The sequence below is a fragment of the Verrucosispora sp. TAA-831 genome, from assembly GCF_050780145.1.
Lineage (GTDB): Bacteria > Actinomycetota > Actinomycetes > Mycobacteriales > Micromonosporaceae > Micromonospora.
This window is the reverse complement of record NZ_CP192240.1, coordinates 1,541,074-1,598,744: the sequence shown is the minus strand read 5'-3', so window position 1 is coordinate 1,598,744 and position 57,671 is coordinate 1,541,074. Positions and strand designations below refer to the sequence as shown.

The following is a 57,671-nucleotide window of genomic DNA, read 5'->3' as shown; positions in this document are numbered from 1 at the left end:
AAGGGCCCCGTATTAACGCCTGGAGCACTAAAGGGGACCCTTCCTAACATGCGGCGGCGGGCGGCTGGGTAAATGCGTTGCCCGACAGGTCCGGCCGGACGCATCCTGGGGCGGTGACCTGGTCCGGAACGGGACCACCGCCGGGCCCTCGGCCGGCCCGGCAGCCGCGGTGGCGCGGGGCGAGTCACCTCTCTCTCACCGGTACGCCCATCCGCCGTGCCCATCGACTCGTCCCCGCCACCCGGCACCCACCGCCGTGCCCGCCACTGGTTCACCACCGGCCCGCCACCGACCCGCCACAGCCCGACGGCCCGACGGCTCAGCGAGCGCCGCGCCGACGGCCCACCCGAGCCCGGTGCGGGGCGCACGGCAGAGGTGGGAACGACGCGAACTGGACGGTTCAGGTCAGAACCAGGCCGGTCACCCAGAGCATGCCGATCACCATGCCGGAGAGGAACTCGATCAGCATCGACAGACCGGCCGCACCCACCGCCTGCTTCGTCGCCGGCCAGGCCAGCCGGGTGTCGCCCAGCCGCAGCCGTTCCACCGCGAAGATGCCGCCGACGAATCCGATCACCAGCCCGACGACCGGGATCACGAAGAACCCGATCAGCCCGAGTACCGCACCGGCGAGCAACGAGGTGGTGGGTACCCCGGCCCGCTTGAGGTTGCGGCCCGGCCAGGCGTACTTGACCACGGTGCCGCCGAGCGCGACCAGGGTGGCCGCGCCGAGCACCAGCCACCGGCCGGCACCGGCCCCGCCGAACAGCGTCCACACCAGCACGCCGCCCCAACACAGCGGCAGCGCCGGCAGGCCGGGCACCACCACCCCGGCCAGCCCGGCGAGGATGGCCAGGGCGGCGACCACCGACACCACGCCGTTGGTGTCCGTCAGCTCCACGTCGACTCCCCATCAGCTCGTCTCGCCCACGTCACGTCGGCTGAGATCGTGCCCCAGCACCGCCACCGAGCCGCCGCGCCGGGCCGCGGAACCGTCAGCAGGACACCGCGCCCAGCCGTCGCCCACGCAAGCAGGACACCGCGCCGAGCCACCAAGCCGCGAGCAGGACGCCGCGACACCGCGTGCAGGACGTCTCTGCTCACGACGGTTCGCCGCGCAGTCGGGCGACGATCGCCTCCGCCGGGCCGGGCGCGCCGAACAGCCGCCCCTGCGCGGAGTCGCAGCGCAGCGACCGCAGCCGCTCGGCCTGCGCCTCGGTCTCCACCGCCTCGGCGGTCACCCAGAGCTCCAACGCGTGTGCCAACCGGACCAACGCGTCGACGATCCGTACGTCGCGGTGGTCGGTGGCGGACGGCTCGTCGCCCCGCAGGCCCTCCACGAACGGACCGGCCAGCTTGAGGCAGGTGATCGGCAACCGGCGCAGGTACGCCAGGTTCGAGTACCCGGTACCGAAGTCGTCCACCGCCAGCCGTACGCCGAGCGCGGCGAGCCGGTACAGCGTCCGCAACGGCTCACCGGCGGAACCCATCACCGCGCTCTCGGTCAGCTCCAGTTGCAGCAGCGCGGCGGGCAGCCCGCTCTGGGCCAGGGCGTCGGCCACGGTGTCCACGATCGCCGGGGCGTCGGCCTGGCGAGCCGCCAGGTTGACGCTGACCACCAATCGGGCCTCCGGGAAGTCGAGGTGCCAGCGCTGGGCGTCCCGACATGCCTGCCGCAGCACCCACTCACCGAGGCGGACGATCAGCCCGGTCTCCTCGGCCAGCCCGATGAAGCGGTCCGGTCCGACCAGACCCAGCTCCGGATGCTGCCAGCGGACCAGCGCCTCCACCGCCAGCATCCGGCCGTCCAGCAGGGACACGATCGGCTGGTAGTGCAGCACGAACTCGCCCCGGTCCAGGGCCGTGGGCAGCTCGGCGGCGAGCGCCGAGCGGGCGATGTCCCGGGCGCTGCGCTCCGGGTCGTACACCGCCCACCGGCCTCGGCCCTCCGCCTTGGCCCAGTACAGCGTGGTGTCGGCGGCCTTCATCAACTCGGTGGCGCTGGTGCCGGCCAGGTCCGAGTCGACGATGCCGATGCTCGCCGAGACCGCGAGTTGCTGGTCGCCGATGTGCACCGGGGCGGCGACGGCGGCCAGCACCGTCTCGGCCACCGCGGTCACGTCCTCGATCCGGGCGATGCCGTCGACCAGGATGACGAACTCGTCGCCGCCCATCCGGGCGACCAGGTAGCCGCGATCGGCCACGCAGTCGGCCAGTCGCCGGGCGATCAGCACCAGCAGCCGGTCACCGAGGTCGTGGCCCAGGCTGTCGTTGATCGCCTTGAAACCGTCGAGGTCCAGGAAGCAGACGCCGACCCGGCCGGGTGGGTGCGTCCGGTTCACCAGCCGGCCGAGCGACTCGAAGAACAACGTCCGGTTGGGCAGGCCGGTGAGCGGGTCGTGCAGCGCCTGGAACCGCAGCCGCTGTTGGAGTTCGTACCGCTCGGTGATGTCCTCGACCACCGCCACGGTGAACCGGGGGCGGCCGTCGTCGTGCCGGATCAGCGAGACCGCCAGGTCCGTCCAGACGGCGGTGCCGTCCTTGCGGTAGTAGCGCTTCTCGACCCGGACCGCCTCGTGCTTGCCCTCGATCAGCTCCTGGTACAGCTCCCACATCCCGGCGGCGTCGTCGGTGTGGAACAGCGACGCCACGTTCGTCTGGCGCAGCTCCTCGATCTCGTAGCCCAGCATCTCGGCGAAGCTCTGGTTGACGTCGAGGATGGTGCCGTCGATCCCGGCGATGCCGATGCCGATGGCCGCCCCGCTGAAGACCGCCCGGAACCGCGCCTCGCTGTCGCGCAGCGCCCGCTCCACGTCGTCCCGGGCCTGCCACGCCGAGCGCGCGATCCCCTCCTGCTGGTCGAAGGTGCGGTCGCGCAGCGCACCGGCGAAACCGGCGGCCAGGCCCGCCTGCGCCGCCGCGACCCGGTCGGCGAGGTCGGACCGGTCCGCCCGGACGTCCAGCACCTCGGTGGGGAACCGGACCGCGAGCGTACGCACCGCCCAGCCGATCACTCCCGGCGCGATCAGATGGGCCGCCACCAGTGCCCGCCCGACCTCCTCGGCGGCCGGGGTCACCGGTTCGCCGTGCAGCAGCGCACGGGCCAGCCGCACGGTGTGCCCGAGCAGCAGCCGCTCGGTCTCGGCCGGGCTCAACGGCACGAACCCGAACCCGCGTACGGCACGGGCCCAGTCGGCCGCGTACCGCTGGGCACCGGTCTGGTCCACGGCGTTCCCGCCGGAGTCGCCGACGGCGGACATCAGGTCAGCCGGCGGACCGGTCGTTCCGGGCGACGCCACCGAAGGCGCCGAACCGTTGCGGGTTCGCGGCCACGTCGGACGGCGCGTCGGGACGCCACAGCTCCATGTGCACCACGCCGGGTGGGAGCAGCGTCCAGTCACCGAAGAAGCCGGTGATCTCGGCCCGCGAGCGCAGCGTGATCTCGGTGGCGGTCCGCGCGGACAGCCGTTGCGCGTCCAACATCTCCGGTGGCTGGTCCTCGAAGGTGGAGTGCGAGAGGACCAGGTGGCTGCCGGGAGCGGCGGCGGCCCGCAGGGTGGCCAGGACGTCGGCGGGACGGTCGGGGTCCGGCACGAAGTGCACCACCCCGGCGAGCAGCACGCCCAGCGGGCGGTCGAAGTCGAGCAGACCCAACGCCCCGGCGTCGGCCAGGAGCCGCTCCGGGTCGCGCAGGTCGCCGTGGAGCACGCCGGTCAGCTCGTCACCGACCAGCAGTTCCCGGCTGTGCGCCACCGCCACCGGGTCGATGTCGACGTAGACGACCCGGGCCTTCGGGTTGTCGGCGCGGGCCACCTCGTGCACGTTGCCGACGGTGGGGATGCCGGAGCCGATGTCGAGGAACTGGTCGATGCCGGCGTCGAGCAGCACGCGTACGGCCCGACGCAGGAACTCCCGGCCGGCCCGCATGGTCGCCGGCAGGTGGGGGGTGGTGGCGGCGATCTGCTCGGCCAACCGGCGGTCGATCTCGAAGTTGTGAGCGCCGCCCAGGAAGTAGTCGTACACCCGGGCCGCGCTGGGCCGCGAGAGGTCGATCTCGGAGGGGAGTCCGTCGGGGGTCTGCACTGGCACCTCAGCTCGTCGCGTGATGCTGACCACTCTAGGCCGGTCGGTCACGCCCGATGCAGATCCACGAACACCTTTCCCGTTCGCGTCGTGTCGCGTCTGGCGACGCGGCCGGTCAGGCGGCTTCCAGCAGCAGCGAGATGCCCTGCCCGACGCCGACGCACATGGTGGCCAGGGCCCGCCGACCGCCCCGGCGGCGCAGTTCCAGCGCGGCGGTGAGGGCCAGCCGGGCGCCGCTGGCACCCAGCGGGTGTCCCAGCGCGATGGCGCCGCCGTTCGGGTTGACGTGCTCGGCGTCCTCCGGCAGGCCCAGCTCGCGCAGCACCGCGACGGCCTGCGCGGCGAACGCCTCGTTCAGCTCGATCACGTCGAGGTCGGCCAGCGCCAACCCGCGCCGGTCCAGCAGCCGCCGGGTCGCCGGGACCGGGCCCACGCCCATGGTCCGGGGCGGCACCCCGGCCGCCGCCGCACCGGATACCCGGGCCTGCGGCGTCAGGCCGTACGCGGCGACGGCCGCCTCGGAGGCGACCAGCAGCGCCACCGCGCCGTCGTTGACGCCGGACGAGTTGCCCGCGGTGACGGTGCCGCCCTCGCGGAACGGGGTCGGCAGCGCGGCGAGCTTCTCCAGCGAGGTCTGCCGGGGATGCTCGTCGACCTCCACCAGCCGCGTCTCGCGCCGCCCGGCCGGCACGGTCACCGGCACGATCTCCTCGGCCAGCCGCCCGTCGGCCTGGGCCTTGGCGGCCCGCGCCTGCGACCGGTACGCGAACTCGTCCTGCGCGGCCCGGTCCACGCCGTACTCCTCGGCCACGTTCTCGGCCGTCTCCGGCATCGAGTCGACGCCCCAACCCTGCCGCATCAGCGGGTTGACCAGCCGCCAGCCGATGGTGGTGTCGTGGATCTCGGCGGCCCGGGAGTAGGCGGTGGTCGCCTTCGGCATCACGAACGGGGCCCGGCTCATGCTCTCGACGCCGCCCGCGACCACCAGGTCGGCCTCACCGGCGACCACCGCGCGGGCGGCGGTGGCCAGCGCGTCCAGGCCGGAGCCGCAGAGTCGGTTGATGGTGGTGCCGGAGACCTGCTCGGGCAGCCCGCCGAGCAGCGCGGCCATCCGGGCCACGTTGCGGTTGTCCTCGCCGGCCTGGTTGGCGCAGCCCAGGATCACGTCGTCGGTACGCGCCCAGTCCACCCCCGGATGGCGGGCCACCAGCTCGCGGATCACGTGCGCGGCCAGGTCGTCGGGGCGTACGCCGGCCAGGGCACCGGCGTAGCGGCCGATCGGGGTGCGCACACCGGCCACCAGGTAAGCCACGGTCATCGCGAGTCCTTCGGGGGTGGGAAGGGCGGGCACCGGCCGCCCGTCGGGTCCCGCCGGACGTCCGGCGGCCAGGATATCCCCGGCGTATCCCGATAGGTTGTCGGCATGGCCCGACCCCAGTTCCGTGCGGAGACCAGTGACGGTGGCGCGTTCGTCCGGCAGCCCAACCGGTTCACCGGGCGGGTCACCCCGCACTCCACCTCGCCGCCCGGCGGCGGGCCGGACGCGCAGGACCGCTGGCCGCTGGAGGCGGGCCGCTACCGGCTGATCTGGTGCCGCGCCTGCCCGTGGGCGCACCGGGCGTTGATCGTGCGGAACCTGCTCGGGCTCGGCGACGCCATCTCGCTGGGCACCGTCGACCCGATCCGCGACGACCGGGGCTGGCGGTTCACGCTCGACCAGGACGGCTTCGACCCGGTGCTGGGCATCGGCTTCCTGTCCGAGGCGTACCTGGCGACCGACGCCGACTACTCCGGTCGGGTCACCGTGCCGGCGCTGGTGGACACGCTCACCGGTCGGGTGGTCACCAACGACTATCCGCAGCTCACCCTCGACCTGTCCACCGAGTGGCGACGGTTGCACGCACCGGACGCGCCGGACCTGTACCCGGTGCCGTTGCGCCCGGAGATGGACGCGGTGATGACGGAGATCCACCGCGACGTCAACAACGGCGTCTACCGGTGCGGCTTCGCCACCTCCCAGCAGGCGTACGACGAGTCGTACCAGGCGTTGTTCGCCCGGCTGGACGCGTTGTCGGAACGGCTGACCGACCGACGCTTCCTGATGGGCGACACGATCACCGAGGCGGACGTCCGGCTGTTCACCACGCTGGTCCGCTTCGACGTGGCATACCACGGGCACTTCAAGTGCAACCGGCAGAAGCTGACCGAGATGCCGGTGCTGTGGGCGTACGCGCGGGACCTGTTCCAGACCCCGGGTTTCGGCGAGACGGTGGACTTCGACCACATCAAGCGGCACTACTACGCCACCCACCACCAGATCAACCCGACCGGGGTGGTGCCGCTCGGTCCGGACCTGCACGGCTGGACCACGCCGCACGGACGTGGCTGAGCCGTCGACGGCGTACCGCCGGGCGTCGGGACGGGCCGGGCGCGCGGCGGCGGGTGCCGCGCTGGGCGTGGTCACCGGAACCACCCTGGTGGTCCTCGCCGTGGTCGCCGGTCCGGGACCGGGCCTCACCGGGTACGTCAGCGAGGCCGGCGTGGCCGAGAGCGACTACGCGTGGACGTACCGGATCGGGGTGTTCTGCCTGGCCACGGCGTTGCTGCTGCTCGCGGTCGCGCTGCGCGGCGAGGTCCGCTCGCCGGATTCGGCACGGGCCGAGCACCCCGCCCTGGCACTGGTGCGGCGGCTCGCCGGACACCGGGGCGCGGCGGTGCTGCGGCAGGTGGCGACGCTGCCCGGCGCGGTGGCGCTGCTCGGCGCGGGTGCGCTGTGCACGCTGCTGTCCGGGGCGGTGACCTGTAGCGCCGGCTGCCCGTTGCCGCCGTTCGAGCCGGCCGGCGTGGCGGACCTGGTGCACGGCGGGGCCAGCATCGCCGCGACCGCGGCGGTGGTCTTCGCGATGATCGCGATCGCCCTCGCCCCGCAGGCCGACCGACGGCTGCGCGGGCCGGCCACGATCGCCGCGGCGGTGGCGCTGCCGCTCGCCGGGGCGGTCGGTCTGGCCATGCTGCTCGTCGGGCGGGGCTCGCTGGTCGGTGTGCTGGAGCGGCTGCTGCTGGCGGTCGCCGTGGTGTGGGGCCTGACCACCGCCCTCGCCCTGGTGTCCGGCCGCCGATCCGCACGGCGCTGACCGGCGATCCGCACGGCGCGGGAGTGTGCCACCCCACAGCTCGCGCCCGGGCCGCACACCCGACGGCCGGGAGAGGATGGCGCGATGAGTACGTTGTTCACTCCGCTGGCGCTGCGCACCGTGACCCTGCCCAACCGGATCGCGATGGCCCCGATGTGCCAGTACAGTGCCGGGCCCGACGGCCTGCCCACCGACTGGCACCTGGTGCACCTCGGCACCCGGGCCGTGGGCGGGGCCGGACTGGTGATGACCGAGGCGACCGCGGTGGTGCCGGAGGGGCGGATCAGCCCACAGGACACCGGGCTCTGGTCCGGTCGACACGTCGACGCGTGGCGTCCGGTGACCCGGTTCCTGACCGCGCACGGCGCGGTGCCCGTCGTGCAACTCGCACACGCCGGGATCAAGGCGTCGACGTACCGGCCGTGGGCGCCGCAGCGCGGCGGAGTGCCCGACGCGGAAGGCGGCTGGACGCCGGTCGGGCCCACCGCCGAGCCGTTCGTGCCGGGATACCGGGAACCCACCGCGCTCGACCCGGCCGGGATCGCCGGGGTGGTCGAGGCGTTCGCGACCGCCGCCGCCCGCGCTCTGGAGGCGGGGTTCGCCGCCGTCGAGGTGCACGCGGCGCACGGCTACCTGCTGCACGAGTTCCTCTCCCCGCTGACCAACCGGCGCACCGACGGCTGGGGCGGGGACCGGGCCGGGCGGATGCGGCTCGCCCTGGAGGTCGTCCGCGCGGTCCGCGCCGCCGTCGGGCCGGACGTGCCGGTGCTGGCCCGCATCTCGGCGACCGACTGGGTCGACGGCGGTTGGACCGTCGAGGACAGCGTGGTGCTCGCCACCGAGCTGGCCGCCGCCGGGGTGGACCTGGTCGACTGCTCCTCCGGCGGCGCCGCGCCGATCGCCGACATCCCGGTCGGCCCCGGTTACCAGGTGCCGGCCGCCGCCCGGATCCGCCGCGAGGCGCGGGTGCCCACCGGCGCGGTCGGTCTGATCGTCGACCCCGCGCAGGCCGAGGCGGTGCTCGCCGACGGTGCGGCCGACCTGGTGCTGCTCGGCCGGGAGCTGTTGCGCGACCCGTACTGGCCGCGCCGGGCCGCCGCCGAGCTGGGCGTCGACGCGGAGTGGCCGCCCCCGTACCGCCGGGCGGTCTGACTCGGCCTCCGCCGCGCTCGGTGCGGACGGGCCGGGTCGAGCGATCCGGCCCGTCCGCACCGGGATCAACCGGCCAGGTGGCCCCAGCGCGACGCCAGTTCGCGCCACGGCCCCTGGGCCCGCACCGCACCGTCGACGAGCACCACCACGTGGTCGGCCCGCACCAGGGCGGCCCGTTTGGAGGTGGAGCCGACCACGGTCACGCCGCGTTCGCGCAACGCCTGCCACAGGGCCAGTTCGGTGGTGACGTCCAGGGCGGACGAGACGTCGTCGGCAACCAGCAGTTCGGTACGCGGCGCCAGCGCCCGGGCCAACGCCAGGCGCTGCAACTGCCCGCCGGAGAGCCGGGTGCCCTTGTGCCCGATGAGCAGCCCGAGGCCACTTCCGGTGGCGGCCAGGTCGTGTTCGAGCTGGGCGGTCGCCACCGCGTGGGCCGGGTCCACCGGGTGGCCCAGGGTGATGTTGTCGGCCACGGTGCCGGAGAGCACCCGGGGCAACTGGCCGACGTAACCGACCTGGTTCGGGCGCAGGAACAGCTCCGGCTCGGTCACCGGCTCCCCGTTCCAGGTCATCGACCCGGTGTGCGGGGCGATCCCGGCCAGGGCGCGCAGCAGCGAGGACTTGCCCACCCCGACCGGGCCCACCACCAGCACCAACTGCCCGCGCGTCACGGTCAGGTCGACGTCGCGTACGGCGACCGTGCCGTCGGTGTGCCGGACGCCGAATCCGACCAGTTCCAGCCGCCGCAACGGCGTACGCGGGGCCACCGACGGGGCGGTGGCCGTGCCCGCCACCAGGTCCATCCCGGGCACCCGCGCCGAGTACGCCTCGATCCCGGTCATCTCCGCCGTCCGCCGCGTCCACACCCGGGCCGAGGGCACCTGGGAGATCAGCGAGGCGGTGGTCCAGGCGAACCAGCGCGCCGCGCCCAGCGTGGCGATCGACACCAGCGCCGCCCCGGCGGAGATCGTGCCGGCCAGGAACAGCGCCCAGACGGCGATCGGCAGCAGACCGCTGGCCATCGACGGGGTGGAGCGGGCCCAGACCTGGACGGCGATCTCCCGGCGCTGCCGGTCGCTGCGCACCGTGTCGAGGTCGGCGAGGTGGGTCAGCACCGGCCGGGTCGCCCCGGCGAGTTTCACCGTGCGGGCCGCCGACAGTGCCGAGACCAGTGCGGTGGCGAACGCCGCCCGGGCGGTGACGGTCTCCCGTGCCGCGCGTTCCAGCCGGGGGCCGAAGGCCGTGGCGGCGAAGCCGGAGAGCACCATCGTGCCGAGGAAGAACAGCCCCGGCACCACGCTGCCGGTGATCAGGGTCATGCTGACCAGCAGGATCACGCCGACGGCCTGGTCCAGCACGTTGTCGGCGAGCTGCACCACCCGCTCGGTGTCGCCGCCCTGCGCCACCACCTCGGCCGGGGTGTGCCGGCTGACCCGGCGCGGGCCGGTCTGGCCGTACACCAGGCGGGCGCTGATCCGCAGCATCTGCCGGACCCACCAGGCCGGGAACCACAGGTGCGTCCAGTAGTGCGCGGGGATGGCGAGGACCAACCCGGCGGCGATGCCCAGCGCGGGCAGCCACGGGTCACCGGTGCCGTCGACCACGTCCGCCCAGAGCCAGGCCAGCACCGGGCCGTCCAGGCTCAGCACGGCCAGCACGGCGAAGATGCCCACCGCGGCGGCGCCGTAGCGGGGGTCGTTGAGGCAGAGCCGGAAGATCTCCCGCAGGGTCCGCGCCCGGGACGCCGGCCGCCGGTCGACGGCGGCACCGTCGGTGCTGTCCGCGCCCCCGGCGACGGTGGTGGTAGGGGCCGACTCGCGGCCACCGACCTCCCGGGCGGTCACCTCCCGGCCGTCGGTCGGCACGACCGGCTCGGGTCCGACGACGGGCGCGGGATCCACCACGGCGGTCAGCCCGGACGACCCGGTGAAGCGATGGACCTCCGTGACCGCAGCGGTGACGCCGACCAGTGCCGGTTCGCCACGGGCACGGTCGGCGTCCGGGTCGGCGAGCAGGTCGGCGTCACCGGCGGCGAGGAGTTCGGCGAAGCGACGCGACCGGGCCAGCGGGGCCGCCTCGACGACCGCGCCGTCGGCCAGCACCACCACCTCGTCGCACTGCCGCACGGAGGAGAGCCGGTGCGCGATGACGATGCCGATACGGTCGCGCAGCAGTCGCTCGGTGGCCTGCTGCACCCGCGCCTCGGTGACCGGGTCGAGTCGGGCGGTGGCCTCGTCGAGGATCACCACGTGTGGATCGCGGACCAGGATGCGGGCGAACGCGACGAGCTGCTCCTGCCCGGCGGAGAGCACGTGCCCGCCCTCACCGAGCCGGGTGTCCAGCCCGGCGGGCAGTTCGGCGATCCAGCCGGCCAGACCCAGCTCGTGCAGGGCCCGCGCGGCGGCGTCGAGCAGCTCGGGGTCGAACAACGCGACGTTCTCGGCGAGCGTGCCGGCGAGGATCTCGGTGCGTTGCGGCACCACGGCGATCCACCGGCGCAGCAGGTCGACGTCGAGGTCGAGCACGTCGCGCCCGCCGAGCAGCACCGTTCCCGGGGGTACGTCCACCGCCCGGGTGAGCAGCTTGGCCAGCGTCGACTTGCCCGAGCCGGTCCGCCCCACCAGCGCGTACGAGCGGCCCCGGGCGAAGGTCAGATCGATCTCGCGCAACGCCGGACCCCGCTCGGCGTCGGCCGACGGGTAGTGGAAGGTCAGGTCGCGGATGACGAGGTCGCCGTCGACCGGGGCGGCTCCGCCGACGGGTTCCTGGGCGGCGCCCTGGAGCAGTCGGACCCGGCCCCACGCGCCGAGGGCGTACTGCACCTCGGGCACCATCCGGCTGACGTGCTCGACGGTCATGCCGAGTGAGAGGGCGAGCAGCCAGATCGCGGTGAGTCGGGCGGAGTCGACCCGGCCGGTGGTCAGCGCCCACACCCCACCGAGCACGACCAGCGCGACACCGACCCGGGTCACTCCGGCGGCCACGGTGTTGACCTGGGCGGACAACCGCCACACCCGCCAGCCGCGCCGCAGCACCTCGGCCGCCCGTCCGGCGTACAGCCGCAACACGTACGGGCGGGCCAGGCTGGTGCGTACGTCGTCCTGGCCGTGGATGGACTCCTCCATCACCGCCGCCAGGTCCGACCAGGCCGCCTCCTCGTGCATCCGGGCCGGGGCGATCCGGCTCGCCGGCCGGCGCATGGTGATCGCGAGCAGGACGCAGAGCAGCAGCATGCCGATCCCGGCGGGCCACCAGACGGTGATCGCCACCAGCGTGGAGAGCAGGCCCACCGCCAGCGACTGGGCCAGGCGCACGCCGGGACCGCGGACACCGGAGGCGACGTCGTACACGTCACCGTCGATCCGGTCGAGCATCTCGCCGACCGGCGTGGTCTCCAGGGCGGGGATCGGTTGTCCCATCGCCACCCGGCACAGCCGGCGGCGCAGGTCGGCGGCCCAGTCGGCGGTCACCCCGGCCATCACCAGGCTGACCACCAGATCGCTGGCGACCACCACGACCAGGGCCACCGCGAGCAGCACGAAGAAGCCGCCGGACCGGTGCACCAGCACCGGACCGGCGAGCGCGGCGGTGGCCGCCTGGCCGATCCCGCCGAGGACGATCAGGACCACCACCAGGGTCATCCGGCGCGCAGAGGTGACCCACAGATCACGGAGCAGGCGCATGGGTCGGTTCCTCCGGAGTCGTGGCGAAGGTTCCAGACTGCGCCGAGCGCCCGCGCAGCTCAACGCATTTTCGCCGGGGGCAGACCCAGGGGGCGGCGGCGGGCCGACCGGGTGCCGGAACACGGTGACGGAGGCCACCCCGGTTGCGGCGTGACGCGACCACCAGGCCACTCCCGGGTTGCCGGGTGACGGCATCGCCGGGGCGGCGGGGTGCCTCAGAACAGCACGGTGGCCAGGGTGCCGACGGGCCGGAATCCGCAGCGTTCGTAGACCCGCCGGGCGGGCAGGTTGAAGTCGTTGACGTACAGGCTCACGGTCGGGGCGACCCGGTTCAGCGCGTCACGGACCACCGCCGCCATCGCGGACGTGGCGATCCCCCGGCCGCGCCACTCCGGTGCCACCCAGACTCCCTGGACCTGCGCGGTGCGCCGGGTGACGACCGCGAGTTCGGCCTTGAAGACCACCCGGCCGTCGACGAAGCGGGCGTACGCCCGACCGGAGCGGATCATCTCGGTGACCCGGCGGCGGTACCCGCGACCACCGTCCTCGGCCAGCGGCGAGACGCCCACCTCCTCGGTGTACATCGCCACCGCCGCCGGGAAGAGCAGGTCGACCTCGCTGCCGCGCACCAGGCGCACCTGCGGATCGACGCGTACCTCGGGCATCGCCTCGGTGGCCAGCAGCGGTTGGTTGGGGCGGACGTCGCGGGCCGGTCCCCAGGTGCCGGCGAGCCGGTCCCACAGCTCCAGGACCGCGTCGGCGCGGCCGACGATCGAGGAGCAGAGCCGCTCCTCGCCGGAGAGCAGCTCGGCGAAGGCGGCGACGGCCTGCGACGAGGCGAGGACCGGGGTGAGGTTGCCGCCGAGCCAGCAGACCGATTCGAGCTGGCGGCGGGAGCCGTAGCCGAGTACCCGGCCCTCGGCCCGCCACCACGCCAGTCCACGCGCGGCGACCCGCTCCGCGACCTGCGCGCTCGCGTACGGGTCGGAGTCGAGCAACCGTTCGACCGCGCGACGTTCCGACTCCCCCAGTTGCCGCACCGGCGCCGTCAACACGGTTACAGCCTGCCAGATGCGACCGGAGCGCGATGGCGGACAGTGACCGGTGCCCGACGGCGGGACCACCCACTACCGGACGGTGTGTCGCAAAACCCCCCGCCACCCTGCCGGTGACTTGTCGGCGATGTGTTTCCGATATATCGTCGATGCATCAGCGACAGTTCTACGAAGGAGACAGTCTGATGAGGTTCCACCGACGGGCACACGCCCTACACGAGGCCCGGATGCGCGGTTTCGGCTTCCCGCCCTTCCCGCCCGGTCCCCCCTTCCCGCACGGCGGCGACGGACGCGGCCACGGCCGGGGCGGACGCGGCCGGGGGCGGGGACGCCGCCCGAACGTCCGTGGCGCGGTGCTCGCGCTGCTCACCGAGCGGCCGATGCACGGCTACGAGATGATCCAGGAAATCGACTCCCGCACCGGGGGCGGCTGGCGGCCCAGCCCCGGCTCGATCTACCCGACCCTCCAACTCCTGGAGGACGAGGGAGTCATCGCCGCCACCGAGGAGTCCGGCGGCGGGCGCAAGCGGTTCACCCTCACCGAACAGGGTCGGCCCGAGGCCGAGACGGCGGCGCAGACGCCCCCCTGGGCAGAGGTCGCCGAGGACACGATCAACAGTTGGCACGACATCCGGGACGCCGGCGCGCAGGCCATGAACGCGCTGCGCCAGGTGATGATGACCGGTACGGACGATCAGCGCGAACGGGCCGCCCAGGTGCTCGACGAGACCCGCCGCAAGCTGTACGCCATCCTCGCCGAATCCGAGTGACCCCAACCCCGCCCGACCAGGCGCGGTTCCACCGCCCCGTCGGCCGCCACAGTCCCCACCCCGTCACGCGCCCGCACCGGCCCTGGGAGGACCCCTCTCAGGGCCGGTGCCCGCCGTCCGCCCCGGGACGGTCCCTCTCTCGGAGCACCCGCCCGGCACCCACTCCGAAAGGCGTCCCCTCGGATCCGCCCTCCGACAGCCGTCCCGGTAGGCGTCCCCCTTTCAGGGCACCCGCGCCCGGCACCCGCCCGGGAGGCGTCCCCTCGGATCCACCGATCGGCGTCCGCCCCGGGACTGTCCTCCCGGATCCCTCGCCCGACGGCTGCCCGAGAGAACAGTCCTTCCAGGCCCGCCGCCGGTCGGCTGCCCGAAAGAACTGCTCTCGGGCAGCCGACGAGTAGCACGGACACGACCGCGACCGTCCATGCCCCCGGGGCGCTTCCCAAGATCGTGCTCGATCCAGGATCGAGTGGTCTCGTCCGGCCCATGAAGCCACTCGATCCTGGATCGAGCACGATCTCGGCCGGCGTCGGGGCCTTACCCGGCGACGACACGCTGACGTGCGGCGACATGCGGCGACGGGGCGGCGGCGGAGGCATGGCGAGCGGGCATCACGTGCCACGGGGTGACGTGCGGCGAGCTACGCGGGGACTCCGGCGCGTTGATCGCCGGACGCGCCGAGGGCGACCACCCAGGTTGCGCGGTGGCCGCCCTCGTGCCAGCGGTCTCGGATGCCCGTGCGGATGCACAGGCAGCTCAGCGGGGCCGGTGCCAGCACAAGCCCGGCGATGCCCCGGTTGCCAGCACAAGCCCGGCGGTGCCGGTTGCCTTCCCGAGGCAACCGGACGCCGCTGCCCGGCAGCGCCCGATCGGCGGGGCTGCACGCCCCGCCGTCGCGGGGGTCAGTGCACGCTGACGGTTGCGCCGGGCAGCAGGCCGCGTAGTTCCTCGGGCAGTTCGGCACCCATCTCGTCGGCCAGTCGCAGCGCCTCCTCGATCAGGGTCTCCACGATCTGCCCCTCGGGCACGGTCTTGATGACCTGGCCCTTGACGAAGATCTGCCCCTTGCCGTTGCCGGAGGCGACACCCAGGTCCGCCTCACGCGCCTCGCCGGGGCCGTTCACCACGCACCCCATCACGGCGACCCGCAGCGGCACCGGCAGGCCCTCCAGCCCGGCGGTGACCTCCTCGGCCAGCTTGTAGACGTCCACCTGGGCCCGGCCGCAGGACGGGCAGGAGACGATCTCCAGGCCGCGCTCGCGCAGCCCCAGCGACTCCAGGATCTGCGCACCGACCTTGATCTCCTCGACCGGCGGCGCGGAGAGCGACACCCGGATGGTGTCGCCGATCCCCTCGGCCAGCAGCGCCCCGAAGGCGACCGCCGACTTGATGGTGCCCTGGAACGCCGGTCCGGCCTCGGTGACGCCCAGGTGCAGCGGGTAGTCGCACTGCTCGGCGAGCTGGCGGTAGGCCCGGATCATCACCACCGGGTCGTTGTGCTTGACCGAGATCTTGATGTCCCGGAAGCCGTGCTCCTCGAACAGCGAGCACTCCCACAGCGCCGACTCGACGAGCGCCTCCGCGGTGGCCTTGCCGTACTTGGCCAGCAGGCGCTTGTCCAGCGAGCCGGCGTTGACGCCGATCCGGATCGGCGTACCGGCAGCGGAGGCCGCGGCGGCGATCTCGGCGACCTTGTCGTCGAACTGCCGGATGTTGCCCGGGTTCACCCGCACCGCCGCGCACCCGGCGTCGATCGCGGCGAAGACGTACTTCGGCTGGAAGTGGATGTCGGCGATCACCGGGATCTGCGACTTGCGCGCGATCGCCGGCAACGCCTCCACGTCGTCCTGGCTGGGCACCGCCACCCGGACGATCTGGCAACCGGAGGCGGTCAGCTCGGCGATCTGCTGGAGCGTCGCGTTGACGTCGGAGGTGAGCGTGGTGGTCATCGACTGCACGGAGACCGGCGCCCCACCACCGACCGGCACCGAGCCGACCATGATCTGACGGCTCGCCCGCCGGGGCGCGAGCGGTGGCGGCGGCACGGCGGGCATACCGAGACTGACAGCGGTCACTTCAAGCACTCACCTTGAGAAGATCGAGATCGGGTTGACGACGTCTGCGGTGATAGTGAGCAGGGTGAACGCTCCACCGATCAGGATCACCGCGTACGTGACGGGCATCAGTTTGAAGTAGTCGACGCGGCCCGGGTCGGGCTTGCGCAGCAGCGCGTACACCCAGGATCGGACGCGTTCGAACCAGGCGATGGCGATGTGCCCACCGTCCAGTGGCAGCAGCGGCAGCAGGTTGAACACCCCGATGAAGAAGTTCAACGAGATGAACAGCATGATGAACAGTTCCCAGGCGTCGTTGGCGACCGCCTCGCCACCGAGGATGCTGGCGCCGACCACGCTGATCGGGGTGTCCATGTCCCGCTCGCCGCCGGTGATGGCGGTCCAGAGGGCGGGGATCTTCTCCGGGAGCCGCTGCAACGCCTGCGCGGTGGCGACGGCCATGTCACCGATGAAGGTGCTGGTCGCGCCGATGGCGTCGATCGGGCCGTGGGAGACCAGGCCGGGGGTGGAGACGACGAGGCCGACGCCGAGCGCGGAGACCTCGGTGACCGGCCCGTTCGGGTCTTCGATCGGCGGGCGCTTGGTGGTGGCCAGGGTGGTCTCGGCGGTGCCGGGCTGACCGTCGCGGACATACCCGAGGGTGGCGGTGCTGCCCGGAGTGGTGGCCCGCAGGGTGGTCAGCAGGTCGCCGTAGCTGTTGACCGGGGTGCCGTTGATCGAGGTGATCCGGTCGCCGTTCCGCAGGCCGCCGGCACCGGCCGGACTCGGGGCGTCACCGGCCTCGCAGGCCCGGTACGTGGTGTCCGGCAGGACGCACTCCTGGATCGCGATCACCGCCGGCTCGGCGCGGATCTGCTCCTCGGTGCTCGGGAAGTTGGGGTTGGGCAGGCCGAACGTCATCGCCGCCAGCCAGGCCGCGAAGATCGCCAACCCGAAGTGGGTGATCGAGCCGGCGGACATCACGATCGTGCGCTTCCACACCGGGTAGCGCCACATCACGCGCTTCTCGTCACCGGGCTCGACGTCGTCGTCCTGCGGCGTCATACCGACGATCTTGCAGAAGCCGCCGAGCGGAATGCCCTTCAGGCCGTACTCGGTCTCGCCCCGCTTGAAGGAGAAGATGGTGGGGCCGAAACCGACGAAGTAGCGGGTGACCTTCATCCCGAAGGCCTTGGCGGTGACCATGTGCCCGGCCTCGTGCAGGCTCACCGAGATGAGGATGCCGAGGGCGAACAGCACCACCCCGAACGCGAACGACATCAAGCTCCTTCCACCGCAGCAGCGATGATCTCCTGCGCGTGCCCGCGCGCCCACGACTCGGCTTCGAGTACGTCCTCGACGGTACCCGGTTCGTCGAAATCGGGAGCGTCCTCCAACACCCGATTCAGCGTGTCCACGATGCCGAGGAACGGCAGTCGCCCGGCGACGAACGCCGCGACGCACTCCTCGTTGGCCGCGTTGTAGATCGCCGGTCGGCAGCGGCCCGCCTCCCCGGCCGCCTTGGCCAGCGCCACCGCCGGGAACGCCTCGTCGTCCAGCGGCGCGAACTCCCAGGTGTGCGCCGTGGTCCAGTCGACGGCCGCGGCGGCGTCGGCCACCCGATCCGGCCAGCCCAGACCCAACGCGATCGGCAGCCGCATGTCCGGCGGACTGGCCTGGGCCAGCGTCGAGCCGTCCACGAACTCGACCATCGAGTGGATCACCGACTGCGGGTGCACCATCACGGTGATGTCGGCGTACGGCACGTCGAACAGCTCGTGCGCCTCGATCACCTCCAGCGCCTTGTTGACCATGGTCGCCGAGTTGATCGTGACCACCGGCCCCATGTTCCAGGTTGGGTGCGCCAGCGCCTGCTCCGGCGTCACCGCCGTCAACTCGTCGCGCCGCCTCCCCCGGAACGGCCCGCCACTGGCGGTGACCACCAGCCGCCGCACCTCACCCCGGCTGCCGCCGCGCAGACACTGCGCCAGCGCCGAGTGCTCCGAGTCCACCGGCACGATCTGCTCCGGCCGCGTCACCGCCGCCTTCACCAGCGAGCCGCCGGCGACCAGGGACTCCTTGTTGGCCAGCGCGAGCGTACGCCCGGCGCGCAGCGCGGCCAGCGTCGGCGCGAGCCCCAGCGACCCCACCACCCCGTTGAGCACGACGTCGCACGGCCACTGCGCCAGCTCGCTCATCGCGTCCGGCCCGGCCACGATCTTGGGCAGCCTGAACTCGCCGCTGGTCCAGCCCCGTCGACTCGCCTCGGCATAGAACGCGAGCTGGAGATCCTGCGCGGCGGACGCCTTGGCCACCCCGACCGCCTCGACACCGAGTTCGAGGGCCTGGGCGGCGAGCAGCGCGACGTTGCCGCCACCAGCACCGAGCGCCACCACCCGGAACCGGTCAGGATTACGCCGCACGATGTCGATGGCCTGGGTACCGATCGACCCGGTACAGCCCAACAACACAAGATCGCGGGGGGAGTTCACGCCGCCATTGTTCCCCACGCCCCCTCGGTGCAAGGAAGGGCACCTTGCTAACGCCTCCGGTAGAGCAGGGGTCCCTTGTTAACACCTGCACCCCGAGTACACCGCTCGCCGTTCCGCCCGGCCGGACCACCGCAACCCGCACCGCACGCCATCAGAACAGGCTGGCCGTCACAGCCCGCGCCACAGGCCATCACACAGGCTGGCCGTCGCACCGCAGGCCGTCGCACAATCGGTCCGACCACCGACGATCCGACGCTCGACCGTCCGGCACCCGAACTGCGTCACGTAGGTGCGGCCCGCCGGGCGTGCTTACGACGAGGAGACTCGAGCCGCGAAGGGCGGTGGGTAGATTTGTTGTCGTCCTAGCGACAACAAATCTACCCACCCCACCCCGACGACGCCTCCGGTAAGCCCGCCGATCAGAGGTCCGGCGCTCACGAAGCTGTGTTGGCACGCGATCATGGAGTCCTAGGCGACACTTCGCACTAATTCACGGCTTTTGTGCGTGCCCGACTCCATGATCGACGCGGGTGGTGGCGAGGTGCCGCGACCAGCGTTAACGGTCGCGCTCGATGCAGGATCGCGTGCGGGTGGCGGCGGAGTGCCGCAAACGGCGGCACGATCACGCTGGATGCAGGATCGAGCGTGGGCGGTGGCGGGGTACCGCGACCAGCGTTAACGGTCGCGCTCGATCCAGGATCGAGTGGCTTCCCGTGCACCCGGATACCACTCGATCAGGGATCGAGCGTGATCATGAGCGGGTCCGTGGCGGGTGCGGTGGGTGGAGCGGGGGTTCGCGCCGGAGGGGGCTGACCGCTTCAGGGTGCTTCGCGGGTATTCGGCGAAGTGTGGTCGGCGGTCGACTCAGCGGCGGGGTCCAGAGCCGTGAAGCCGGGGGCGGTCGCGGGTCCAGGGCCGGCGTGAAGCCGGGGGCGGTCGACCCAGCGGACAGGTCCAGGGCCGACGTGAAGCCGGGGACGGTCGACCCAGCGGCCGGGTCCGGGGCCGATGTGAAGCCGGGGACGGTCGACGACTCGGACCGGGCAGATCAAGGGGTTGTGCGGTTCCGGTGCGGACCCGTCGAGGGTCGGCACCGGAACCGTTCACGTCGGGCGCGTCGACCGGGCGGTAGTCGCGCCGTCCAGGTCCTCGGCGATGGCGCTCAGGCCTGGGTGTCGAAGCGGCCCGCGCGGGTGGCGGCGACGAACCGGGTCCAGCTCGTCTCGTCGAAGGCCAGCTCCGCGCCCTGCCGGTCCTTGCTGTCGCGTACGCCGACCGCGTCACCAACGCCGACCGCGTCAGCGAACCCCGCCACCTCGACGCATTCGCCGTTACCGCCGGACCGGGACGACGTACGCCACACTCCGTCACGTTTCATGGTTCATCTCCTTCGCAATCGCCGTGATCAGCTCACGGGAGTCGTCGACGTCGAGTGTCCGCTCGCCGAGCGAACGCCAGGCGTCCTCGTAGGTCTGAATTTCGTGCGTCTTGTCGAGGTAGACCGCCCCGCACGGACCATCCATGTAGACGGTGGTCGGCTCCGGCTCCCGCACGTCGGTGGGAAAGTCGAGCACAGTGAAGGTGCCGGTCTCAGCCCAGCGAAACAGCCCGGCGCGCAGGGGCAACACCCGGATGGTGATGTTGTGCTGCGCACCGGCCACCACCAGAGCGTCGAGCTGCCGTGCCATCGCCGCCGGGTCGCGCAGCGGCCGACGGAGCACCGCCTCGTTGAGAATCACGTCGTAGTACGGGGCTCGCGGCACCGCCCGCGCCAGCAACCGCTGCCGATGCAGCCGCACATCGGCCTTGGCCTGCCGTTCCGCCTCGCTCAGATCAGGGTGGTCAACGGCAATCACCTCGCGCATGTACTCGACGGTCTGCAACAGGCCGGGCACCAGATTGGACTCGTACTTTCGGATCCTGGTCGCGGCGGCCTCAAGGCCGACGTACACCTTGAACCAGTCCTTGATCGCCGCCCCGTAGCTGTGCCACCAACCGTGCGCCTTTGTCTCCCTGGCCAGGGCCCGCATGGTCTGGATGGTCTCCGGCGTCGCGCCGTACAGCCGGCACATGGCCTCCACGTCGTTCGGATGCATCGGGACCTGACCGGTCTCGTACCGCCAGACGCGCGGTGCCGACCACTCCAGTTCCTTGGCCGCCGCGACCGCCGTCACGTGCGCGCTTTCCCGAAGTTCTCTCAGATACCTACCGAGTTGCCTACGCGGGACGGTGCTTCCCGGGTCGTCCACGTCATCTCCCTCGCTGTTGTCGCGTAAGGCACCTCATCCCTTGGGCCGCATTCTCCCGCAGATGATTGCGCGCAGCCAATAGCGAAATGACGATCGTAGATAACCGGTCGAACCCCCTTTCGCCGGTCACGACCGGGGCGGACGCCTCCCCAAAACCTCATCCCGGCGTCCGCCCCGGCACGTCACCAATCAGCAGAGGGAGGACTGGCCCGTGGATTCGATCGACGAAAGCCTCGGCGAGATCCCGCTCCCGCCGTACGTCACCGCCGAGGATGTCACCTTCGCGTTCCGAGCCGTCCGGGTGCACGCAGCCGAGCAACAACCCGACGGACCGCGCTGCCGCAACGACCGGGCACCACATCCGTGCCGGCTACACCGCTGGGGCCGCCGGGTGCTCGCCGAGCGCGGCCTCACCGACCACGACATCCAGACGATGCTCGCCGAGCAGGAGACGTCACGCCCATGATTCACAAAACCGGAGAGCGACCGCTCCCCCAACAGGTCCGTGCGGCCACCTTCGACACCCGTCGGCGCGGCCTCGACCCCGCCCAGGTGTACGCCTACCTCGACCGAGTCGCCGACGAGATGGACCGCCTACGCCGCGAACTCACCACCGCCACCACCGAAGCGGAGCGCATCCGCCAGGCACTACGCCAATGGCAGTCCCGACAGAGCGTCGGCCGCCACGCGGACACCACTCACCATCGGGGGCCACGATGAGCGCGCCATTCTGGATCATCCACCTGCCCACCAGGCTGACCACCCTGGACGATGCCACCACCCTCGCCGTGGCCCTACGCGACTCCCTCGGTCACCTCACGACCATCGACTTCGGCGAGACGACACTCAGCGAAGAAGACCGCCAGTTCCTCCGCCACCGAGTCTGGTGCGACACCCCACTCGACAACGGCGCCCGCTGCCACCGTCCCACCGAGCATAGAGGCCAGTGCGCATTCTCCGATGAATCATTATCGCCGACCATCTACACATGACCTTGCGCTAAGCACAACCACCATGAGGAGGCCGATCGAATCACCCAACATCGAAACCTACACACAAGGGCATGCGATTAACGTCTATGCCGATCCACTTTTAAGCTGACCCATGATTGACCAATACACTTCCTCGTCTCCTACTTCTAGGTTTTCGAGGGAACCCGCCCCCCCAAGGAAGAGTGGCACCTTGAACCCTACACATTGCCAACCCTGAGGAACCGAATACCCGCCATCAAGCCATTCGCTAAATAAGTCGGAGGCGAGAAAAGTAACCGGATCGTCCACGATCTCCATATCGAATAGCTGCTCAATGCCACACTCGACGTCAAACACCTCAGCAGATCCCGGCTCAAATAGCAGCAAACGGGGAGACTGCGGATCAACGCCGGCAAAGTCGAGCGCGAACTGTCGGCCAAGCCAATCTTTGGCGATAGGAACAATGTCAACGTAGCCGGGAAAAACATGCAGCACAAGGCCGCGAGCACGCAGCGCCTCTTCCGAAGAATGCACTCGCATAATCCCTGAACCGAAAGATCTGCCGGAGCCCATACGGGCCAGCTCACGGTACCCGGCAACCCCTTCCAGCTTCGCCTCCCAATAGGGCTCCAGGGCGCCACGACCATCGGCAGGAAAGCTGCTAAGAAATCTCTCGAACATCACGGCCTCTTACAAATCGATACGCCACAAACTTTAGTTCCGTTGGCAAGATTCCTGATTTGGGCATCGATCTGCGGCCCAAGACTAGTGTTTACACTACCATCAAGCGCGCCGAGGTTATCTAAGGTGTCCGCACCGCCCAGCTGAAGATCATGCATATGGTCGCCATGATAGCCACGCGGGACGGTCTCACCTGCTTTGCGTAGACGGCCTGCCGCGCTGCCCGACACGACACGCACTGACGGCGTCTTTACGAGCAGCCCGTCCTGAGCAAGATCATTTAAGTAGGCAACCTTTCCATCGGCCTCGGCGATTTGAGTGGGACCCCAGCTTTCCTTGTAGTGCAGGTTGAGGTGAACTGCGTCGGGGTCTGTGCCACAGTTGTGTACAAGTACCGACGTTTCGGCGGCCAACACATGGTACGTGTGGGTGTTGGCGACGGTGAGGTTGTGGACGGTGGCGCGGGAGACGGTCCAGCGGTCGATGGCGGTGATCTGGGCGTAGGTGCCGGCGCTGGTCTGGAGCCACTCGCCTGGTTGGAGGTCGGTGGCGTCGATCCATTCACCCAGTTCGGGCACCCAGAACGGGTGACCGTCGGTGGCGGTCACCTCGGCACTCGCCGAGCCGTGGTCGCCGTCGGTGTCGATGGTGACCTTCACCAGCCGCTTGACGCCGTCGCCAGTGATACTGGCGGTGACCGTGTCCACCTCGGTACGACCGGTCTCCGGGTCGGTAACGACAACCTCGTCGCCCGGCTTTACGTCTTCGATCGGCTTGTTCGACCCATCGGCCATGAGGATCTTGGTGCCCGGGACAAAGCTGTTGTCCAGGCACGATTCCTTCGCGGCTCCACCGCCACCGCTGTTGCCGCTGGTGCCGCCGTTGCTGCGGCTCGATCCGCCCGACGAGCCGCCCGGCTTCGAGTCGCCCTTACCGCCGCCACCGGTGCCCTTGCCACCGGCACCGCCGGAGGCTGCGGACGAGCCCTTCGGGTTGGACTTGGCCTGGGCTTGCTTCTGTGCCGGGTTACCCGTCTTCTTCGCCGACTGCGTTGCCTTGTTGCTTGTCGAGTTGACCTTGTCAGCGGCCTTCTTCTTGGCTGCCTGGGCGGCCTTCTTGGCCCGCTCGATGGCCAGCTTCTTGGCCTGCAACGCGGCGGCTTCCGCCGCCCGCGCCGCGGCCAGCACGATCTCCGCGGCCCGCTTCGCGGCCTGCCATGCCTGGATCGCGGCGATCGTTCGGTCGATCGCCCGGATCACCGCCGGGATCTTGCCCAGTTTCGCCCACGGGATCGCCCCGATGATCAGGCTGCCGCACGCCCACATGTCACCGCCGAAGCAGTTCATGGCGTCGTTGATGCCGATGAACTCCTTGAGGATGTACCAGGCCGAGTCGAGGACCACCGACATCAGCGACCGGCCCATGTTGGCCTGCGCCTGAGAGATCATCGCCGCCGACAGTCCCGCACCGGCCAGGGCCGCCGCCGTCTCCGACGCGGTCAACGCCACCGACAGGCCGGACGGGTCCGAGTGGGTCACCGGGTTGTTGTGGGCGTACGTGTAGCCGTTGTTCTGGACCGGGTCGGTCAGGTCCAGGACCGGGTCGGCGGAGATGAACCGACCCACCTCCGGGTCGTACAGGCGCGCGCCCAGCGGCACGAAGCCGGACGAGTCGTCGCGTACCGCACCGAGGAAGCCCATGTTGGTGCGGAGGGCGCCGCTCGTGGTGGCCGCTCGCACGTTGCCGAACGGGTCCTGCTTGCGGATCCGGGTATCCATGCCGCTGGCGAGGGTGACCTCGGCGTACGGGCTGCCCTGATGGTCGGAGGCCAACGCGGTGAGGGCCTGCCCGGCGGTCCCGGCCACCTGCCGCGCGACCGCGCCGCCCGGGGTGGAGTAGGTGCGCTGGGCGTCGACCGGCATACCGCCCGGCTGCACGGTCAACTGCGCCTCGCCCAGGTTGAGCGTGGCCTGCTGGCCCTGCACGGTCAGCAGGCGGGTGCCGCCGGGTCCGTAGATGTGCCGGGTCTCGTCCTGCGCGTTCCACTGCTGGGCGGCCGATCCGCTGGCGCAGGTCGCCAGCACGATCGGGGTGTTGTCCGCCGACGCGCCGTCCTTCGCGGCCAGGCAGAGGCCGGAAGACGTGTGCTTCAACTGCGCGGTGGAGAGCCGCTCGAACTGCTGGTTGGTGGTGCCGTCACACGTTTGCAGCCGCAGGACCGAGCCAGCCGACGTACCGGCCGGCTGGGCACACCACTTGTCGTCGTAGACGGACAGCGTGCCGAGGTTGCCGTTGTTCTGGCCCGGGGTCGGCGTGAAGCCCCACTTCTGCCATGCGCCGCCGTTGCAGGTGAACAACTGGATCGGCTGGTGGGGCTGAGCGAGTCGCTGACTGAGGTCGATGCACTTGGCGGCCAGGCCGACGTACGGGCTGCGGCCCTTGCTGCCCGAGCCGGTGATCCGCTCGATCTGGCCGTCGTAGGTCCAGGTCAGTTCCTGCTGGTCGCCGTTGCTGGTGGAGGTGACCGACTTGGTCTCGCCGGTCAGCTCGTACAGCCGGGCGGCCTCGGAGACGATCGCCGCGCCCTGCGGGGTGGTGTACGTCTTGGTGACGGCGGCGAGGGTCCGTGGCTGGGCCCCGCCCTCCCGGCCGTACCCGTAGGTGGTCTCCAGCGGGGCGGCGGAGGTGCGGCCGGTCAGGTCCCGCTCGACCAGCTCGGTGCGGTTGCCGAGCAGGTCGTATTCGTACTCCTGCCAGTAGCCGGTGCCGTCGACGCCGACCGCCGCGTTGGGCGCGGTCGCGGTGCCGGGGCCGGCGTCGCAGGAGGTCTGGCTGTTGGACGTCCAGGCGTTACGGAGTTGGCCGAGCGGGTCGTAGGTGAAGCACTGGCGCTCCGCGATCGGGGTCGCGTGCTCGCGGATCGAGGTGACGTTGCCGGCGTCGTCGTAACCGTAGGAGCGGTTGGAGACCAGGTGGTTGCCGGTGACCTCGCGGAAGACCTGCTGGCGGGTGAGGGCGCCGCTGGCGTCGTCGTAGTCGGCCATCGTCCACACCCGGTAGGGCTGGGTGCCCAGGGTGGAGCGCAGCACCTGTCCGTACGGCGAGTAGATCGTCTCCGAGCCGTACCAGTCCTTGCCGGAGACCGACAGCGGCAGGCCGTCGGCGGTGTAGCGGACCAGCAGCTTCTCGCTGGGCAGCGGGCCGACCGCCGGCATGGTGCTCGACTCGGGAAGACCGGTGTCGGTGTACGTGTAGTCGTAGCGGTACTGCTGGCTCAGGCCCCAGGTGGTGGCGATGGACTGCGGCAGCGTCAGCGTGGTCGAGGTCGGCTGGTAGTCCTGGGTGTAGCCGCCGATCGACTGGGTGTACGGCAGGCCGTCGGTGTAGCGGGTCGACGTCGCGGGCAGTCCCTTGCCGCCGGCCACCGTGTCATAGGTGAACTGGGAGAGCAGGGTGCCGCCACTGCCGCCGAGGCGCTGCTGGGTGGGGCGGGACAACTCGTCGTACCCGTTCCACACCGTCACGCCACGGGCGTTGGTCGTGGTGAGCGGCCGGTCCCGGTGGTCGTAGGTCATGGTGGTGAGGCCGGTGTCCGGGTCGGTGGTCCGGGTGAGCCGGCCGCGCTGGTCGTACGTCCAGGTCCACGGCAGCGGGTTGGCGGAGTGGTTCGCCTTTACCAGTTGGCCGCGCGAGTCGTACTCGTAGCGCATGGAGGTGAAGTCGGTCTGGGCCGTGTCGCGGAAGGTGTCGACCCGGGTGGTGCGGCCGAGCCCGTCGGTGAAGAGGCGGTACGACGCGGCCCCTCCGGGGTTGGTCACGGTGGAGTGGTCGAGGCCGTAGCTGTACTTGGTGGCGCGTTCCTCGTTCGGCTCGCCGTTGAGCAGCGGGATTTCCTTGACCACCCGGCCGAGGCCGTCGTAGGTGTAGCGGGTGGCGTTGGGCATGACCGTGTCCGACAGCGGCGTGAAGAGCTGGCCGATCGGCGAGCCCTCGGCGAAGTAGGCGTTGTTGGTCTGCCAGACCTCGCCGGCCGAGTTGTAGAGGGTGTCGGTGATCAGCCGACCACCGTTGGTCGCCTGCACCTGGGACTGCCGTTCCCGGCCCAGTCCGTCGTAGATGGTGACCGAGGTCTGGATGCGGTCCTCGTGACCACGGGCGAAGGTGGTGACGTACGGGGGCCTGCGGATGCTCTCGCCCGGGTTCTCCGGATCGGGGACGATCTGCGGCAGGGCGTACTCGGCGCGGAAGTCCGGCACCGACGAGGTCGACGGGGCACGCCCGGCGCCCCACGCCTCGACCAGACGGCCCAGGCCGTCGTACTCGGCGTGGCTGACGCGGTTGTTCGGGTCGGTGGTCTTGAGCGTGACGCCCCGGCCCGGGTCCAGCTCACGGGTCTGCTTGTGCTCGAGGGAGTTCTCCTCGGTAACCGAGTACGCCTGTCCGCTGGCGGGGGTGTAGGTGATCCGGGAGGCCTTGCCGTCCGGGTCGGTGCGGGTCAGCACCCGGCCGACGGCGTCGAAGCTGGTGGTGCCGTCGTTCTGAAAACCGGAGCCGTCGGCCCTCAGCGACCAGGTCTGGGTGGCCAGACCGCGACCGCTCGCGGGCAGCGCCGCGCCGTAGGCGGTGCCGTCGTAGGCGACCCGGCCGGCGGAGGCCAGCGAGGTCAGGTCGTCGAAGGTGGCAGCGGCGCAGGTCGTGGCGCTGCTGCGAATCTGCCGGGTCAGGCCGATGACGTGCTTGTTGGTGTGGTGCGCGTACTCGACGAAGGTGCAGGACTCGTCGCCGGTGCGGCCGGTGTCGCCGAGGGACTCGATCCGCTCCGGCAGGCCGTGGGTGCTCTCGTAGGTGGTCCTGGTCTCGACGGTCCGCAACGTGCGGGTGTCGTCGCCGGTGCCGGACGACCGGGCTACCGCCTTCTGCCGGGTGTCGGTGACCCGCCACGCCTTGAGCGGGCTGAGGCCGTCGTCGCGGGTACGGGAGGCGAGTTCGGTCGCCGTCGGGTAGGTGACGCTGCGGGTGAGCCAGTTGGCGTCAGCGTCACCCGCGCTGGCGTAGGTCAGCTCCTCGGCGACCCGGCCGGCGAAGGGCTCCCGGTCCTTGGCGATCTCCTCGCCGCTGCCCACGTTGTCCTTGACAGACACGGTGTCACCCATGCCCCGGAAGTAGCGGGTGACGGACTTGGTCCGCTCGCTGCCCAGCTCCGCGACGGGCGGGCCGGTGAGCACGGTGACCTGCTCGAAGCCGGCGAACTGGGAGTAGGTGCGGCTGGACTTCTTGGTGAACTCCGCCTCGGCCAGCTTCCAGCCGGCGTTCGCGTACTGGTAGGTGGTGACGGTGGAACCGGCGGCGCCGTCGATGGCGGGCAGTTCCTCGACGGACTCCACCACGTACTTGTGGAACCAGTCGATCTCGTCGTCGTTGGCCGGGTCCGGGTGCCAGAAGTTGGGGTAGCAGAGCCGGGTGTTCGACCTCAGCCCGGCGGTGTCGGTCTTGCCGGGTAGGCCGGTGCCGGCCGCGCAGGCGCCGGTGGGCTTCTTGTACGTGACGACGGTCTCGCCGCCGTACTCGTTGACGACCCGGGCGATGCGCAGCCGGGAGAAGCCGGGCCGGTTGTCCTTGCGGACCCGGTTGGGCATGTCCTCGGAGTTGTGCACGAACCGCACCGGGTTGAGCGACTCGGTGTCACCGCCGACGCCGTATCCGGTGCGCTCGATGGACTCCAGCCACAGCGCGGTGTTCGTCCCGGTCCACTCCACCGGGAAGGACTGCCTGAGCTGGTACTCGTCCACCTTCTGCAGGGCGGTGGAGCCGCTGCGGCGCTGCGCGAAAGTGGTGATCTTCTCGAGCCGCACACGGGTGAAGAAGGATGGCGAGGCGTTCCAGCACTTCTTGCCCGCAGGGCAGTTGAGGTCGGCCGGGGTGTCGTACCAGATACGGTAGTCGTGCGGGATGGTGCTGTTGAAGTTCTCGTCGGAGCAGGTCAGCGAACCCTGGTTGTAGCAGCGTTCCTCGACGTCGAACTTGACTCGGGCCAACGGCGGGGTCGCGAAAACGTTGTTGTTGGTGTTGCGCTGGCCGTAGTCGATGTTCAGCAGGTGGCCGCCGCGGTCGTACGGGACGGGCTTGGTGAAGTTGAAGTTCTGCGCGTAGCGGTTCCTCTCCTTCTTCCACCAGAGGGTCATCACGTTGCCGTGGATGTCCTCGACGTAGTCCAGCGACCACCGCCACCCCTGCTCACAGGCCGAGCCGGCCCAGTTCCCCGCCTTGTAGCAGTCCTCACCGGCGTGGTTGCCGTAAACCGGCACGGCCAGGACCGAGTTGGTGACCGGCGCTCCGGAGGTCCAGCCGGGCAGGCGGTGCAGGCCGAAGTGGTACTTGGTGCCGTCCCTGGTGGTGACGACCCAGTACTCGCCGTCCTCGTCGCCGTTGTCGAGGTCTTCGTTCTTGAGCAACTGCACCTTGGAGCCGTCGCCGTTGGCGGTGGTCCACGTCTCGGCCGACTCGCTCCAAACCAGCTCGGTGGTCATGCCGCCGAGGGAGAGCGTCGCGTTCTTCGAACCCCAGCAGAGGTCGGCGGTCCGGTGGGTGGCGTTGTTGGAGCCGGCCTTCTTGGAGTCCTGACGGCAGTTGACGTAGGTCCGGGTGATCGAGCCGGCGGCGTAGTCCCAGCCGTCGCCGATCCAGGACGCCTGGTTGTTGGTCGCCGAGGTACGCCCGTCCACCGACTGCGACGAGTACGACAAAGCGACCTTCGGCGTCGGACCGCCGGCCGTCTCGGGCACCTGGACCTGGTACGAGTAGGTGAACGCGCCGGAGGACGAACCCGCCGCCCACGAGCCGGAGAAGAGCAGAGGGGTGGCGGTGAAGTCACCGGCTGCCGAGGCGCCGGTGTCGAGTACGCCGACGACGCTGCTGCCTGACGCGGCGGACTGGGCGCCGATCGCCGATCGACCCGCCACCGGCGTGGCGTCACCGAGCAGCGCGCCGACCGGCAGGCTGCTGGTGACCATGCGGCGGGCGGGAGCGCCCTCCTCCACCCCGGCGACCCGTGCGCTGCGGGCGGAGGAGCCGGCGACCGGAACCAGCTCCACCTCGCTGGAGACGGTCTGACCGGCGATGGTCGCGGGGTCCGCCGTTCCTCGGGCGGCGTCGTCGGGGGCGCAGTCGCCGCCGTCGGGGTCGTCGAAGACGCAGTCGGGCAGCAGCATGACGCCGAACCGGTCGGCGGCCTGCGGGCCGTAGAAGTCGGCGAAGGGCGTGTAGTCGACGGTGAGGGCGACCTCGGCCTCCGGGTCGGCAGTGGCCGGCGGGGTGATCTTCATGATCAGGCCGGACACCCCGGCGTCGTGGGACGCCTCGGGTGCGGCCAGGTCGACGGCCCAGGTGCCGGCGAGGGCAGCGGGATCGCCGCCGTCCGGCACGCCGAGCGCGACCGGCAGGTCGTCGACCGGCAGCGTCTCACCGGGCGTCACCCCGGTCAGGTCGACGGTGCCGCTGCCCTCTTCCCATGCCTCGACGGCCGTGGGCTCGTAAAGCTCCGACGGTTCCGGCTCGTCGGTGAGCAGGTTCGTCACCGCCTCCTCGTCGGGCGAGACCTGATCGACCTCCGGAATCTCCGGCAGCTCGATGGCGCCACGGCTCATACCTGGTCCGGGCTTCGCGAAGGCGGGCGCGGGCAGTGTCGTCACCGCCATGGTCATGGTGAGCGCCAGGACGAAGGTCGTACGGGCGGGACGACCCCACCGCCGAGCCAGCAAACCGGTACCACGCATGCGCGTCGACTCCCACCCAGGCGTCAAGACGAAAGAGGACGGTGCGGAAACCGCACCGGGCACATGCCAGGTGCGGCCCGTGCGTGAGCACCTTCCGTCAGAGCGCTGAGTAGCTCAAGGTCACCTAGGGTGATCAACATCGGGTTTGAGTGATCCCCGTCACGCCACTATTGCCGCAGTGAATCTCTGAACATCCCGAAGATCATCTAAACGCACAGATACGCCATGTCCGACAGGCCGGACCCGCAAATTTAGACACAAGATCAAATTCCGGCGTTACGGCACATACTCAAGGAGTGAAGATCACGGATCGATAACGTTGACGGGATAGACGGGACGTACCAGTGGCGTGCGATCGTGTGCCCGCATTTCTGCCCCACGGCCCGCCGACAGGGGCGGTTCTGCACGCCGTCTTCCTGTCCGCCCGGCCCCACGGGAGTAGACCGCCGTGACTGTGCCTCGCCTGCTCAGCCCACTCGTGCGTACGCGCACCCGGCTGTTGTGCACCATGGGCCTTCTGCTGGCCGCCGTCGTCGCGGCGACGCTGCCGTGGTGGCCCGGATTCGACGGACCCGATTCCCGGCCGGCCACCGCCACCCCGGCCGTTCCGGTGTCCACTCCCCCAGTCGACGAGGCCACCGCGATGGCCGAGGCGCTGCGCACCGGCAAGGAGGTGCTGGTGGAGACCGCCACCACGCCCACCTCGCTGACCTGGGCACTGCCGAGCGGTCGCTGGCGCTCCACGTCCCACGCGGTCCCACAGCGCGCCAAGGACGCCACCGGGCAGTGGGCACCGATCGACACCGCGCTCACCCGTACCGGCGCCGCCCCCGACGGCCTCGGTATCCGCCCGGTCAACGCCGCAGTGCCGGTACGGTTCGCCGGCGGCAGCGAACCGAACAGCCCCGAGGCCAGCCCCGAGCCGAGCCCCTCCCGCCACGCGCTGCGGCTGGTAGCCAACACGGGGACAGAACCGGCCGACACGCCGCTGGCCGAAGTGGAGATCGGCGGCCACAAGGTCACCTACCTGTGGCCCGGTGCGCTGCCGGAACCGGTGCTCGACGGCCCGCGCGCCCTCTATCCCGAGGTCCGGCCCGGCGTGGACCTGCTCCTGGTCGCCCGCGACGACGGCGGCCTCGGCCAACTGCTGATCGTCAAGACCCGGGCGAGCAGCACGATCGACGCCGTCCGGTCCCTCGTCTACGGCCTTGAGTCCCCGACCGCGACCTTCCGCCACGACCGGGAGACCGGCGGCGTCCGGATCCTCGACTCCGTCGACGGGGCGGAGATCGGCTCGATCCCCACCCCCTTCGCCTGGGACTCCGCCGGTCAGGAACCCGAAGCGCCCCCGGCCGCGCCCCGCACCGCCATAGCCACCAACGCCGACGTGCTGAACCTCTCTGGTCTCAGCGGCGTCGAGCCGGGCGCCCGCCACGCGCGGATGCCCACCCGCCTCGACGGCGACGGTTCCGGGCAGGTACGCCTGCACCTCGACGCCGCCGCCAGCGGGCTGCTCGACGACGCCGACGCGGTCTTCCCGATCTTCCTCGACCCCACCCTGAACACCACCACACAGGCCTGGGCCACCGTCTACAAGCAGCACCCGAGCACCAACACCTGGAACGGCACCAACTTCAACTCCGGCAGCACGGACGCACGGGTCGGTCACGAGCAGAACACGCCGCTGACGGCTCGTTCCTTCTGGCGGATGGGCTTCAAGAGCACCCTGAAGGGCCCGGACATCGATACCGCCACATTCCGGGTGCTCAACGTCCACTCCTGGAACTGCACGCCCCGCCAGATGGAGCTGTGGCACACTGCGGCGATCTCGTCCGGCACCACCTGGAAGAAGCAGCCGACCTGGCGCTCGGTCCAGGACCGGAAGTCCTTCGCCTACGGCTACGACGGCAGCTGCGACAACGACTACGCCCGCTTCAACGTCCTCGCCGCCGCCCGGTCGGCCGCCGACAGCAGCGACTCCACCCTCACCCTGGGCATGCAGGCGACCAGCGAGACCGACACGCTGACCTGGCGCCGGTTCCGGGTCAGCACCGCCCAACTGACGGTCGAGTACAACTCGCCGCCCAAGGAGCCGACCGGCGGCAGGAGCGCCCCCGGCGGCAACTGTGTGCCCGGCCCCGGCAGCGGAGTCACGGTCGCGAGGACCAACCTGGAGCTGTACGCGAGGGCCACCGACCCCGACAACAACCTCAAGGCGCTGCGGTTCCGCTTCTGGAAGACCGGCTCGACGGTGCCCGCCGGGACTCTGGTCACCGCCACCAGCAGCGGTGAGGCACGGCTGACCATCCCGTCCAGCAGCCTGGAGGACAAGGCCACCTACTCCTGGGACGTCCAGGCCGAGGACCACGTGGGCGCCACGTCGACGTACTTCCCGCCGGGCAGCGAACCCTGCCGACTGAACGTCGACGCCTCCGCGCCCCCCGCCCCGACGGTGACCAGTGACGTATGGCTGGAGGGCAGCCACGACGGGGACACCTGGGCGACGGTGAAGTTCGGCGGGACCGGTCCGATCACCTTCAGCGCCACCGGCGCGGTCCGATTCACCTATGCCTTCGAGTCCATCGGCAGCACGTCCGTGAACGCCACCAACGGCACCGTCACCGTGCCCGACCTCAGACCACGGCACGCCGGACCCACCACCCTGCAGGTGTACGCCTACGACGCGGTCGGCAACCGCAGCGTCCGCACCGACTACACCTTCTTCGTGCCACCCCGGGACGAGGCCGACGGTCCCGCCGACATCACCGGTGACGGCCGACCCGACCTGCTCATCATCAACGGCGACGGAAACCTGCGCACCTACGTCGGCGACGAGGGCGGTGAGCTGTACGACCACCTCGCCGCCTCCTACAACGACAAGGGCGAGCAGAACCCGCCCGGGCACTGGTACAACCCCGCCACCGGCCAGGCCGCACTGATCAGCAAGCACTCCGACGCGTACCCGGGAGACGGGCTCACCGACCTGTTCGCCCGCACCCCCGACGGTGGGTTCTGGCTCTACCCCGGTGACGGGTACGGCAGCTTCAACGTGGACAAGCGACTGCGGATCCTGCTGCCCGCCCATGTGCCGGCCCCGTCGACCTGGACCCAGATCAAGGCGCTCGGCGACATCACCGGTGACGGCAAACCCGACCTGGCGCTGCGCTCCGGGGCCCAGTTCTGGGTGCTCTCCGGCTACACCGGGGCAAGCTTCCAGGAGGCGACGCTGATGGAGGGCACCGCCTGGGCCCGTCGGGAGATCCTGAACATCACCGATTTCGACCGGGACGGCACGCCGGACCTGCTCTGGCGCAACCTGGACGCCGGCACGCTCTACGTCCGCCACGGACGACCCGGGTCGGGCCCGAACAGCGTCAACCTGGACTCGCTCAAGCAGGCGGCCAACTCCCGCGACGGCGACGTCCAGATCGGCACGGGCTGGACCGAGACGACGTACAACGCGGTCGTTGGCATCCCCGACGTCAGCGGCGACGGGATCCCGGACCTCTGGGTCCGGGCGGGTGTGGACGGGAAGATCCAACTGCATCGACCGTCCTTGACCAACATCGACGCGTCGGTGCAGATCGTCCTCTCCATGAACTACCACTTGTTACGGGCCTTCGGTTGACCTGTCACTACTGCGGAGTCCGGCACCCGGGTCGTCGAGGATCCTCGCCTCGGCGAAGGGCTTCGCGGGACAGGAAGTCGGCGCGTCGGATCACGTCCGGCAGGCGGTAGCGCGGGCTCAACGTCAGCGTCAGCGCGGTCACCCGGTCCAGGCCGGTGCGGTGGCCCACGGAGACGAAGACCGGCTTGACGTCGGTCTGCGTACGCAGGGCGTGGCCGAGCACCTCGTCGCCGTCGCGCAGCGCCGACCGGTCGCCCCGGCGCGGGCCGGGTTCGGCGTACGTGCCGACGAAGGGGGTCTTGGCCACGCCGAAGGTGGGCAGGCCGGTGACCACGCCCAGGTGGCAGGCCAACCCGAACCGCCGTGGGTGGGCGATGCCGTACCCGTCGCAGACCACGGTGTCGGGGCGGCGGCTGAGCCTGCCCAGCGTGGTGAGCAGGATCGGCACCTCGCGGAAGGCCAGCAGCCCGGGGACGTACGGGAACGTCACCTCGCCGGGGACGACGACGGTCTCCAGCTCGACGCCGGTGGTCAGGTCGACGAGCACGGCGGCGGCGGTGACCCGGGTGGAGGTCTTGTCGTAGGAGACGTCGACGCCGGCCACCAGGGTCGGCTCGGTCGCCGGGCCGTCGGTCAGGTCGAGGTGCCGGCGCAACTCCTGCTGGACGCGCTCGGCCTCGGCGACGGTACGCACCTCGACCCGGTCTCGCAGCAGCCGGCGCGGGGGGAGGATCGCCATGATGGGGAGACAGCCTACGTCGACAGCTCGTGGGGCGTCAGCACGAAGGTCTCCACCTCGGTGCCGCCGTACCAGTCGGTGCGCCGGCCCAGGTGGGTCATGCCGAGCCGGCGGCAGACCGCCGTGGACCGCTCGTTGCCCGGCATCACCACGGCGTACACCCGCTCGGTGCCGGTGGCGAACTCGCGGGACAGCACCGCCCGGGCCGCCTCGGTGGCGTAGCCGCGCCCCCACGAGTCGGGGTGCAGGTGCCAGCCCACCTCGATGTCGTCGGTCGGCGTCAGGCCGTCGGCCCCGGGCAACGGCTTGAGCAGTACGCTGCCCGCCACCACCCCGGTCCCCCGGACCTCGATCGCCCAGAGGCCGTACCGGCCGGCGTACGGGGCGTACCGCTCCCGCCAGGCGGCGAGCCGGGGGGCCGCCTGGTCGGGCTCGGTCAGTCGCCCCGCTCCTCCGCCCAGCCAGCGCATCACGTCCTCGCGGGAGTAGAGGTCGTAGAGCCGGCGCAGGTCCTCCGGCGTGTCCCGCCACTCGCGCAACAGCAGGCGCTCGGTCACATCCACGGTCATGGCCGCCGATCGTAACGACGCAGGCCGGTACGCGTTGGGTGTGCTGCCGGTGACACCTGGCGTGGGCGAGGTCGCAAGGGGGAAGAGAAGCGGGATGGGCGGTGCGTGGCGACGAACCAGACGGATCACCCGGGCCGCCTTCCGCCCGGTACGCGGACGGGACCTGTCCCTGCATGCCGCCGCGATCACCTTCTACGGGGGTATCGCGGTGGTGCCGGTGGCGCTGCTGGCGATCTGGCTCACCGCGCTGCTCGCCGGAGGCGACCGGGTACGCCGGCTCACCTCGTACGCCGTGGAGACCCTGCCGGACGCCATCGGCGCACCCCACGCGGTGGCCGCCCTGGTCGACGCCGGAGTGGGTCTCACACCGTGGCTGGCGCTGGCCGCGCTGCTGCCCGCATCGCTCTACGGCGAGGGGCTGCGCCGGGCGTTCGTCTCGGTCGCCGCACCCCGCACCGACGAGCACCTGGTCGGCTGGCGGGGCCGGCTGTTGCTGCTGCCGCTGCTCGCCCCGGCTCCGGCCCTGCTGCTGGCGATCCTGCTGGCGCTGCCGACCACCACCGAGTTGGTGCGGCGGGGCGGCTGGGCGGGGGCGCTCGGCGTGGTGCTGTCCTTCCTGGCGGTCTGGCTGGTGCTCACCCCGGTGCTGCTGTGGGTCTTCCGGGTGGTCGGTCCGGCCTCGCCGGACTGGCTCTCCACGCTGGCGGTCGGGTCGTTCACCGCCGCCAACCTCTCCGGCTTCCTGCACGGGTTCGTGCTGTTCGCATCGCTCCCGCTCGACCTGGGCGTGCCCTTCGGCGGCCTGGTCGAGGTCGGTGCCGCCGTGGCCGTGTTGCTCTGGCTCTATCTCTTCCACGTGATCGTGCTGGCCGGCTACTCCGCCACCCTGGCGCTGGCCGACTGGCGTACCCGCCGCGCCACCCGCACCGAGGTGTCGCCGGCAGCATGATCGGCTCGGCCCGGACCAGGTACGGACGGGTTAGGGTGCGGGGATGAGGGATGAGGTTCCGGGTCGCGCGGACGTGGTGGTCGTCGGTTCCGGACACAACGGGTTGGTCTCCGCCATCCTGCTGTCCCGGGCCGGTCTGGACGTGCTGGTGTTGGAGGCCGCCGAGGTGATCGGCGGCGCCACCCGCACCGAGAACCCCTTCCCCAAGGTGCCCGGGCTGCGCCACTCCACCGGGTCCTACCTGCTCGGGCTGATGCCGCCGGAGTTGCTGGCCGCGCTCGACGTCCGCATCCCGGTGCGCCGCCGGGACCCGCACTACTTCCTGCCCACCCCGGGCGGCGTCGGGTCGCCGTACCTCCTCTTCGGCACCGACGCCGCCGCCACCCGGGCCCAGCTCGCCGAGTTCTTCTCCCCCGCCGACGTGGCCGCCGACGACGCGTTGCAGGCGGAGCTCGCCGCCCTGCGCGCCGACCTCGCCCCGGCCTGGCTGGCTGAGCCGCTGCCCGCCGAGGACACCGCCGACCGCTACGTCCGGCCGGAACTGCGCCAGGTCTTCGTCGACCTGGTACGCGGCTCGGTCGCCGACTACCTGGCCCGCTTCGAGTTCCAGTCCGAGCTGCTGGTCAGCATGTACGCGGTCACCGACGGCCTGTCCGGGCTCAACGCCGGACCGGACGACCCGGGCACCGGGCACAACTTCCTGGTGCACAACATGTGTCGGCTGCCCGGCTCGGACGGCACCTGGATGATCGCCGAAGGTGGGATGGGCACCGTCTCGCGGACCTTCGCCGACGCGGCACGGGCCTCCGGCGCCCGAATCGTCACCGGCACCCCGGTCACCGCGATCACGCTCGACGGCGGTGCCGCCTCCGGTGTCGTCCTGGCCGACGGGCGGCAGGTCGACGCCGAGGTGGTGTTGGGCGCCTGCGACCCGTACCGGCTGATGGCGCTGCTGCCCGACGGCGCGTTGCCGGTCGCCCTCGGCGAGCGGATGACGGCGGTCCGACGCACCGGCACCACGCTCAAGCTCAACCTGGCGCTGCGCGATCTGCCCCGCTTCTCCTGCCTGCCGCCGGACGCGCCCAGTCCGTTCGGGTCCACCATCCACCTGTTGCCCGGATCGGCGTCGCTGGCCGGTGGCGGGGGCGAGTCGCCGATGGCGGCGCTGCGCGCAATGTGGGCCGACGTGCAGGCCGGGCGGCTGCCGCAGGAGCCGACCATCGAGTGGTATCTGCACACCACCGTCGACCCGTCCCTGGCCGACCCCGACGGGCACCACTCGTCGGCGCTGTTCGTGCAGTCCGTGCCGTACGACCTGGCCGACACCACCTGGGACGCGGCGCTGCCCGGGTACGTGGCACGGCTGGTGGAGATCTGCGAACGGTACGCCCCCGGCACCGGGGACCTGATCGCCGACGCGGTGCCGCTGCCGCCGCCCGGCATCGAGGCGCACTTCGGCATCACCGGCGGGCACATCCACCACGTCGACAACACCGTCTCGTTCACCGACCGGATGCCGTACGCGACCGGTGTCGACGGGGTGTACGCGGGAAGTGCAGGCTGTCACCCTGCGGGCAGCGTGATCGGGGCCGCCGGCCACAACGCCGCTCAGCGCATCCTCGCCGACCTGGGCCGCTGAGCAAGGAAGGGCACCCTACTAACGCCTGGTGTATAGCAGGGGGCCCTTCCTCACACTCAGGCTCAGTCCGTCGGGCGCAGCGCGCGGTACGCCGCCCACGGGACGCTGGGCCGTTGCCAGCCTCGCCGCTCCAGGTAACGACGGGTCGCGGCCCGGGTGGTACGCACCGTGCGCAGCGAATCCGTCATCCGGGCCCTGTGCCGGGCGGCGGGCTCGATCAGTCTCCGGGGTCGCAGCGTCCAGCCGTCGGCGCCGCGGACCAGTTCACCGCGCACGTTGGCGTTGTGCAGGTTCCACAACTGTGCGTCGTGCCGATGGACCAGCAGGGACGCGGTGCCCTCGACCGGGTCCACCCCGTCCGGCACCACCACCCGGTAGCCGTCGGCCCCGGCGGTCGCGGTGGTACGCACCAGCAGCGGTGCGCCGGCAGCGTCGCGGGCCGCCAGCACCACACTCGGGTACGCCGCCAGCACCTCGGCCCCGATCAGCGCCCCGTCCCCGTCCCCGTCCTCGGCCGACGCCTCGCCGACGTGAGTGCTCGACAGCGGACGACCGGCTTCGGTGCTCGGCAGCGGGCGGGTGGTCACCTCGGTCGGGGTGACGGTGATCAGCAGCCGCATGAAGTAGAAGTCGGTGAACATGGTCGCCGGCCAGTCGAGGTACTTGCGGCAGTTCGGCTGACGCTGGAACATCCGGGTCCAGAATTCGGCCAGATCCCCGGTCGGCTCGGTGTGCACCTCGTCCGGGCAGTGCGCGGTGCCGCGTACCAGGATCTGCTCGGGTTCGGTCAGCCCACTGGCCGTCGGGTCGGAGAAGAGCAGCGCCACCCGGCCGTCGCGGCGCACGTTGAACGCCTTCTGCGGATAGCCCAACGAGGTGGTGAGCAGGATGGTGCCGTCCGGACGGAGCAGCCCGGACGTCGGCCAGGCGACCGGTGTCCCGTCCTTGGCGAGCGTCGCCAGCTCACAGGTGCGGTACGCGGAGATCGTTGAGCCGAGCGCGGATTCGGGCACGATGACGCCGGAGGACGGTTGCATCCCGGAATCGTAGTCATCGTCGCAATTCGGCAGTTACGCCGCCCGGCCGCCGGTCTGAGGTGTGTAAGGAAGGGTCCCCTGCTAACGCCCCGTGTATAGCAGGGGACCCTTCCTTACATCGGTCAGCTTGCGGGCTGGACGCTCTCCGGGGTCTCCTCGCCGACCCGGTGGGCGCGGACCTTGTGCCCGACGCTCGTCAGGCAACGGCCACTCGGCAGGTCGAAACGCCAGCCGTGCAGTTGGCAGGTGAGCTGGTCGCCCTCGACGATGCCGAACCGGCTCAGGTCGGCCTTCAGGTGCGGGCAGCGCCGCTGCACCACCCAGTCACCCAGGGTGATGTCCTCGGCGTCCACCGCCCGCTCGTGCTCGTCGTACCAGCCCTCGGCGTACTGGAGGCGCTCGGTGGAGAGGCACTTGAAGAAGGCGTACACGAACTCGTTGTACTGGCCGATCCGGGCGGCCGAGAAACGACAGGAGAGGAAGAGCGAGTTGACCCAGTCCACCTCACCGATGTGCAGCAGGTGCTCGACCAGCGCCCGCTCGGTGCGGAACCGGTAGCGCACCTTCTCGTCCGCGTACGGCCGGACCTGCTTGCCGGGGAAGTCGACCACGATCGACTCGATGCTCTCGCCGTCGTAGCCCACCAGGTCGAAGCGGACCGGGCCGCCGACACCCTTGGCGAGATAGATCGACTCGTCCAGCAGCGGCTCAATCCGGCGCTTCATCTCCTTGAGCACGTCCACCTCGGGGTGCCGCCAGGATGCCTTCTCCGCCTCGATCACCGGCCGCTTGCGCTCGCGCATCTCCTCCAGGTGCGCGACCTTGCCGGCGAAGAACTCCTCGACCGGCACCGGGTGGGTGGTGGTCGCACCCTCGGTGGTCACCTCGGAGACGCTGCCGGGCAGCAGCACGATGCCGTTGGTGCCGCCCACCTTGGCGTACTCGCTCAGGAAGACCGACTGGTCGGGGAAGATGTTGCCCTCGTCACCGAAGATGTCGTTGAACTGCCACAGCTCGTCGTCGAGGAAGCACGGCGGGCCGGCGATCGGGAAGACGTGGTCGGCCTTGAGGTCGTCGATGTAGCGCCAGGTGCGGTCGAACTGCCGGTCCCGCTTCTGCTTGCCGAACGCGGTCTTCGCCGACTGCGGCAGCTCGTACACCATCGGGTACCAGATCGCGCCGGAGAACTGGAGCAGGTGTGCGTGCACGTGCCCCAGCTCGGCGAAGGTGCTCAGGTCGGTGGGGCGGGCGTCGTTCTGGTTGAGCAGCCGGACGCCGTCGTACTCCACCCAGAGCGAGGAGTCACCGATCGGGCCGTCGGTCGGGCTGGTCAGCGCCTGGATCATGATTTTCAGGCCACCGTCCAGCTCGTACACCTCCTCGTTACGGGTCTTCAGGAACTTCGTGAAGCCCAGCGCCCGGAACTCGTCCTCCATCTCCGAGGTGGGGAACTCCGGCAGCAGCACGGTGGCCTTCTTCGACACGTACCGCTTGAGGTGGGCCGCGTCGAAGTGGTCCCGGTGCAGGTGCGAGACGTACAGGTAGTCGACGTCGCCGAGGGTCTCCCAGTCGAGCAACGAGTTGTCCGGGAACGGGAACCAGGAGGCGAAGTAGGCCGGGTTGACCCACGGGTCGCACAGGATGCTGCCCGCAGCCGTGTCGATCCGCATGCTGGCGTGGCCGGTACCGGTCACTCGCACCGCAGTTCCCCCTCAAAAACGACAATCAAGGTGTACGTCAGAACGCTACCGGAGGCAGTCTGGTCTCCGCCCCGCGACGCCGCCATAGTCGCCCGCCCCACCCGGCCGGGCCGAAGGTCCCGAGGTCGGCACAGCAGGCGTCCGGCTCCGCGTATCCGCCCCACCGCAGGTCCCCTCCCGGGTGGCGTGCCAGACTAACCGGAGATCCGAACGCGAGGAAGGACCGACAGTGGCGGGAAGCGAGCCGGTAACGTCGCCAGACCAGCACAAGCCCGGGCACCGCAAGGCCGGGCGGATCGGCGCGGTCCTCACCGCGTTCGCGATGCTGGCCATGCTCTGCGGCAACCACGAGGGCAGGGTCGAGGACCTGTGGCTGGTCGGGGTCGCCGCGCTCCTGCTGCTGATCGTGATCGGCGACGCGGTGCTGCGGCGCAACGGCCTGCGTTCCTGAGGCGTCCGGTCGACACGACGTACGACGAGGGCCCGCCCCTTTCGGGGGACGGGCCCTCGTCGTGTCGGGGGGCCTCAGCGGCCGAAGAGGATGTCCTGCACGTTCTTCAGCGCGGCGTCGACCTCGGCCTCGAAGTAGCCGCCCTGCACCAGCCCGAACCGGAGCGTGTCCAGGTCCTTCGGGTTGACCGGCATCGGGTTCCGGCCGGCCATGCCACCGAGCAGGGTGTCGAAGAAGCGGTCCACCTGGTCCGGGTCGTACCCGCTGCCGAAACGACGCACCTGGAAGCTGCGCCGGATCTCGTCCACCCGGTAGAGGTCGCTGCCGGGCGGTCCGGCCATCGGCGGACCGGCCATGGCCGGCGGGCCACCCAGCGACGGCACACCCATCGACGGGCCGCCGATCGCCTGCTGAGGAAGCCCGGGCGGGCCACCCTGCGGGCCACGACGCGGCTCCCGGTCCGGCATCCGGATCTCCGCGGTCATGTCGGTCCGGCCGTGGCGTCCCGCCTCGAAGCCGTCGAACCGCTGCTGGTCCGGCGGGCCGTAGCCACCCCGGCCCTCCGGCGGACCGTATCCGCCCGGACCGTCCGGCGGACCGTAGTCCGGCGAGCCGTACCCACCCGGGCCGTCCGGCGGACCGTAGCCGCCGCGCCCCTCCGGCGGGCCGTAGCCACCGGGACCGGCGGGCAGGCCACGCGACGGCGGGCCGCCGTGACCCATCTGACCACCGGGCGGGCCCATCGGGCCACCGGGCCCTGTCGGACCGCCACCGCGCGGTCCGTCGTACCCGCCACGCGGCGAGTCGTACCCGCCGGCGAAGGCGCCGGTCGGTTCGTCGTAGCGACCGTAGGGGCCGGCCTGCGCCGGCATCGACCGGGGCGGCATCGGCGGCTGCGGCACCGGCGCCATGCTCCGTTCGTCACGCATCGGCGGGCCCATCCGGTCGGGCGGCCCCATCCGATCCGGCGGGCCCATCCGGTCGGGCGGGCCCATCCGGTCGGGCGGCCCCATGCGATCCGACGGCCCCATGCGATCCGACGGGCTCATCCGATCCGACGGGCCCATCCCGGAGTCGCTGCCCCGGACGCCACCCGTGCCGCCGCGCTCCTCCAACTCGGCCAGCTGCCGCTCGACCCGGTCGAGGTGCAGGTCGACCTGCCACTCGTCGTAGCCGTTGAAGCGGACCCGGAAGACGACGTCGTGGACCTCCTGCGAGACCACCGGGGCACCGACGGGCTGACCCGCGAGAGTCGCCTCGACCCGGTCCAGGAAAGCGTCCACCTCGTCAACCTTGTAGCCCCGGCGGAGCGCCTTACGCCGGAAACGCTGACCCTGACTCGCCACTATGTCTCCTGGTCTCGTTCGCCACGCCCGGTCACGCTGACATCTCCCCGGCCGGGTCGGTGCCCCTGTCCTCAGCGGCAGCCAACTGCCCACACGCCCCGTCGATCTCGCGACCTCGGGTGTCCCGCACCGTGGTGGACACCCCGGCGTCGCGCAACCGCCGGACGAACTCCCGCTCGACCGGCTTCGGGCTGGCGTCCCAGCGGCTGCCCGGAGTCGGGTTGAGCGGAATCAGGTTCACGTGGGCCAGCTTGCCGGCCAGCAACCGCCCGAGCAGGTCCGCTCGCCACGGCTGGTCGTTCACGTCCTTGATCATCGCGTATTCGATCGACACACGACGCCCTGTCCGGGCCGCGTAGGCCCAGGCCGCCGCCAGCACCTCGGACACCTTCCAGCGCTGGTTGACCGGCACGAGTTCGTCGCGAAGCTCATCATCGGGCGCATGCAGCGACAACGCAAGGGTCACCGACAGGTCTTCGCTGGCCAGCCGGTTGATGGCCGGCACCAGGCCGACCGTGGAGACGGTGATGTGACGCTGCGACAGGCCGAGACCCTCGGGAGCCGGCGCGACCAGTCGACGGATCGCCGCGATCACCCGGTTGTAGTTCGCCAGCGGCTCCCCCATGCCCATGAACACCACGTGCGAGAGCCTCGGCGGTGACCCGGCGACCACGCCGGAGGCCGCCACCCCGGCCAGGTACACCGCCTGGTCGACGATCTCGGCGGTGGACAGGTTGCGGGTCAGCCCGGCCTGGCCGGTGGCACAGAACGGGCAGGCCATACCGCACCCGGCCTGGCTGGAGATGCAGACGGTGACCCGGTCCGGGTAGCCCATCAGCACGCTCTCCACCAGCGAGCCGTCGTGCAGCCGCCAGAGCGCCTTTCGGGTCGCCCCGTCGTCGCAGGCCATCTCGCGCACCGGGTCGAGCAGCCGGGGCAGCAGCCGGTCGGCCAGCCGGTCACGGGACGCCGCCGGCAGGTCGGTCATCAGTGCCGGGTCACGCACCAGGCGACCGAAGTAGTGGGTGGAGATCTGGCGAGCGCGGAACGCCGGCTCACCCAGCTCCGTCACCAACTCCTTGCGACCGGTCAGGTCGAGGTCGGCGAGGTGTGTCGGGGGCATCGCCGCCCGGCGCGCGCCGGGCGCGTCCGGGTCGACCGGGATCAGGGGCAGACTCGTCATGGCCCGTCCAGTCTGGCACGCCCGCCGAGGAACGCACCCGTCCGGAGGCAGCGCATCCGCTGCGACCCCCTGCGCGACCCGGGCACGCCGGCCTGGTCCATGCCTCAGTTCACCGCCGGCACGAAGACCACGAGCAGCAGGTACGCGGTCGGCACCGCGAACAGGACCGAGTCGAGCCGGTCCATCAGACCACCGTGCCCGGGCAGCAGGTTGCTCATGTCCTTCACGCCCAGATCCCGCTTGATCATGGACTCGGCGAGGTCACCGACGACAGCCGCCACCGAGATCGCCATCCCGAACACCGCACCCCACCAGGGAGCCACGTCGAACAGCAGCCAGAGCAGCACGGCGCTGCCCAGGGCCGCGGCACCCAGCGAGCCGACCAGGCCCTCCCAGGACTTCTTCGGGCTGATCGTGGGTGCCATCGGGTGCTTGCCGAAGTTGGCGCCGGCGGCATACCCGCCGGTGTCGGAGAGCACCACGGCGACCAGGGTCACCAGCACCCGCAGCGGGCCGTCCCCGGGCGAGGAGGCCAGCAGCGCGGCGAAGCCGCCGAGGAACGGCACGTACACCGCGATCAGGGTGGCCGCGGTCATGTCCCGCCGGAGACCGCCGACGCCGTCACCGAGCCGCCAGACCAGGGTGCCGGCGAGCGTGACCAGCAGGCCGAGCAGGAGCGCGTCCAGGCCGGCGAACCAGGCCAGGGTGACGGTGAGCACGCCACCGGCGATCATCGGGACCAGCGGGACCCGGGCGCCGCCCCGGCGTACCGCCCGGGACATCTCCCAGATGCCCACGCCGTAGGCCGCCGCGATCAGCAGCAGGAACGCCGGGGTGTAGAGGAACAGCGGCAACAGGACGGCGGCGCCGAGGCAGACCCCGACGGTGATCGCGGCCGGCAGGTTCCGGCCGGCGCGGCTCGGCGTCTGCTGGCTCGCCGGACGGCCGGCGCCGGCTCGCCGCCGCCCCCGGTGGCGTCGGGCCTGCGCCGGGTCCGCGTCGGGTTCCGGTGCCTCGTCGGCCGGCACCGGGGCGAGCTGCGTGGTCGGCGCGTCGTCGTGCGCCGGACCGTCGCCGAGGCGTACCGGTGCGAGCTGGGTCGTCGGCGCGTCCTCGTGCTCCAGGTCGCGGCGTCCGTTCCCGTCGGCCCGGCGAGGGGAACCGTCACGCGCGTGGTCCGGGTCGTCGTACGGGTCGGCCGACTCGTCGTACCGGCCGGGGACGTCACGGTCGTCGTACGGCTCGGGTCGGCCGGCGAACCCGGTCCCGGCCGGGCCCCGGTCCTCGACGGGCCGGGCGTACGGGTTGTCGGCCGGCGGGCGCGGGCGGGTGCGCGGCTCGGCGGAGAGTTCAGCTCCGGGGCGCGGGCCGCGCGACCAGGGGCCGGGTTCGAGATCCGGATCGGGCCAGGGCAACGAGGTCGGCCGATCGGGGCTGTCCCAGCCGCGGGCCTCGGCGCCACCGTAGGGGTCGAGGTGGGACATCACGCACCGGACGACAGCGGTACGAGATCCACCACTTGACGCACAGCCACTACCATCCCCTACCCGCGCGAGGCGCTCCGTCTGATTCGCCGGCCGGTAAGCCGGTTGATCTCCACCGTTCACCCCCGGGTCGCCGGGAATCGTGCCGAGCCTACTGCACCGGGAGGCTCCGCAGGACGCACCAGTACCCACCGGCCGCCTCGTCGATCATGAGCTTGTCGTACCGGTCGGAGGGCCGGATGGCGACGACCCCACGATCGACGAGGCCGGGCGTACGAGCCGGAGGCGGCTGCGGATCAGACCTCCAGCAGCTCGGCTTCCTTGTGCTTGACCAACTCGTCGACGTGTGCCACGTAGCGCTGGGTCACGTCGTCCAGCTCCTTCTCCGCGCGACGGCCGTCGTCCTCGCCGACCTCGCCGTCCTTGACGAGCCGGTCCAGCTCTTCCTTGCCCTTGCGACGGATGTTGCGGATGGCGATCTTCGCCTCCTCGCCCTTGTTCCGGGCGACCTTGATCATGTCGCGGCGGCGCTCCTCGGTCATCTGCGGGAGCAGGATGCGAAGCTGGTTGCCCTCGTTGTTCGGGTTCACCCCGAGGTCCGAGTCGCGGATCGCCTTCTCCATGGCGTTGATCTGCGAGTTGTCGTACGGCTTGATGATGGCCATGCGTGGCTCGGGAACGCCCACGGACGCCATCTGGGTCAGCGGCGTGGGGCTGCCGTAGTAGTCGATGATGATCTTGGAGAACATGGCCGGAGTGGCGCGACCGGTGCGGATGGCACCGAACTCCTCCTTGGCGTGCTCGACCGCACGCTCCATCTTCTCCTCGGCCTCGAGGAGGGTGTCGTCGATCACCGCTCTCCTCGCCTCCTTCTTGTGCTCGTCGTGGGCTTGTCGGGTCACCGGGACGGACCGCCGAGGTCACCGTCGACGGTCGGGTCAGGTGGTGATCAGCGTGCCGATCTTGTCCCCGCCCACCGCGCGGACGATGGTGTCGTCGCCCTGCGCGCCGAAGACCAGCATCGGTAGTCCGTTCTCCATGCAGAGGCTGAAGGCAGCCGCGTCGGCGACCCGCAGGTTGCGGCGCAGCACCTCGGAGAAGGTGATCGCGTCGAACTTGCTGGCGGTCGGATCGATCCGGGGGTCGGCGCTGTAGACGCCGTCCACCCCGTTCTTGCTCATCAGCACCACGTCCGCGTGGATCTCCAGCGCACGCTGCGCGGCGGTCGTGTCGGTGGAGAAGTACGGCATGCCCGCTCCGGCGCCGAAGATGACCACGCGGCCCTTCTCCAGGTGCCGGATCGCCCGCAGCGGAATGTACGGCTCGGCCACCTGCGCCATCGTGATCGCGCTCTGCACGCGGGTCTCGATGCCCTCCTTCTCCAGGAAGTCCTGCAACGCGAGGCAGTTCATCACGGTGCCGAGCATGCCCATGTAGTCGGCCCGAGCGCGGTCCATGCCGCGCTTCTGCAACTCCGCGCCGCGGAAGAAGTTGCCGCCACCGACCACCACCGAGACCTGCACACCGCGGCGGACCACGGTGGCGATCTGCCGGGCGATGGCCTGGACCACGTCCGGGTCCACCCCGATCTCGCCGCCGCCGAAAACCTCGCCGGAGAGCTTCAGCACCACCCGGCGGGCCCGACCGGGCGGCGGTGCCGTCGGGTCTTCCACCGCCAGCGTCGGGTCACTCACAACCTGCGTCATCCGCCCGTCCTTCCCCCACTGCCGCGCCCGGGTGCGCACATCTGCCGTTGCCGACCTTATGGGAAGAGGAGACCGCGGTGTGTCTCGCGTACACCGGCGGCCTCCTCGTCGTGTCGTTGCCCAGCCCGGGCGCGTACGCCCGGCCGGAGGTCAGGACTGGCCGACCTCGAACCGCACGAAGCGGGTGATCTCGATGCCGGCCTCGGCCAGCACCTGCTTCACCGTCTTCTTGTTGTCGGTGACCGACGACTGCTCCAGCAGCACGAAGTCCTTGAAGAAGGAGTTGACCCGCCCCTCGACGATCTTCGGCAGCGCGGCCTCGGGCTTGTTCTCCTCGCGGGCGGTCTGCTCGGCGATGCGCCGCTCGGACTCGACGACCTCGGCCGGCACCTCGTCCCGGGTGAGGTACTGCGGGCGCATCGCGGCGATCTGCATGGCGGCGCCACGGGCGTCGGCGTCGCCGGCCTCGTCGGCCTTGCCGGCGTACTGCACCAGCACGCCCACCGCCGGAGGCAGGTCCTGGGCCTTGCGGTGCAGGTAGACCGCGACCGTGCCGTCCAGCTTGGCGAAGCGGTTCAGCACCAGCTTCTCGCCGATCTTGGCGGACTGCTCCTGGACCAGGTCGGCGACCGAGCGGCCGTCGATCTCGCTGGCCAGCAGTTCCTCGGCGTTGCTCGCGCCGGAACGCTCACCGTGCTCGACCAACTGCTGGGCGAGCGCGATGAAGGCGTCGTTCTTGGCGACGAAGTCGGTCTCGCAGTTCAGCTCCAGCAGGGCCTGACCGGAGTGGGCGATGAGGCCGTTCGCGGCCGTCCGACCGGCCCGCTTGCCGACGTCCTTGGCGCCCTTGACGCGCAGGATCTCGACGGCCTTGTCGAAGTCGCCCTCGGCCTCGGTCAGGGCCTTCTTGCTGTCCATCATGCCGGCGCCGGTCAGGTCGCGGAGCTTCTTGACGTCCGCCGCGGTGATCTGGGACATGGCTCTCTCTTCGGTGTTGGGACTGCGGGTGAAATGGACTGAGGTGACGATTACCCGGTTCCGAGAGGTTCGTGCCCGGTCTGCCCGCCGCCGGCCACCGCCGTCAGGGACGGACGGTGGCCGGCGGCGGTGCGGTCACTGACCGGCGACGGCGGCCGGCTGCTCGGCGGGCTGCTGCGGCTCGGCAGCCGCCTGCGGCTCGTCGGCCTTCTTCGGCTCCTCGAGCAGCTCACGCTCCCACTCGGCCAACGGCTCGTCGGTGGCCACGCCGGCCTCCGGCTTCTCGTCGCCGCCCCGGCGACGACCGGAGCGGGCGATCAGACCGTCGGCGACGGCGGCGGCGACGACCTTGGTCAGCAGCTCGGCCGAGCGGATCGCGTCGTCGTTGCCCGGGATCGGGAAGTCGACCTCGTCCGGGTCGCAGTTGGTGTCGAGCACGGCGATCACCGGGATGCCCAGCTTGCGGGCCTCGTCGACGGCGATGTGCTCCTTCTTGGTGTCGACCACCCAGACCGCGGCCGGGAGCTTCTGCATGTCCCGGAGACCACCCAGGGTGCGGGTCAGCTTGATCTTCTCGCGGGAGAGCTGCAGGGTCTCCTTCTTGGTGTAGCCGGCGGCGGTGCCGCTGAGGTCACCGAGGGCCTCCAGCTCCTTCATCCGCTGCAGCCGCTTGTACACCGTCTGGAAGTTGGTCAGCATGCCGCCGAGCCAGCGGTGGTTCACGTACGGCTGGCCGACCCGCGTCGCCTGCTCGGAGATCGCCTCCTGGGCCTGCTTCTTGGTGCCGACGAAGAGGATGCTGCCGCCCTCGGCCACCGTGTTGCGCACGAACTCGTACGCCTTCTCGATGTAGTCGAGGGTCTGACGCAGGTCGATGATGTAGATGCCGTTACGCTCGGTGAAGATGAAGCGCTTCATCTTCGGGTTCCAGCGCCGGGTCTGGTGCCCGAAGTGAACACCACTCTCCAGCAGCTGACGCATGGTCACGACGGCCATGGTTCGCACTCCTTGCGGTCCCTGGTTGTTCCGCCCGACCGGCGGTCGGGCATCCTGGCGCCCGGTCGCCGGCCATGACGGGCCCGACACGGTCGGGACCAGGGAGGCCGTCGCCCCACGACGATTCGTGGAGAGGGCACGCGAGGTCGACCGCGCGAGGCGGTCGCCAGTCGCTCAGTGTACGCGCCCTTCCCACCCCGCCACGCCCGGGTGCAAGGAAGGGCCCCCTGCTAACGCCTCCGGTATAGGACGGGCCCCCTCCTTACACCCGTCCTTACACCCCTCCCCGCACCCGTCAGGCGGCGGCCAGCGCGGCGGTGAGGAAGAGCGCCAGGCCGACGGTCAGGTAGGCGGTGGGCGGACGCAGCCAGCCCCGCGCCCCGTCGCTCAGCGAGAAGCCGGTGGTCCGCAGCCCGTAGAGGCCGGCCGCGAAGATCGGCAGGCCGATCATCAGCACCATGCCGGTCAGCACGTCGGCGGCGGAGACCGGATCGGCGGTGACGCCGTGCAGCAGCACCAGCAGGGCGGGCACCTCGAAGACCGCCACCAGCACGGCGAACAGCACCGCGAGCACCGGACGACGCGAACGGTAGACACCGTCACCGGCCGGCAGCCCCGGCTGCGTCGCCAGCGCCTGGTAGCCGGCGGTGGCGGAGTCGACCGGGTACGCGGACTCCGCACCGCCGCCCGGGAAACCGGACCCCGCACCACCGGCGGGGTACGCGGACCCCGCACCACCGGCGGGGAAGCCGGTGCCCGTGCCGCCAGGCGGCGAGTTGGTGCCCGTACCGACGGTCTGGTGTGCGGCGGCCGGGTCGGCCAGCGACTCGGCGGCACCGCCGATCGGGTAGGGGTGCTCGGTGTTCGGCAGGTCCGTCCGGGCCGCCACCGGCGGCATCGGCCCGGTCGGCATCTCCAACGGGTTCGCCGCCTCCGCCGACCGCTTGGCCTCCACGATCGGGTACCCGCCCAGCGGTGCCGGCCGGGTCGGGTCGGTCACCGGCAACGCTCCGCCGGAGGTCGGCGTCGCCTCCCGGGCGGCCCGGCGACCGGGACGGTCGGACGGCAGTTCACCGGAGATCTCCGGGTCGACGGCGGCGTCCGGCCGCCGGAAGCGTGACGCCCGGTAACGCTCGGTCTCGGCCGGGGCGTCGCCGAGCGGGTCAGGGGTGCCGAAGCGGCGCGGTGAGCCGTACCGGTCGTCGTCGTCCGCCCGCTGCTCGGGAGCGGTCAGGGGATCGTCGTCGCGGTACCGCGACTCCGAGGTACCGCGCCAATCCGGGTCGCCGTAGCCGCGGTCGCGTTCACCCGGGTACCAGCGCGACTCCTGGTCGTCGGCAAAGCTGCGTCGTCCGTCCACGTCGGCACCGTATGCGACCGACCGGGTGTACGCCATTCCCGTCCCGCGCCTGGCCAGAGGCCATGTGCCATTTCGACCAGGTACGCAGAGTAACGGCCGGATTCGTGGATTAGCGCACGCCTAGCACACGAAAGGCATGATCGTCTGGTCGTCCACAGCCCCCTCGGTTGTCCACAGGCCGCGGCGACGGGGTCGCCCCGGCAGCACGTACGGGCGCAGGGTGCCGGCATGACCAAGCGGAACCAGGCGGTCGGCGGCTACGGGGAACGGTGCGCCGTCCGGCACCTGATCGAGACGGGCCTACGGCCGGTGGAGCGGAACTGGCGCTGCCCCTCCGGAGAGATCGACATCATCGCCTGGGACGGGCCGGTACTCGCCTTCTGCGAGGTGAAGACGCGCCGTACCACCCGCTTCGGCAGTCCCGCCGAGGCCGTGGTGGCGAAGAAGGCTCGTCGCCTGCGCCGGCTCGCCGCCGCCTGGCTCGCGAGCACCGGCACCACCGCCGACGAGATCCGCTTCGACGTCCTCTCGGTCCGGCTGCCCGCAGCCGGCCGGGCCCGGGTCGAACACCTCAAGGGCGCCTTCTGATGGCGCGCACGTCTCCGGTGGGTCTGCGATGAGCTACGCCCGGGTGCTCTGCGTCGGCCTGGTCGGGGTGACGGGACACCTGGTGGAGGTGGAGGCGGATCTCGCACCGGGCCTGCCCGGAGTGGTCATCTCCGGGTTGCCCGACACCGCACTGCACGAGGCGCGTGACCGGGTCCGGGCCGCAGTGGTGAACTCCGGCCAGCGCTGGCCCAACCGGCGGATCACCCTGAACCTGCTGCCGGCCACCCTGCCCAAGTTCGGCTCGGCGTTCGACCTGGCGATCGCGGTGGCGCTGCTCGGCGGCTCCGGCGAACTGCCGCTGCTGCCGCTTCACGGCGTGGCGATCCTCGGCGAGTTGGGGCTCGACGGCACGGTACGCCCGGTCCGGGGCGTCCTGCCGATGGTGGCCGCGGCGGCCCGGGCCGGTGTCGACCGGGTGATCGTGCCGGCGGGCAACGCGGCCGAGGCAGCCGTGGTGCCCGGCCTGCGGGTGCGGGGGGTGGACAGCCTGCACCGGCTGGTCTCTTTCGTCCGCGACGGCCGACCACTGATCGAACCGCCGGCCGACGACGCACCGGAGACGGTCACCGGCCCGGATCTCGCCGACGTCGCCGGGCAGGGGCTCGGCCGACGGGCGCTGGAGGTGGCCGCCGCCGGTGGACACCATCTGGCCTTGATCGGGCCGCCCGGCGCCGGCAAGACCATGCTGGCCGAACGCCTGCCGTCGATCCTGCCCACGCTGGACGACGACGCCGCGTTGGAGGTGACCGCGCTGCACTCGGTCGCGGGCCTGCTGCCGACCGGCGGGCGGCTGATCCGTCGGCCACCGTTCCAGGCCCCGCATCACACCGCCACCGTGCCCTCCATCGTCGGTGGCGGCGCGGGGCTGGCCCGGCCCGGCGCGATCTCCCTCGCCCACCGTGGGGTGCTCTTCCTCGACGAGGCACCCGAGTTCAGCAAGCCGGCGCTGGAGGCGCTGCGCCAGCCGCTGGAGCACGGTCGGGTGTTGCTGACCCGCAGCCGGGGCGGTGCCGAGTATCCGGCCCGGGCCCAACTGGTGCTGGCCGCCAATCCCTGCCCGTGTGCGAACCCGGCCGGCGACGACCGGTGCGAGTGCGCGCCGGTGGCCCGCCGCCGCTACCTCGCCCGGCTCTCCGGTCCGCTGCTCGACCGGATCGACCTCCAGGTGCGCCTGCCACCGATGCGGGCGGCCGAGCTGATGGAACCGGCCGCGCACGAGTCCTCGGCGGTCGTCGCCGCGCGGGTCGCCGCCGCACGGCAGGCCGCGGCCGGACGGTGGGCGGCGGTGGGGCGTCGACTCAACTCGGAGATACCCGGGCCGGCCCTGCGCCGCGCACCGTGGCGGCTGCCCAACCCGGTCACCGCCGACCTGCGCGCACGACTGGACTCCGGGTCGCTGTCCGCCCGGGGCTTCGACCGGGTGATCCGGCTCGCCTGGACGATCGCCGACCTGGACGGGCGGGCCCAGCCGGACCGGAAGGACATCGCCGAGGCCATCACACTCAGGACGGGAGAGGGCACGTGAACACGCACGAGGAGTCGCGGCTGGCGCGGGTGGCGCTGACCTGGCTGGCCGAACCGGGCACCCGCTCGGTCTACCGGTTGGTCGCCGAGATCGGGCCGGTGGCCGCACTGGACCTGCTGCTCGACGGCGGGGCACCGCAGGAGGGCCTGCGGGACGCCGTGGCCGCGCGGACCCGGGCCGGTGATCCCCGGGCCGTCGCCGCCGAGGCGCTGCACCGCACCGACCGGCTCGGTGCCCGCCTGGTCACGCCCGACGACGACGAGTGGCCGACGACCGTCGAACAGTTGCGCCATCTCCGGCTGGAGCTGCCCGGCAAGCAGCGTCGGGTCGACATCGAGACGGATCCGCCGCTCTGCTTCTGGGTACGCGGCGGGTGGCGGCTGGACGAGACGTTGGAGCGGTCGGTGGCGGTGGTGGGGGCACGGGCGGCCACGCCGTACGGCATGCACGTCGCCACCGACCTCGCCTACGGGCTGGCCGACCGGGAGTGGACGGTGGTCTCCGGCGGCGCGTACGGCATCGACGCCGCCGCGCACCGGGGCGCCCTGAATGCCGGCGGGTTGACCGTCGCGGTGCTCGCGTGCGGGGTGGACCGGCCGTACCCGCTGGGCAACACGGCGCTGTTCGACCGGATCGCCGAGACCGGCCTGCTGGTGAGCGAGTGGCCGCCGGGGGCCGAACCGTTGCGTCCGCGCTTCCTCATCCGTAACCGGGTGATCGCCGCAGCCACCCGGGGCACCGTGCTGGTGGAGGCGGCGGCGCGCAGCGGTGCGACCCAGACCACCCGGCGCGCGCTCGCCCTGAACAGGCGCGCGATGGTGGTGCCCGGACCGGTCACCTCGGCGATGTCGGTCGGCGCGCACGAGATCCTGCGGGAGGATCCGGCGGCCCGGCTGGTGACCGGGTTGGCCCAGGTGCTGGAGGAGGTGGGCCCGATCGGTGACCTGGCGCCGGTGCCGCGCGGTCCGGAGCACCCCGCCGACGCGCTCGACGACGACGCCAGGTCGATCCTGGAGGCACTGCCCCGACGCGGCACCGTCGGCGTGGACGACATCGCCGCGAGGGCCGGTCTGGCCGTCCGCACGGTGCTGCGGACGTTGCCGATGCTTGTGGAGCTGTCCCTCGTGGTGCGACGCGAGGACGGGTACGCCCTGGCTCACCCGGCTGGCCGGACGCCACGGTCCCGGTGAGCCGGCGAGGCCGTCCCCACCCGACGCGAGCGTCCCGCCGGGTCGGCCTGGTCGCGGGCCGTGCCGAGCCACCGTACGCTGGCAGCCGTGCGGGGTACGGGCGGGCAGGGCCGGGACGTCCGCGGCACCCGGGCGGTGCACGCGGCGCTGCCGGAGCCGCTGCGTGACGCGGTGGACGACTTCGCCCGCCACCTCGCCTCGGTCCGCAACCGGTCGGCGCACACCGTGCGGGCCTACGTCGCGGATCTGGTGTCCCTGATGGAGCATGCCCGACGGATGGGCTGCACCCAGGTCGCCGAGTTGACCTTGGACACGGTGCGTAGCTGGCTGGCCCGGCAACGCACGACGGGCGCGGCCCGCACCTCGATGGCCCGGCGTGCGGCGGCGGCGCGGACCTTCAGTGCCTGGGCGCACCGGGAGGGGCTGCTGCCCACCGACGTGGCCGCCACCCTGGCCAGTCCCCGCGCGCAGCGGACCCTGCCCACGGTGCTCCGCGTCGACCAGGCCGCCCAGCTCGTCGAGGCACCGACCCGCGTCACCGCCCCCGCCCCCGCCCCCGGCACCACGTCGAAGGCCACCGGCCACGGCACCGCGCCGGAGACCGCCGGCCACGGTGGCGCGTGGGAGACCAGCGGCACCGATGCCGTGCCAGAGGCCGCCGACACCGACGTCGGGCGGACGGATCGGGGACACCGCCCGCCCGCCGACGGCCCCGGCGAGCCGGATCCGGCCGCCGAGGCGGTGCGGCTGCGGGACCGGGTGCTGCTGGAGTTGCTCTACGGCACGGGGGTACGGATCAGCGAGGCGTGCGGGCTCGACGTGGCCGACGTCGACCACGCCCGGCGGGTGATACGGGTCCTCGGCAAGGGTGGTCGGGAACGGACCGTGCCGTACGGGCTGCCCGCCCAGCGTGCCCTCGACGACTGGCTGCGGCACGGGCGGACGGTGCTGGCGGTCCCGGATTCGCGCGACGCGCTGCTGCTCGGTGCTCGGGGCGGGCGCCTGAACCCGACGACCGCCCGCCGGATCGTCGCCGGGTACGCCGACGCCGTCGACCTGCCCCCGACCAGTCCGCACGCACTGCGCCACTCGGCCGCCACCCACCTGCTCGAAGGTGGCGCGGACCTGCGGGCGGTGCAGGAGTTGCTGGGGCACTCGTCGCTGGCCAGCACCCAGGTCTACACCCACGTCTCGGTGGAGCGGCTGCGCGCGGCCTACCGGCAGGCCCACCCCCGCGCCTGACCGGAGCGGGCCGGGCGACGCCGGTCAGCGGTTACGATCATCAGGTGAGCGTCCCGCCGCCGCCCGAGTCGATCTCGGGCGCCCGTCTGCTCTTCTCCCTCGATCCGGCGACCAGTCACCTCAACCACGGTTCGTTCGGGGCGGTGCCGATCGTCGCGCAACGGGCCCAGCAGCGGTTGCGCGACGAGATGGAGTCCGACCCGCTGCGCTTCTTCGTGCAGGGACTGGCCGACCGGATCGCGCACACCCGCCGGCACCTGGCGGGTTTCCTCGGTGCCGACCCGGACGGCACCGCGCTGACCCCGAACGCCACCACCGGCGTGGCGGTGGTGCTCCAGTCACTCGGGCTGCGCGACGGCGACGAGGTGGTCACCACCGATCACGGCTACGGCGCAGTCACCCTGTCGGTGCAGCGGGAATGCCGCCGGAGCGGGGTGACCCACCGTGTGCTGCGGGTGCCGCTGGCCGCCACCGACGAGGAGATCCTGCAGATCGTCCGGTCCGGGCTGCGTCCGGGGCGTACCCGGCTGCTGGTGGTGGACCAGGTCACCTCGGCCACGGCCCGGCTGTTCCCGGTCGCCGCGATCGTCGGGATCGCGCGGGAGCAGGGCGTACCGGTGCTGGTCGACGCCGCCCACGCACCGGGCATGCTGGCCGCGTCGGTGCAGAGCATCGGTGCCGACTTCTGGGTCGGCAACCTGCACAAGTGGGGGTACGCGCCACGCGGCACCGCGGTGCTCGTGGTGTCACCGGACTGGCGGGACCGGATCGAGCCGCTGGTGGTCTCCTGGGAGCAGGAGTCGGGCTTCCCCGGCCGGTTGGAGTGGCAGGGGACGGCGGACTACACGGCGTGGCTCAGCGCACCGGCCGGGCTCTACACGCTGCGCAGCCTCGACGTGGACCGGGTACGCGCACACAACGCCGCACTGGCCGCGTACGGGCAGCGGGTGGTCGGGGACGCGCTGGCGGTGCCGCCGGCCGAGCTGCTCGATCCCGGCGGACCGACCGTCGCCATGCGGATCGTCCCGTTGCCGGCGGGCCTCGCCACGAACCTCGACGCGGCGCGGGCGTTGCAGGCCCGGATCTTCGAGCGGCTCGCCACCCAGGTGGCGGTCATGACCTTCGGCGGACGGGGACTGCTGCGACTCTGCGGTCAGGTGTACAACTCGCCGGACGAGTACGAGCGGCTCGCCGTCCGCCTGCCCGCCCTGCTCGCCCAACGCTGACCACGTCCCGCCGCTGCGCCGCCCCTCGTCCCGGGTCGTCGGGGAGTGGGACACGGTCGGGTCCGGGTCGAGCGGCAGCAGCCGGGATCGGCCGAGACCCAGCAGCGCCAGCGGATCGAGGTAGTCGTCTCCCCGGCGCAGACCCCAGTGCAGGCAGGCCGCCTCGGGGCAGCCGGCGTGGCCCGGCAGCAGGGTGCCCAGCGCGGTGCCCGCCGACACCGACGTGCCGACCGTGACGTCCGGCTGGACCGGCTCGTAGGTGGTGCGCAGGCCGTCCGGGTGCCCGACGGAGAGCACCGGACGGCCAGCGACCATGCCGGCGAACAGGACCGTGCCGGTGCCGGCGGACCGGATCGTCGTCCCGGCCGGGACGAGCAGGTCGACTCCGCGATGACCGGGCAGCCACGGTCGGGGTGGCGGATCGAACCGACGGACCGGATGCGGCCGGCCGTCGACCGGCCACCTGAACCGCTCGACCTCCACCGACCGCTCCGGCGCGACTCGCAACGGCACGACCGGGAACGAGGCGGCTGGTGCGGGCGAGGGCGATGCAGCAGTCGCAAGCGGCACGTCCGGACGCGGCGCGACAGCGGGCTGGACGGCCGCACGCCCGGTTCGCACCGGACCGGTGTGCGGCATGACCGCGACCGCCGGCGATGCCAGGACCGGCAGCAGCGCGACGGGACCGGCGAGCAGCACGCCCCGCCTACCGCCTCTGCGGGCCGCCGATCGCAGGCGTGCCGCATCGGCGGGCGGGACGACGGGACACCGGCACGCAAGGGGACACGGAGTGACCGTCAGGCGCGCACGCGCGGCAAGAGATGGCACAACCTCGCCACCCCACGGCGATACGCGCCCGCCCGGGACAGCCACCGATCCGGACCGCAGCAGGGCAGGCCACGCCGATGCACGGGCCACCAGGGCCGACCACACCAGGGCGGGCCATGCCGAGACAGGCGACGCCGGGGCGGCGGAGGGGACGGGTCTGATCAGCGACCGGAGGGACATGTCGGCGATCCTGACTCGACGGATCGTTGTCCGCCGTCCCCCGGGCCTCGCCTGTGGACAGCGGAGCGTCCTGTGGACAAGCCGCGCCGGAGGGAGCCGATCTGCTATGGCACCGCGCCTAGGCTCGACCGGGTGACACGTGACTGGTACGCCTGGCACGACCGGTACACCGACCCCGCCTCGTCGCTGTCCCGACGGGTGACGGAGGTGCGGACCCGCCTCGTCGCGGCGCTGGACGGGGCGCGGCCCGGACCACTGCGGGCAGTCGCACCGACGCGTACGCCGCGACCGGTGCCGGGCGGGGTGACGATGTTCGAGTTCACCGGGCGGCCGACCGACGAGGTCGACCGCTGACCGGACATGGTGGACGGATCGCGGCGGTGGGGGCCACCGACGATGCCCGTCCGGGCGGGGACGTGCGGGTCAGCCGCCGAAGCCGGAGTCGGCGGGGAGGGAGATGTCCGGCTTCTCCAGCTCCTCGACGTTGACGTCCTTGAACGTCATCACGCGAACGTTCTTCACGAACCGGGCGGGACGATACATGTCCCACACCCACGCGTCGTGCATCTCGACCTCGAAGTAGACCTCGCCGTCGGAGTTGCGCACGTGCAGGTCGACCTGGTTCGCCAGGTAGAACCGGCGCTCGGTCTCCACCACGTAGGAGAACTGACGGACGATGTCGCGGTACTCCCGGTAGAGCTGGAGCTCCATCTCGGTCTCGTACTTCTCGAGATCTTCCGCGCTCATCGCACTCCGCCTTCCATGACCACATCTTCCCCCACCGACGCCGGAGGCCGAGGCTGCTCGCCCAACGCCACGCCGACGGTACCCCCTGCGGCGGCTGAGCGCTCCATCGGCTCGTCCGGGCTTGCACCCAGCGGTCGCCGGGAGCGTGGCGGCCGACCGTCCCGCCCCGAGGCGGCGGCTACGTTGACGTACGAGAACCGGTGCTGCGGGCACGGCCCACGGTCACGCAACGCCGCACTGTGCTCCGCGGTGACGTACCCCTT

The 57,671-nt window shown here is 71.6% G+C and carries 44 protein-coding genes and 1 pseudogene (1 of these 45 running past the window's edge); 17 read left to right on the top strand and 28 right to left on the bottom strand.

Annotated elements, in window-relative coordinates; translation table 11 throughout:
• Positions 1-400: 400 nt before the first annotated feature.
• The 4 genes from ACQVFL_RS07290 to pcaF form a co-directional block, all read right to left on the bottom strand.
• Positions 401-901, bottom strand: a complete 501-nt coding sequence (locus tag ACQVFL_RS07290; protein ID WP_396691686.1) for a DUF456 domain-containing protein — start codon at positions 899-901, stop codon at positions 401-403.
• A gap of 199 nt (positions 902-1,100) precedes the next feature.
• A complete protein-coding gene (locus ACQVFL_RS07285) occupies positions 1,101-3,260 on the bottom strand; it encodes a putative bifunctional diguanylate cyclase/phosphodiesterase (protein ID WP_396691687.1) in 2,160 nt (719 codons plus the stop codon).
• A gap of 4 nt (positions 3,261-3,264) precedes the next feature.
• Complete coding sequence (locus tag ACQVFL_RS07280; protein ID WP_396691904.1) at positions 3,265-4,083, bottom strand: SAM-dependent methyltransferase; 819 nt, start codon at positions 4,081-4,083, stop codon at positions 3,265-3,267.
• Positions 4,084-4,198: 115 nt separating this feature from the next.
• Complete coding sequence (gene pcaF / locus ACQVFL_RS07275; protein WP_431729009.1) at positions 4,199-5,401, bottom strand: 3-oxoadipyl-CoA thiolase; 1,203 nt, start codon at positions 5,399-5,401, stop codon at positions 4,199-4,201.
• A gap of 105 nt (positions 5,402-5,506) precedes the next feature.
• On the opposite strand from pcaF, the gene ACQVFL_RS07270 reads away from it, so the two are divergent.
• The 3 genes from ACQVFL_RS07270 (at position 5,507) to ACQVFL_RS07260 (ending at position 8,369) form a co-directional block, all read left to right on the top strand.
• Positions 5,507-6,472 carry a glutathione S-transferase family protein gene (locus ACQVFL_RS07270; RefSeq protein WP_431729008.1) on the top strand — a complete coding sequence of 322 codons (966 nt, stop codon included), beginning with the start codon at positions 5,507-5,509 and terminating at the stop codon, positions 6,470-6,472.
• Positions 6,465-7,217: a DUF998 domain-containing protein gene (locus ACQVFL_RS07265; RefSeq protein WP_431729007.1), complete on the top strand. Its 753-nt coding sequence runs from the start codon at positions 6,465-6,467 to the stop codon at positions 7,215-7,217. The genes ACQVFL_RS07270 and ACQVFL_RS07265 overlap by 8 nt, the downstream gene beginning before the upstream one ends.
• Before the next feature lie 84 nt (positions 7,218-7,301).
• Positions 7,302-8,369 carry an NADH:flavin oxidoreductase/NADH oxidase gene (locus ACQVFL_RS07260; RefSeq protein WP_431729006.1) on the top strand — a complete coding sequence of 356 codons (1,068 nt, stop codon included), beginning with the start codon at positions 7,302-7,304 and terminating at the stop codon, positions 8,367-8,369.
• Positions 8,370-8,434: 65 nt separating this feature from the next.
• On the opposite strand, the gene ACQVFL_RS07255 is transcribed toward ACQVFL_RS07260, so the two are convergent.
• Both ACQVFL_RS07255 and ACQVFL_RS07250 read right to left on the bottom strand, forming a co-directional pair.
• Positions 8,435-12,052 carry an ATP-binding cassette domain-containing protein gene (locus ACQVFL_RS07255; RefSeq protein ID WP_431729005.1) on the bottom strand — a complete coding sequence of 1,206 codons (3,618 nt, stop codon included), beginning with the start codon at positions 12,050-12,052 and terminating at the stop codon, positions 8,435-8,437.
• A 215-nt stretch (positions 12,053-12,267) separates the two neighbouring features.
• Positions 12,268-13,107, bottom strand: a complete 840-nt coding sequence (locus ACQVFL_RS07250) for a GNAT family N-acetyltransferase (RefSeq protein WP_431729004.1) — start codon at positions 13,105-13,107, stop codon at positions 12,268-12,270.
• Positions 13,108-13,292: 185 nt separating this feature from the next.
• Here ACQVFL_RS07250 and ACQVFL_RS07245 point away from each other — a divergent pair, with 185 nt between their 5' ends.
• Entirely contained in the window at positions 13,293-13,877 is a 585-nt protein-coding gene (locus ACQVFL_RS07245) for a PadR family transcriptional regulator (protein WP_396691694.1), read from the top strand.
• 902 nt (positions 13,878-14,779) lie between these two features.
• On the opposite strand, the gene ispG is transcribed toward ACQVFL_RS07245, so the two are convergent.
• The 5 genes from ispG to ACQVFL_RS07220 all read right to left on the bottom strand — a co-directional run bounded on the left by ispG (position 14,780) and on the right by ACQVFL_RS07220 (position 20,672).
• Entirely contained in the window at positions 14,780-15,952 is a 1,173-nt protein-coding gene (gene ispG, locus ACQVFL_RS07240; RefSeq protein WP_117226690.1) for a flavodoxin-dependent (E)-4-hydroxy-3-methylbut-2-enyl-diphosphate synthase, read from the bottom strand.
• A 9-nt stretch (positions 15,953-15,961) separates the two neighbouring features.
• Positions 15,962-17,212 carry a M50 family metallopeptidase gene (locus ACQVFL_RS07235; RefSeq protein WP_431729003.1) on the bottom strand — a complete coding sequence of 417 codons (1,251 nt, stop codon included), beginning with the start codon at positions 17,210-17,212 and terminating at the stop codon, positions 15,962-15,964.
• A complete protein-coding gene (dxr, locus tag ACQVFL_RS07230; protein WP_431729002.1) occupies positions 17,212-18,423 on the bottom strand; it encodes a 1-deoxy-D-xylulose-5-phosphate reductoisomerase in 1,212 nt (403 codons plus the stop codon). Before dxr ends, ACQVFL_RS07235 begins: the two co-directional genes overlap by 1 nt.
• A gap of 1,162 nt (positions 18,424-19,585) precedes the next feature.
• On the bottom strand, positions 19,586-19,786 hold the full coding sequence (locus ACQVFL_RS07225; RefSeq protein ID WP_431729784.1) for a DUF397 domain-containing protein: 201 nt from the start codon (positions 19,784-19,786) through the stop codon (positions 19,586-19,588).
• Positions 19,787-19,790: 4 nt separating this feature from the next.
• Positions 19,791-20,672: a helix-turn-helix domain-containing protein gene (locus ACQVFL_RS07220; RefSeq protein ID WP_431729001.1), complete on the bottom strand. Its 882-nt coding sequence runs from the start codon at positions 20,670-20,672 to the stop codon at positions 19,791-19,793.
• A gap of 211 nt (positions 20,673-20,883) precedes the next feature.
• On the opposite strand from ACQVFL_RS07220, the gene ACQVFL_RS07215 reads away from it, so the two are divergent.
• From ACQVFL_RS07215 to ACQVFL_RS07205, 3 genes are read left to right on the top strand one after another with little or no spacing between them, the layout of a single operon-like run.
• The gene (locus ACQVFL_RS07215; RefSeq protein WP_431729000.1) at positions 20,884-21,138 is read left to right on the top strand and encodes a hypothetical protein; all 255 of its coding nucleotides are present in this window, start codon (positions 20,884-20,886) and stop codon (positions 21,136-21,138) included.
• Complete coding sequence (locus tag ACQVFL_RS07210) at positions 21,135-21,392, top strand: DivIVA domain-containing protein (protein ID WP_431728999.1); 258 nt, start codon at positions 21,135-21,137, stop codon at positions 21,390-21,392. The genes ACQVFL_RS07215 and ACQVFL_RS07210 overlap by 4 nt, the downstream gene beginning before the upstream one ends.
• The gene (locus ACQVFL_RS07205; protein ID WP_431728998.1) at positions 21,389-21,664 is read left to right on the top strand and encodes a hypothetical protein; all 276 of its coding nucleotides are present in this window, start codon (positions 21,389-21,391) and stop codon (positions 21,662-21,664) included. The genes ACQVFL_RS07210 and ACQVFL_RS07205 overlap by 4 nt, the downstream gene beginning before the upstream one ends.
• Before the next feature lie 84 nt (positions 21,665-21,748).
• Here ACQVFL_RS07205 and ACQVFL_RS07200 read toward each other — a convergent pair whose 3' ends face one another.
• Entirely contained in the window at positions 21,749-22,324 is a 576-nt protein-coding gene (locus ACQVFL_RS07200; protein ID WP_431728997.1) for a hypothetical protein, read from the bottom strand.
• Entirely contained in the window at positions 22,324-30,096 is a 7,773-nt protein-coding gene (locus ACQVFL_RS07195; RefSeq protein ID WP_431728996.1) for a ricin-type beta-trefoil lectin domain protein, read from the bottom strand. Before ACQVFL_RS07195 ends, ACQVFL_RS07200 begins: the two co-directional genes overlap by 1 nt.
• Positions 30,097-30,544: 448 nt before the next feature.
• On the opposite strand from ACQVFL_RS07195, the gene ACQVFL_RS07190 reads away from it, so the two are divergent.
• Entirely contained in the window at positions 30,545-33,724 is a 3,180-nt protein-coding gene (locus ACQVFL_RS07190) for an FG-GAP repeat domain-containing protein (RefSeq protein WP_431728995.1), read from the top strand.
• 7 nt (positions 33,725-33,731) lie between these two features.
• On the opposite strand, the gene ACQVFL_RS07185 is transcribed toward ACQVFL_RS07190, so the two are convergent.
• Entirely contained in the window at positions 33,732-34,463 is a 732-nt protein-coding gene (locus ACQVFL_RS07185; RefSeq protein ID WP_431728994.1) for an endonuclease V, read from the bottom strand.
• Positions 34,464-34,477: 14 nt separating this feature from the next.
• Positions 34,478-35,032 carry a GNAT family N-acetyltransferase gene (locus ACQVFL_RS07180; RefSeq protein ID WP_431728993.1) on the bottom strand — a complete coding sequence of 185 codons (555 nt, stop codon included), beginning with the start codon at positions 35,030-35,032 and terminating at the stop codon, positions 34,478-34,480.
• Between the two features lie 94 nt (positions 35,033-35,126).
• On the opposite strand from ACQVFL_RS07180, the gene ACQVFL_RS07175 reads away from it, so the two are divergent.
• Entirely contained in the window at positions 35,127-35,981 is an 855-nt protein-coding gene (locus ACQVFL_RS07175; protein WP_431728992.1) for a YhjD/YihY/BrkB family envelope integrity protein, read from the top strand.
• 43 nt (positions 35,982-36,024) lie between these two features.
• Positions 36,025-37,620 carry a phytoene desaturase family protein gene (locus ACQVFL_RS07170; protein ID WP_431728991.1) on the top strand — a complete coding sequence of 532 codons (1,596 nt, stop codon included), beginning with the start codon at positions 36,025-36,027 and terminating at the stop codon, positions 37,618-37,620.
• 62 nt (positions 37,621-37,682) lie between these two features.
• Here the strand turns inward: ACQVFL_RS07170 and ACQVFL_RS07165 are convergent, their stop codons facing one another.
• Together ACQVFL_RS07165 and ACQVFL_RS07160 are read right to left on the bottom strand one after the other, a co-directional pair.
• On the bottom strand, positions 37,683-38,657 hold the full coding sequence (locus tag ACQVFL_RS07165) for a pyridoxamine 5'-phosphate oxidase family protein (RefSeq protein ID WP_396691703.1): 975 nt from the start codon (positions 38,655-38,657) through the stop codon (positions 37,683-37,685).
• A gap of 122 nt (positions 38,658-38,779) precedes the next feature.
• Positions 38,780-40,357, bottom strand: coding sequence for a Rieske 2Fe-2S domain-containing protein (locus ACQVFL_RS07160; RefSeq protein WP_396691704.1), 1,578 nt, complete (start codon positions 40,355-40,357; stop codon positions 38,780-38,782).
• A gap of 229 nt (positions 40,358-40,586) precedes the next feature.
• Here ACQVFL_RS07160 and ACQVFL_RS07155 point away from each other — a divergent pair, with 229 nt between their 5' ends.
• Positions 40,587-40,808 carry a DUF2631 domain-containing protein gene (locus ACQVFL_RS07155; protein WP_350693698.1) on the top strand — a complete coding sequence of 74 codons (222 nt, stop codon included), beginning with the start codon at positions 40,587-40,589 and terminating at the stop codon, positions 40,806-40,808.
• 74 nt (positions 40,809-40,882) lie between these two features.
• Here the strand turns inward: ACQVFL_RS07155 and ACQVFL_RS07150 are convergent, their stop codons facing one another.
• The 8 genes from ACQVFL_RS07150 to ACQVFL_RS07115 all read right to left on the bottom strand — a co-directional run bounded on the left by ACQVFL_RS07150 (position 40,883) and on the right by ACQVFL_RS07115 (position 49,861).
• Positions 40,883-42,154, bottom strand: coding sequence for a DivIVA domain-containing protein (locus tag ACQVFL_RS07150; protein ID WP_431728990.1), 1,272 nt, complete (start codon positions 42,152-42,154; stop codon positions 40,883-40,885).
• Between the two features lie 31 nt (positions 42,155-42,185).
• Positions 42,186-43,337 (bottom strand): 23S rRNA (adenine(2503)-C(2))-methyltransferase RlmN, encoded by a 1,152-nt coding sequence (rlmN, locus tag ACQVFL_RS07145; protein WP_431728989.1) that lies wholly within the window; start codon positions 43,335-43,337, stop codon positions 42,186-42,188.
• A 104-nt stretch (positions 43,338-43,441) separates the two neighbouring features.
• Entirely contained in the window at positions 43,442-44,821 is a 1,380-nt protein-coding gene (locus ACQVFL_RS07140) for a phosphatidate cytidylyltransferase (protein WP_396691707.1), read from the bottom strand.
• Between the two features lie 296 nt (positions 44,822-45,117).
• Positions 45,118-45,675, bottom strand: coding sequence for a ribosome recycling factor (frr, locus tag ACQVFL_RS07135; RefSeq protein WP_131057263.1), 558 nt, complete (start codon positions 45,673-45,675; stop codon positions 45,118-45,120).
• 84 nt (positions 45,676-45,759) lie between these two features.
• Positions 45,760-46,527 (bottom strand): UMP kinase, encoded by a 768-nt coding sequence (gene pyrH, locus ACQVFL_RS07130; protein ID WP_396691708.1) that lies wholly within the window; start codon positions 46,525-46,527, stop codon positions 45,760-45,762.
• Between the two features lie 150 nt (positions 46,528-46,677).
• Entirely contained in the window at positions 46,678-47,505 is an 828-nt protein-coding gene (tsf, locus tag ACQVFL_RS07125) for a translation elongation factor Ts (RefSeq protein ID WP_396691709.1), read from the bottom strand.
• 135 nt (positions 47,506-47,640) lie between these two features.
• Positions 47,641-48,501, bottom strand: a complete 861-nt coding sequence (gene rpsB, locus ACQVFL_RS07120; RefSeq protein ID WP_396691710.1) for a 30S ribosomal protein S2 — start codon at positions 48,499-48,501, stop codon at positions 47,641-47,643.
• 295 nt (positions 48,502-48,796) lie between these two features.
• On the bottom strand, positions 48,797-49,861 hold the full coding sequence (locus ACQVFL_RS07115; RefSeq protein ID WP_431728988.1) for a hypothetical protein: 1,065 nt from the start codon (positions 49,859-49,861) through the stop codon (positions 48,797-48,799).
• 228 nt (positions 49,862-50,089) lie between these two features.
• Between ACQVFL_RS07115 and ACQVFL_RS07110 the strand changes: the two genes are divergently transcribed.
• The 5 genes from ACQVFL_RS07110 (at position 50,090) to ACQVFL_RS07090 (ending at position 55,653) form a co-directional block, all read left to right on the top strand.
• On the top strand, positions 50,090-50,449 hold the full coding sequence (locus tag ACQVFL_RS07110) for a YraN family protein (RefSeq protein WP_396691712.1): 360 nt from the start codon (positions 50,090-50,092) through the stop codon (positions 50,447-50,449).
• 28 nt (positions 50,450-50,477) lie between these two features.
• Complete coding sequence (locus ACQVFL_RS07105) at positions 50,478-51,995, top strand: YifB family Mg chelatase-like AAA ATPase (RefSeq protein ID WP_396691713.1); 1,518 nt, start codon at positions 50,478-50,480, stop codon at positions 51,993-51,995.
• Positions 51,992-53,185: a DNA-processing protein DprA gene (gene dprA / locus ACQVFL_RS07100; RefSeq protein WP_431728987.1), complete on the top strand. Its 1,194-nt coding sequence runs from the start codon at positions 51,992-51,994 to the stop codon at positions 53,183-53,185. The genes ACQVFL_RS07105 and dprA overlap by 4 nt, the downstream gene beginning before the upstream one ends.
• Positions 53,186-53,272: 87 nt before the next feature.
• Positions 53,273-54,427 carry a tyrosine recombinase XerC gene (locus tag ACQVFL_RS07095; protein WP_431728986.1) on the top strand — a complete coding sequence of 385 codons (1,155 nt, stop codon included), beginning with the start codon at positions 53,273-53,275 and terminating at the stop codon, positions 54,425-54,427.
• 44 nt (positions 54,428-54,471) lie between these two features.
• A complete protein-coding gene (locus tag ACQVFL_RS07090) occupies positions 54,472-55,653 on the top strand; it encodes an aminotransferase class V-fold PLP-dependent enzyme (RefSeq protein ID WP_396691716.1) in 1,182 nt (393 codons plus the stop codon).
• A gap of 66 nt (positions 55,654-55,719) precedes the next feature.
• Here the strand turns inward: ACQVFL_RS07090 and ACQVFL_RS07085 are convergent.
• Positions 55,720-56,292: pseudogene (locus tag ACQVFL_RS07085) on the bottom strand (M23 family metallopeptidase); the annotation flags it as partial.
• Positions 56,293-56,793: 501 nt separating this feature from the next.
• Between ACQVFL_RS07085 and ACQVFL_RS07080 the strand changes: the two are divergent.
• Positions 56,794-57,015 carry a hypothetical protein gene (locus ACQVFL_RS07080; RefSeq protein WP_396691717.1) on the top strand — a complete coding sequence of 74 codons (222 nt, stop codon included), beginning with the start codon at positions 56,794-56,796 and terminating at the stop codon, positions 57,013-57,015.
• Positions 57,016-57,084: 69 nt separating this feature from the next.
• On the opposite strand, the gene ACQVFL_RS07075 is transcribed toward ACQVFL_RS07080, so the two are convergent.
• Together ACQVFL_RS07075 and ACQVFL_RS07070 are read right to left on the bottom strand one after the other, a co-directional pair.
• Positions 57,085-57,408, bottom strand: coding sequence for a DUF2469 domain-containing protein (locus ACQVFL_RS07075; RefSeq protein ID WP_007075222.1), 324 nt, complete (start codon positions 57,406-57,408; stop codon positions 57,085-57,087).
• Positions 57,405-57,671, bottom strand: the end of a protein-coding gene (locus ACQVFL_RS07070; protein ID WP_396691718.1) for a ribonuclease HII. Its footprint extends 546 nt past the window's final position; 267 of the gene's 813 nt are visible here — the last part of the coding sequence; the start codon falls outside the window, past its right edge; its stop codon occupies positions 57,405-57,407. The genes ACQVFL_RS07075 and ACQVFL_RS07070 overlap by 4 nt, the downstream gene beginning before the upstream one ends.

Coding starts and splice junctions, on each gene's coding strand:
- ACQVFL_RS07195 (WP_431728996.1), bottom strand. CDS start 30,096: ATGCGTGGTACCGGTTTGCTGGCTCGGCGGTGGGGTCGTCCCGCCCGT.
- ACQVFL_RS07110 (WP_396691712.1), top strand. CDS start 50,090: ATGACCAAGCGGAACCAGGCGGTCGGCGGCTACGGGGAACGGTGCGCC.
- ACQVFL_RS07180 (WP_431728993.1), bottom strand. CDS start 35,032: ATGACCGTGGATGTGACCGAGCGCCTGCTGTTGCGCGAGTGGCGGGAC.
- ACQVFL_RS07165 (WP_396691703.1), bottom strand. CDS start 38,657: ATGCAACCGTCCTCCGGCGTCATCGTGCCCGAATCCGCGCTCGGCTCA.
- ACQVFL_RS07200 (WP_431728997.1), bottom strand. CDS start 22,324: ATGTTCGAGAGATTTCTTAGCAGCTTTCCTGCCGATGGTCGTGGCGCC.
- ACQVFL_RS07270 (WP_431729008.1), top strand. CDS start 5,507: ATGGCCCGACCCCAGTTCCGTGCGGAGACCAGTGACGGTGGCGCGTTC.
- ACQVFL_RS07175 (WP_431728992.1), top strand. CDS start 35,127: ATGGGCGGTGCGTGGCGACGAACCAGACGGATCACCCGGGCCGCCTTC.
- ACQVFL_RS07260 (WP_431729006.1), top strand. CDS start 7,302: ATGAGTACGTTGTTCACTCCGCTGGCGCTGCGCACCGTGACCCTGCCC.
- ACQVFL_RS07185 (WP_431728994.1), bottom strand. CDS start 34,463: ATGGCGATCCTCCCCCCGCGCCGGCTGCTGCGAGACCGGGTCGAGGTG.
- rlmN (WP_431728989.1), bottom strand. CDS start 43,337: ATGACGAGTCTGCCCCTGATCCCGGTCGACCCGGACGCGCCCGGCGCG.
- pyrH (WP_396691708.1), bottom strand. CDS start 46,527: ATGACGCAGGTTGTGAGTGACCCGACGCTGGCGGTGGAAGACCCGACG.
- ACQVFL_RS07210 (WP_431728999.1), top strand. CDS start 21,135: ATGATTCACAAAACCGGAGAGCGACCGCTCCCCCAACAGGTCCGTGCG.
- ACQVFL_RS07205 (WP_431728998.1), top strand. CDS start 21,389: ATGAGCGCGCCATTCTGGATCATCCACCTGCCCACCAGGCTGACCACC.
- ACQVFL_RS07075 (WP_007075222.1), bottom strand. CDS start 57,408: ATGAGCGCGGAAGATCTCGAGAAGTACGAGACCGAGATGGAGCTCCAG.
- ACQVFL_RS07170 (WP_431728991.1), top strand. CDS start 36,025: ATGAGGGATGAGGTTCCGGGTCGCGCGGACGTGGTGGTCGTCGGTTCC.
- ACQVFL_RS07255 (WP_431729005.1), bottom strand. CDS start 12,052: ATGCGCCTGCTCCGTGATCTGTGGGTCACCTCTGCGCGCCGGATGACC.
- rpsB (WP_396691710.1), bottom strand. CDS start 48,501: ATGGCCGTCGTGACCATGCGTCAGCTGCTGGAGAGTGGTGTTCACTTC.
- tsf (WP_396691709.1), bottom strand. CDS start 47,505: ATGTCCCAGATCACCGCGGCGGACGTCAAGAAGCTCCGCGACCTGACC.
- ACQVFL_RS07235 (WP_431729003.1), bottom strand. CDS start 17,212: ATGTCGTTCGCGTTCGGGGTGGTGCTGTTCGCCCTCGGCATCCTCATC.
- ACQVFL_RS07245 (WP_396691694.1), top strand. CDS start 13,293: ATGAGGTTCCACCGACGGGCACACGCCCTACACGAGGCCCGGATGCGC.
- pcaF (WP_431729009.1), bottom strand. CDS start 5,401: ATGACCGTGGCTTACCTGGTGGCCGGTGTGCGCACCCCGATCGGCCGC.
- ACQVFL_RS07285 (WP_396691687.1), bottom strand. CDS start 3,260: ATGTCCGCCGTCGGCGACTCCGGCGGGAACGCCGTGGACCAGACCGGT.
- ACQVFL_RS07105 (WP_396691713.1), top strand. CDS start 50,478: ATGAGCTACGCCCGGGTGCTCTGCGTCGGCCTGGTCGGGGTGACGGGA.
- ACQVFL_RS07140 (WP_396691707.1), bottom strand. CDS start 44,821: ATGTCCCACCTCGACCCCTACGGTGGCGCCGAGGCCCGCGGCTGGGAC.